The sequence below is a fragment of the Blautia intestinihominis genome, assembly GCF_040096655.1.
In the GTDB taxonomy this organism is placed as follows: domain Bacteria; phylum Bacillota; class Clostridia; order Lachnospirales; family Lachnospiraceae; genus Blautia_A; species Blautia_A intestinihominis.
Genome location: NZ_JBBMEI010000024.1, coordinates 1 through 52,614 on the forward strand (window position 1 = coordinate 1; position 52,614 = coordinate 52,614).

Annotated in this window: 62 protein-coding genes, 4 tRNA genes and 1 pseudogene; 53 read left to right on the forward strand and 14 right to left on the reverse strand. The window is 36.7% G+C overall.

Annotation, left to right across the window (positions count from 1 at the left end):
* The first annotated feature begins 2 nt into the window (after positions 1-2).
* The 4 genes from WMO75_RS08920 to WMO75_RS08935 all read left to right on the forward strand — a co-directional run bounded on the left by WMO75_RS08920 (position 3) and on the right by WMO75_RS08935 (position 462).
* Positions 3-75, forward strand: a tRNA-Asn gene (locus WMO75_RS08920).
* A gap of 37 nt (positions 76-112) precedes the next feature.
* Positions 113-184 (forward strand) — tRNA-Glu (locus tag WMO75_RS08925).
* A gap of 97 nt (positions 185-281) precedes the next feature.
* Positions 282-354: transfer RNA gene (locus WMO75_RS08930), tRNA-Asn, on the forward strand.
* Positions 355-390: 36 nt separating this feature from the next.
* Positions 391-462: transfer RNA gene (locus tag WMO75_RS08935), tRNA-Cys, on the forward strand.
* Between the two features lie 345 nt (positions 463-807).
* Here the strand turns inward: WMO75_RS08935 and WMO75_RS08940 are convergent.
* Positions 808-2,022: a site-specific integrase gene (locus WMO75_RS08940; protein WP_059085258.1), complete on the reverse strand. Its 1,215-nt coding sequence runs from the start codon at positions 2,020-2,022 to the stop codon at positions 808-810.
* A 98-nt stretch (positions 2,023-2,120) separates the two neighbouring features.
* Positions 2,121-2,321, reverse strand: a complete 201-nt coding sequence (locus tag WMO75_RS08945; protein WP_243148421.1) for a helix-turn-helix domain-containing protein — start codon at positions 2,319-2,321, stop codon at positions 2,121-2,123.
* A 733-nt stretch (positions 2,322-3,054) separates the two neighbouring features.
* Here WMO75_RS08945 and WMO75_RS08950 point away from each other — a divergent pair.
* The 10 genes from WMO75_RS08950 to WMO75_RS08995 all read left to right on the forward strand — a co-directional run bounded on the left by WMO75_RS08950 (position 3,055) and on the right by WMO75_RS08995 (position 12,895).
* The gene (locus WMO75_RS08950) at positions 3,055-4,197 is read left to right on the forward strand and encodes a transposase (RefSeq protein ID WP_129975654.1); all 1,143 of its coding nucleotides are present in this window, start codon (positions 3,055-3,057) and stop codon (positions 4,195-4,197) included.
* A gap of 12 nt (positions 4,198-4,209) precedes the next feature.
* The gene (locus WMO75_RS08955) at positions 4,210-5,247 is read left to right on the forward strand and encodes a YqaJ viral recombinase family nuclease (RefSeq protein ID WP_129975656.1); all 1,038 of its coding nucleotides are present in this window, start codon (positions 4,210-4,212) and stop codon (positions 5,245-5,247) included.
* Positions 5,247-5,648 (forward strand): DUF7768 domain-containing protein, encoded by a 402-nt coding sequence (locus WMO75_RS08960; RefSeq protein ID WP_005342229.1) that lies wholly within the window; start codon positions 5,247-5,249, stop codon positions 5,646-5,648. Before WMO75_RS08955 ends, WMO75_RS08960 begins: the two co-directional genes overlap by 1 nt.
* Positions 5,626-7,869: an SF1B family DNA helicase RecD2 gene (gene recD2, locus WMO75_RS08965; RefSeq protein WP_349055258.1), complete on the forward strand. Its 2,244-nt coding sequence runs from the start codon at positions 5,626-5,628 to the stop codon at positions 7,867-7,869. Before WMO75_RS08960 ends, recD2 begins: the two co-directional genes overlap by 23 nt.
* Before the next feature lie 89 nt (positions 7,870-7,958).
* Positions 7,959-8,891: a hypothetical protein gene (locus WMO75_RS08970; RefSeq protein WP_173681704.1), complete on the forward strand. Its 933-nt coding sequence runs from the start codon at positions 7,959-7,961 to the stop codon at positions 8,889-8,891.
* Between the two features lie 75 nt (positions 8,892-8,966).
* Complete coding sequence (locus WMO75_RS08975) at positions 8,967-10,148, forward strand: CHC2 zinc finger domain-containing protein (protein WP_199868611.1); 1,182 nt, start codon at positions 8,967-8,969, stop codon at positions 10,146-10,148.
* 46 nt (positions 10,149-10,194) lie between these two features.
* Positions 10,195-10,983 carry a class B sortase gene (gene srtB, locus WMO75_RS08980; RefSeq protein ID WP_226840007.1) on the forward strand — a complete coding sequence of 263 codons (789 nt, stop codon included), beginning with the start codon at positions 10,195-10,197 and terminating at the stop codon, positions 10,981-10,983.
* A gap of 3 nt (positions 10,984-10,986) precedes the next feature.
* Complete coding sequence (locus WMO75_RS08985; RefSeq protein ID WP_054337515.1) at positions 10,987-11,403, forward strand: hypothetical protein; 417 nt, start codon at positions 10,987-10,989, stop codon at positions 11,401-11,403.
* Between the two features lie 190 nt (positions 11,404-11,593).
* Entirely contained in the window at positions 11,594-12,514 is a 921-nt protein-coding gene (locus WMO75_RS08990; RefSeq protein WP_114002296.1) for a ParM/StbA family protein, read from the forward strand.
* A 15-nt stretch (positions 12,515-12,529) separates the two neighbouring features.
* Positions 12,530-12,895: a stage III sporulation protein AF gene (locus WMO75_RS08995; RefSeq protein ID WP_226840008.1), complete on the forward strand. Its 366-nt coding sequence runs from the start codon at positions 12,530-12,532 to the stop codon at positions 12,893-12,895.
* Positions 12,896-13,038: 143 nt separating this feature from the next.
* Here WMO75_RS08995 and WMO75_RS09000 read toward each other — a convergent pair whose 3' ends face one another.
* Complete coding sequence (locus tag WMO75_RS09000) at positions 13,039-13,389, reverse strand: helix-turn-helix domain-containing protein (protein ID WP_004223831.1); 351 nt, start codon at positions 13,387-13,389, stop codon at positions 13,039-13,041.
* Between the two features lie 395 nt (positions 13,390-13,784).
* On the opposite strand from WMO75_RS09000, the gene WMO75_RS09005 reads away from it, so the two are divergent.
* The 4 genes from WMO75_RS09005 to WMO75_RS09020 all read left to right on the forward strand — a co-directional run bounded on the left by WMO75_RS09005 (position 13,785) and on the right by WMO75_RS09020 (position 15,519).
* A complete protein-coding gene (locus WMO75_RS09005; protein WP_117843953.1) occupies positions 13,785-14,231 on the forward strand; it encodes a sigma-70 RNA polymerase sigma factor region 4 domain-containing protein in 447 nt (148 codons plus the stop codon).
* The gene (locus WMO75_RS09010; RefSeq protein WP_054337518.1) at positions 14,228-14,416 is read left to right on the forward strand and encodes a helix-turn-helix domain-containing protein; all 189 of its coding nucleotides are present in this window, start codon (positions 14,228-14,230) and stop codon (positions 14,414-14,416) included. The genes WMO75_RS09005 and WMO75_RS09010 overlap by 4 nt, the downstream gene beginning before the upstream one ends.
* 184 nt (positions 14,417-14,600) lie before the next feature.
* Positions 14,601-14,783 (forward strand): hypothetical protein, encoded by a 183-nt coding sequence (locus WMO75_RS09015; protein WP_005342250.1) that lies wholly within the window; start codon positions 14,601-14,603, stop codon positions 14,781-14,783.
* A gap of 10 nt (positions 14,784-14,793) precedes the next feature.
* Complete coding sequence (locus WMO75_RS09020; RefSeq protein ID WP_226824573.1) at positions 14,794-15,519, forward strand: LytR/AlgR family response regulator transcription factor; 726 nt, start codon at positions 14,794-14,796, stop codon at positions 15,517-15,519.
* Between the two features lie 333 nt (positions 15,520-15,852).
* On the opposite strand, the pseudogene WMO75_RS09025 reads toward WMO75_RS09020, so the two are convergent.
* A pseudogene (locus tag WMO75_RS09025) lies at positions 15,853-17,215 on the reverse strand (transposase); the annotation flags it as partial.
* Between the two features lie 168 nt (positions 17,216-17,383).
* Between WMO75_RS09025 and WMO75_RS09030 the strand changes: the two are divergent.
* From WMO75_RS09030 to WMO75_RS09120, 19 genes are all read left to right on the forward strand, one after another.
* Positions 17,384-17,539 (forward strand): hypothetical protein, encoded by a 156-nt coding sequence (locus tag WMO75_RS09030; RefSeq protein WP_054337519.1) that lies wholly within the window; start codon positions 17,384-17,386, stop codon positions 17,537-17,539.
* Positions 17,540-17,604: 65 nt separating this feature from the next.
* Positions 17,605-18,660: a radical SAM protein gene (locus WMO75_RS09035; RefSeq protein ID WP_054337520.1), complete on the forward strand. Its 1,056-nt coding sequence runs from the start codon at positions 17,605-17,607 to the stop codon at positions 18,658-18,660.
* Positions 18,661-18,773: 113 nt separating this feature from the next.
* Entirely contained in the window at positions 18,774-19,136 is a 363-nt protein-coding gene (locus WMO75_RS09040; RefSeq protein WP_054337521.1) for a helix-turn-helix domain-containing protein, read from the forward strand.
* Positions 19,114-19,824: a LytR/AlgR family response regulator transcription factor gene (locus tag WMO75_RS09045; protein WP_054337522.1), complete on the forward strand. Its 711-nt coding sequence runs from the start codon at positions 19,114-19,116 to the stop codon at positions 19,822-19,824. The genes WMO75_RS09040 and WMO75_RS09045 overlap by 23 nt, the downstream gene beginning before the upstream one ends.
* Before the next feature lies 1 nt (position 19,825).
* Positions 19,826-21,163, forward strand: a complete 1,338-nt coding sequence (locus WMO75_RS09050; protein ID WP_349055112.1) for a sensor histidine kinase — start codon at positions 19,826-19,828, stop codon at positions 21,161-21,163.
* Between the two features lie 138 nt (positions 21,164-21,301).
* On the forward strand, positions 21,302-22,144 hold the full coding sequence (locus tag WMO75_RS09055) for a zinc dependent phospholipase C family protein (RefSeq protein WP_226824568.1): 843 nt from the start codon (positions 21,302-21,304) through the stop codon (positions 22,142-22,144).
* Between the two features lie 153 nt (positions 22,145-22,297).
* Positions 22,298-23,461, forward strand: a complete 1,164-nt coding sequence (locus WMO75_RS09060; protein WP_349077927.1) for a radical SAM/SPASM domain-containing protein — start codon at positions 22,298-22,300, stop codon at positions 23,459-23,461.
* Entirely contained in the window at positions 23,451-25,133 is a 1,683-nt protein-coding gene (locus WMO75_RS09065; RefSeq protein ID WP_117843954.1) for an ABC transporter ATP-binding protein, read from the forward strand. Before WMO75_RS09060 ends, WMO75_RS09065 begins: the two co-directional genes overlap by 11 nt.
* Positions 25,130-26,131: a S8 family serine peptidase gene (locus WMO75_RS09070; RefSeq protein WP_118309291.1), complete on the forward strand. Its 1,002-nt coding sequence runs from the start codon at positions 25,130-25,132 to the stop codon at positions 26,129-26,131. Before WMO75_RS09065 ends, WMO75_RS09070 begins: the two co-directional genes overlap by 4 nt.
* Positions 26,132-26,142: 11 nt before the next feature.
* Positions 26,143-27,249, forward strand: coding sequence for a radical SAM/SPASM domain-containing protein (locus tag WMO75_RS09075; protein ID WP_117843956.1), 1,107 nt, complete (start codon positions 26,143-26,145; stop codon positions 27,247-27,249).
* A complete protein-coding gene (locus tag WMO75_RS09080) occupies positions 27,239-28,504 on the forward strand; it encodes a radical SAM/SPASM domain-containing protein (RefSeq protein ID WP_225084405.1) in 1,266 nt (421 codons plus the stop codon). Before WMO75_RS09075 ends, WMO75_RS09080 begins: the two co-directional genes overlap by 11 nt.
* Before the next feature lie 84 nt (positions 28,505-28,588).
* The gene (locus tag WMO75_RS09085; RefSeq protein WP_173684407.1) at positions 28,589-28,732 is read left to right on the forward strand and encodes a hypothetical protein; all 144 of its coding nucleotides are present in this window, start codon (positions 28,589-28,591) and stop codon (positions 28,730-28,732) included.
* Between the two features lie 23 nt (positions 28,733-28,755).
* Positions 28,756-28,896 carry a hypothetical protein gene (locus WMO75_RS09090; protein ID WP_165852526.1) on the forward strand — a complete coding sequence of 47 codons (141 nt, stop codon included), beginning with the start codon at positions 28,756-28,758 and terminating at the stop codon, positions 28,894-28,896.
* A gap of 17 nt (positions 28,897-28,913) precedes the next feature.
* On the forward strand, positions 28,914-29,063 hold the full coding sequence (locus tag WMO75_RS09095; protein WP_172538635.1) for a hypothetical protein: 150 nt from the start codon (positions 28,914-28,916) through the stop codon (positions 29,061-29,063).
* Between the two features lie 103 nt (positions 29,064-29,166).
* Positions 29,167-29,865 (forward strand): ABC transporter ATP-binding protein, encoded by a 699-nt coding sequence (locus WMO75_RS09100; protein ID WP_117843958.1) that lies wholly within the window; start codon positions 29,167-29,169, stop codon positions 29,863-29,865.
* Positions 29,846-32,200, forward strand: coding sequence for an ABC transporter permease (locus WMO75_RS09105; RefSeq protein ID WP_118045835.1), 2,355 nt, complete (start codon positions 29,846-29,848; stop codon positions 32,198-32,200). The genes WMO75_RS09100 and WMO75_RS09105 overlap by 20 nt, the downstream gene beginning before the upstream one ends.
* A gap of 110 nt (positions 32,201-32,310) precedes the next feature.
* On the forward strand, positions 32,311-32,454 hold the full coding sequence (locus WMO75_RS09110) for a hypothetical protein (RefSeq protein WP_173684404.1): 144 nt from the start codon (positions 32,311-32,313) through the stop codon (positions 32,452-32,454).
* Positions 32,455-32,492: 38 nt separating this feature from the next.
* Positions 32,493-32,633, forward strand: coding sequence for a hypothetical protein (locus WMO75_RS09115; protein ID WP_173684408.1), 141 nt, complete (start codon positions 32,493-32,495; stop codon positions 32,631-32,633).
* A gap of 117 nt (positions 32,634-32,750) precedes the next feature.
* Positions 32,751-32,888 (forward strand): hypothetical protein, encoded by a 138-nt coding sequence (locus WMO75_RS09120; RefSeq protein ID WP_173684409.1) that lies wholly within the window; start codon positions 32,751-32,753, stop codon positions 32,886-32,888.
* Between the two features lie 52 nt (positions 32,889-32,940).
* Here WMO75_RS09120 and WMO75_RS09125 read toward each other — a convergent pair whose 3' ends face one another.
* Positions 32,941-33,612: a winged helix-turn-helix transcriptional regulator gene (locus WMO75_RS09125; protein WP_054337529.1), complete on the reverse strand. Its 672-nt coding sequence runs from the start codon at positions 33,610-33,612 to the stop codon at positions 32,941-32,943.
* 212 nt (positions 33,613-33,824) lie between these two features.
* Here WMO75_RS09125 and WMO75_RS09130 point away from each other — a divergent pair, with 212 nt between their 5' ends.
* From WMO75_RS09130 to WMO75_RS09195, 14 genes are all read left to right on the forward strand, one after another.
* On the forward strand, positions 33,825-34,181 hold the full coding sequence (locus WMO75_RS09130) for a helix-turn-helix domain-containing protein (RefSeq protein ID WP_054337530.1): 357 nt from the start codon (positions 33,825-33,827) through the stop codon (positions 34,179-34,181).
* 72 nt (positions 34,182-34,253) lie between these two features.
* Complete coding sequence (locus tag WMO75_RS09135; protein ID WP_054337531.1) at positions 34,254-34,667, forward strand: hypothetical protein; 414 nt, start codon at positions 34,254-34,256, stop codon at positions 34,665-34,667.
* A 220-nt stretch (positions 34,668-34,887) separates the two neighbouring features.
* Positions 34,888-35,562 carry a response regulator gene (locus WMO75_RS09140; protein ID WP_225084400.1) on the forward strand — a complete coding sequence of 225 codons (675 nt, stop codon included), beginning with the start codon at positions 34,888-34,890 and terminating at the stop codon, positions 35,560-35,562.
* 232 nt (positions 35,563-35,794) lie between these two features.
* Positions 35,795-36,985, forward strand: a complete 1,191-nt coding sequence (gene metK / locus WMO75_RS09145; RefSeq protein WP_015526821.1) for a methionine adenosyltransferase — start codon at positions 35,795-35,797, stop codon at positions 36,983-36,985.
* 19 nt (positions 36,986-37,004) lie between these two features.
* Complete coding sequence (locus tag WMO75_RS09150) at positions 37,005-38,024, forward strand: alpha/beta fold hydrolase (RefSeq protein WP_015526822.1); 1,020 nt, start codon at positions 37,005-37,007, stop codon at positions 38,022-38,024.
* Between the two features lie 55 nt (positions 38,025-38,079).
* A complete protein-coding gene (locus WMO75_RS09155; RefSeq protein WP_025579072.1) occupies positions 38,080-38,481 on the forward strand; it encodes a winged helix-turn-helix domain-containing protein in 402 nt (133 codons plus the stop codon).
* 222 nt (positions 38,482-38,703) lie between these two features.
* Entirely contained in the window at positions 38,704-39,360 is a 657-nt protein-coding gene (locus tag WMO75_RS09160) for a recombinase family protein (RefSeq protein WP_005340281.1), read from the forward strand.
* 48 nt (positions 39,361-39,408) lie between these two features.
* Positions 39,409-39,630 carry a DUF5348 domain-containing protein gene (locus tag WMO75_RS09165; RefSeq protein ID WP_015526823.1) on the forward strand — a complete coding sequence of 74 codons (222 nt, stop codon included), beginning with the start codon at positions 39,409-39,411 and terminating at the stop codon, positions 39,628-39,630.
* A gap of 17 nt (positions 39,631-39,647) precedes the next feature.
* The gene (locus tag WMO75_RS09170) at positions 39,648-39,941 is read left to right on the forward strand and encodes a hypothetical protein (protein WP_015526824.1); all 294 of its coding nucleotides are present in this window, start codon (positions 39,648-39,650) and stop codon (positions 39,939-39,941) included.
* Positions 39,931-40,626: a hypothetical protein gene (locus WMO75_RS09175; RefSeq protein WP_015526825.1), complete on the forward strand. Its 696-nt coding sequence runs from the start codon at positions 39,931-39,933 to the stop codon at positions 40,624-40,626. The genes WMO75_RS09170 and WMO75_RS09175 overlap by 11 nt, the downstream gene beginning before the upstream one ends.
* Positions 40,627-40,870: 244 nt before the next feature.
* A complete protein-coding gene (locus WMO75_RS09180; protein WP_117457421.1) occupies positions 40,871-41,641 on the forward strand; it encodes a DUF6577 family protein in 771 nt (256 codons plus the stop codon).
* Positions 41,642-41,644: 3 nt separating this feature from the next.
* Positions 41,645-42,337, forward strand: a complete 693-nt coding sequence (locus WMO75_RS09185) for a nucleotidyl transferase AbiEii/AbiGii toxin family protein (RefSeq protein ID WP_349077928.1) — start codon at positions 41,645-41,647, stop codon at positions 42,335-42,337.
* Positions 42,338-42,343: 6 nt separating this feature from the next.
* The gene (locus WMO75_RS09190) at positions 42,344-42,865 is read left to right on the forward strand and encodes a hypothetical protein (protein ID WP_349077930.1); all 522 of its coding nucleotides are present in this window, start codon (positions 42,344-42,346) and stop codon (positions 42,863-42,865) included.
* A 1-nt stretch (position 42,866) separates the two neighbouring features.
* A complete protein-coding gene (locus WMO75_RS09195; RefSeq protein ID WP_015526826.1) occupies positions 42,867-43,499 on the forward strand; it encodes a metallophosphoesterase in 633 nt (210 codons plus the stop codon).
* Between the two features lie 50 nt (positions 43,500-43,549).
* On the opposite strand, the gene WMO75_RS09200 is transcribed toward WMO75_RS09195, so the two are convergent.
* A complete protein-coding gene (locus tag WMO75_RS09200) occupies positions 43,550-44,275 on the reverse strand; it encodes a YkgJ family cysteine cluster protein (protein WP_015526827.1) in 726 nt (241 codons plus the stop codon).
* Between the two features lie 40 nt (positions 44,276-44,315).
* Positions 44,316-44,810, reverse strand: a complete 495-nt coding sequence (locus tag WMO75_RS09205) for an LPD11 domain-containing protein (RefSeq protein WP_349077931.1) — start codon at positions 44,808-44,810, stop codon at positions 44,316-44,318.
* 64 nt (positions 44,811-44,874) lie between these two features.
* Here WMO75_RS09205 and WMO75_RS09210 point away from each other — a divergent pair, with 64 nt between their 5' ends.
* Together WMO75_RS09210 and WMO75_RS09215 are read left to right on the forward strand one after the other, a co-directional pair.
* Entirely contained in the window at positions 44,875-45,168 is a 294-nt protein-coding gene (locus WMO75_RS09210) for a transposase (RefSeq protein ID WP_025581345.1), read from the forward strand.
* Complete coding sequence (locus WMO75_RS09215) at positions 45,165-46,088, forward strand: IS3 family transposase (RefSeq protein WP_025581343.1); 924 nt, start codon at positions 45,165-45,167, stop codon at positions 46,086-46,088. The genes WMO75_RS09210 and WMO75_RS09215 overlap by 4 nt, the downstream gene beginning before the upstream one ends.
* Positions 46,089-46,091: 3 nt before the next feature.
* Here the strand turns inward: WMO75_RS09215 and WMO75_RS09220 are convergent, their stop codons facing one another.
* From WMO75_RS09220 to ligA, 7 genes are all read right to left on the reverse strand, one after another.
* Entirely contained in the window at positions 46,092-46,430 is a 339-nt protein-coding gene (locus WMO75_RS09220; protein ID WP_349055107.1) for a hypothetical protein, read from the reverse strand.
* Positions 46,431-46,626: 196 nt separating this feature from the next.
* Entirely contained in the window at positions 46,627-47,985 is a 1,359-nt protein-coding gene (locus WMO75_RS09225; RefSeq protein ID WP_015526829.1) for an ATP-binding protein, read from the reverse strand.
* A gap of 86 nt (positions 47,986-48,071) precedes the next feature.
* Positions 48,072-48,533: a riboflavin biosynthesis intermediates N-glycosidase gene (ybiA, locus tag WMO75_RS09230; RefSeq protein ID WP_004223769.1), complete on the reverse strand. Its 462-nt coding sequence runs from the start codon at positions 48,531-48,533 to the stop codon at positions 48,072-48,074.
* A 76-nt stretch (positions 48,534-48,609) separates the two neighbouring features.
* On the reverse strand, positions 48,610-48,855 hold the full coding sequence (locus WMO75_RS09235) for a hypothetical protein (protein ID WP_004223767.1): 246 nt from the start codon (positions 48,853-48,855) through the stop codon (positions 48,610-48,612).
* Between the two features lie 3 nt (positions 48,856-48,858).
* A complete protein-coding gene (locus WMO75_RS09240) occupies positions 48,859-49,545 on the reverse strand; it encodes a DUF3990 domain-containing protein (RefSeq protein ID WP_015526830.1) in 687 nt (228 codons plus the stop codon).
* A 118-nt stretch (positions 49,546-49,663) separates the two neighbouring features.
* Positions 49,664-50,080: a hypothetical protein gene (locus tag WMO75_RS09245; protein ID WP_004223763.1), complete on the reverse strand. Its 417-nt coding sequence runs from the start codon at positions 50,078-50,080 to the stop codon at positions 49,664-49,666.
* A 10-nt stretch (positions 50,081-50,090) separates the two neighbouring features.
* Positions 50,091-52,106 carry an NAD-dependent DNA ligase LigA gene (ligA, locus tag WMO75_RS09250; RefSeq protein WP_004223761.1) on the reverse strand — a complete coding sequence of 672 codons (2,016 nt, stop codon included), beginning with the start codon at positions 52,104-52,106 and terminating at the stop codon, positions 50,091-50,093.
* Positions 52,107-52,614 lie beyond the last annotated feature (508 nt).

The following is a 52,614-nucleotide window of genomic DNA, read 5'->3' on the forward strand; positions in this document are numbered from 1 at the left end:
AATCCTCCTTAGCTCAGTCGGTAGAGCATGCGGCTGTTAACCGCAGTGTCGTTGGTTCGAGTCCAACAGGGGGAGTTAGCTTTTCGGACCTAGAGCCGATAGCAATAGAATTGGCTCCATGGTCAAGCGGTTAAGACACCGCCCTTTCACGGCGGTAACAGGGGTTCAAATCCCCTTGGAGTCACTTTCCTTTAAGGAAACAATTAAATATGGTGCCATAGCCAAGTGGTAAGGCAAAGGTCTGCAACACCACAAACTAAGGAGTCAAATAATATATCTATTCCTCCTTAGCTCAGTCGGTAGAGCATGCGGCTGTTAACCGCAGTGTCGTTGGTTCGAGTCCAACAGGGGGAGCTACAAACCCAATAATTGTGCAAAATAACTAAATATGGCGCAGTAGCCAAGTGGTAAGGCAATGGTCTGCAACACCAGTATTCACCGGTTCAAATCCGGTCTGCGCCTCTTAAAAAGCCCAGAAAATCAAGGTTTTCGAGGCTTTTTCTTTTTTCAAAATCCTATAATTCTGTCTAAAAAAATAAGGTGGCAAAATTATAGGAAAGAAAAAGTTCACAATTTTTTCTACAAGTCCTTTTTTCCATAATCCAATTCCCTTTTTTAAAAAATTAATTCTAAAATATAAGTTTTCATGCTTTAATATTTATAGATATGTCCGCCAAAAACCGTTAAAAACCTTATAAAATCAAGTAAAATCGTTTCGTAAGGTGGACGATAAGGTGGAAGAATTTTGCTTGTTACAGCCTGTGCCATCATACTGTAGACAACCATTACCTCTGTTAAGCGGAAGATTTATGCAATCATAGCATCAATTAAACTTACCTTACGTTCACTGTCTGTATGAACATAAGTACGCATGATCACCTCATAGTTATCGCCAATGATTTCAGCAGCTTCCTTTATTTCTCCCATATTGTGAGTCTGTCGGATCAGATTTGTTGCAAAAGTGTGCCGTAGTGCATGAAGATTATATTCTGGAATCTCAGCACGCTTACAAATTTTCTTTAGCGTATTGGCTAAATTTTGGATTGTAGGGCTGACACCATTTTGCGTAGATAATATCAAATCTGGAAAAACCCGATTTTTATCGTATAGCTCCATCATACATGATAGTGAAAATTCAGCTTCCTTGTTTAATGGAATAGTCCGTAAACTATTTGGGTATTTTGGAGGAGTCAAAATCATTTTAGTCTTTTTTTTGGAACCGGCCTCTCTGTTTTTAACCCTGCTAAGAGTATGTGTGATTTTAATGCCACGCCGTCCTAAAAAGGGCACGATAGAAGATTGACCTAATGCAAGCAATTCACCACCACGTAAACCTGTGTTTAAAAGGAATACAATGGCAGGACCATATCTATACAAATAGCGTTCATTTTTATTTGGACTGGGTTCCATTGCAATTTCTTTTATGATCTGCTCATGTTCTGGTGGGATGATTGAGATTTCCTTTGTTTCTACAGGAAGAACGGATTCTTCCGGCATTATCACCCGATTTAAAATATCAGAAAAGTTTTTTGGCAGTTCGCCGAGAGAAATTGCTGTTTTAATCATTGCAGACCAAAATAAGTAAATTTTCTTTAATGATGAATAACTCAGGATTTCCTTTTTGGCATTAATCGTTGCTGTAATATCATCAGCAGTCAGATTAGAAAATGTTTTGCTAAAAGCATCAGTATCTTTTAAATGATTTTCGTATGTTTTTTCTAATCGGTCCAGACTGGTTTGTTTGAATTTGCCAGCTTCAACCATGAGACTTTTGCGGAATAAGTATTTGTTCGCATAGTCCTGTACTTTGATGTTTGAAGTAATTGCGTCTTGTATTGCGACTTTTATCTTCCAGTCATCTAATAATGCTTTCGCTTCTCCTTTGGTAGGAGCATTAAACTCCTTGTCCGGTAGCCCTTTTTTTCTATATCGGGCAGTCCATCCTCCTCTCTTATTTGGAAATAGTGATCCATCCCCTTTGGATCTTCTTTTTTGTTGTGTACCTTTCGTTGTTCTCGCCATGAATAGTTCCCTTTCTTTAATGAGATATTCATGCCAAATCAGGTATAAGGTCTATTTTAATATAGCCAAGCCTGATTGACAATAACTTTCTAAAGGGCCTAAAAGAATATTTGCTTTCCTATGTTTTTCTTGAGAAACTCCTGAATAGAAGCTGGTGAAGTAAAATATTGCCGCCCAACTTTTGTAACTGGAAGAATTCCACTGTCAAGAAGTTCCCTGGTTTTTGTTTTTCCAATGCCGAGCATGGATGCTATCTCCTGAACGGAGTATGCTTTAAAGAGATTGTCTGTTTCACTCAATATAATCACCTCTATAAATTAGATTAATGAAAGAGTAGACATATCAGGAAACCGTTTCCTATGCCATGTTTCATGCACGTATGAGGTGTTACTATGTAATCATCAAGCTGCAGGCGTGCATTTATGCGACACTATCTGCAGCACCTATATACATTTCCTGATAAGGTATAAAATTATCAAGGTACAATAGCGTAAGACTTGGTTTTGTCTTAACAATTTCATTAAGTAATTAACTGAGATTTTTTCAGATTGAACAGATTATGTACTTTTTATTAAAAATTTTTCTATAAACTTGAAAAAGAGAGGTGGGATACGTGATATTTCAATATTTTAATTGGAGTCATATATGCAAAGCATAGTATTTAAGAACATACAATATATTGTGCATGAAGATTGACATATACTATATCATGTGCTACTATACTGCTATAGTTAATTTTATGCGTACCCATAGGGGGAGTTTTGGATTTGTATAAATCCGAAGACTCAAGGAGAGCAGTAAGGCTGCTTATTCCGCATAAGTTGTTTATGATTGTATAAAGTGTCACTATCTGTCCTTATGGGGCAATAGCGGCACTTTTGTTTTTTCGGTAATATTATCAGGGATATGAGAATGGATAGCGAAGGAATACTTCTCTTTTCATTCTTTTTTTATGCCCAAATGAAAGGCAGAATTGCCACAATCAGCTTTGGCTGTTTATGGATAAATAAATTTAAGAAAGGTGGTACACACATGAAAGAAACAAAGATTTATGCAGATGAGTTTTGCACTACATTTGCAAGCACAACGGAGATGCTGGAATTTCTGGCTGAGAGGGCAAAGCAGTCCAAGTGGATTCGAAAGCCTACCAGGATGCTAAAACTGGTTCCATTGGAAAAGGAGGCAGAAACCATTGAAGAAGCCTGTGAAAAAGAATTGGAAGGAATAGTAGAGGATACAGAAAAGAATACCCAGTTGGTATTAAAAGTGAACAAGGATTTTTATCCGGTTCGTGACTGTGCTATCCATACAATTCTGAAAAGAGCCGGCATTAATGGAACAGGATTAAAGAAACTGGAGAAAGCTACTTATGCAAAGATAGTAAACTACTGTCTTCAGGTAGCGAAAGGAGATGCCTTAATCAAGGTGGCAGATGGAAAAGTATCTGCAGTACATGGCGGTGATGATCACGATTACTGTGTACTGGATATGCAGACAATCTTCAATATGACAAGTGATTATCTGAAAGCACATTTTAAGGGAAGTACGTATCTGGAGGGATCTGGAAGTTTTGACCATTCCATCGTGTCTGCTATGTGGACTTTAGGAGGAAATCAGGAACTTTTGGATACTTATCACCAGGCTTTGGAGGATCATGGAATTGAGGATAAGAGCCTTGCTCCTGCACTGCGCCTGACTACTTCTGATGTAGCAGTAAGTGGTGTGAATCTGTATCCCATGATGCTCTCACAAACCAGTAATCGTGTCATTAGCCTGGGCAGTCCTATCAAACTGTCACATGATAGAGGGGCAACCTTACAGGATTTCCGGAATAATCTGGACAAAATATTTTCCCGTTATCAGGAAGCAGTTAAAGGAATTGTTGGTTTGATGGATATAGATATCCAAAACCCTGTAAACTGTCTGCATCTGATTATGAAGGAACTCAAAATCAATCAGAAAATCCGAAACGAAGTAGTAGAGCTTTTTGTGGGACAATATGGGGAAGAACCATGCACAGCTCATGATCTTTATTTTGCCATGCACGAAGCTGCATTCTTTGCTGCTTGTGAAGGATTTTCTGCACCACGGATTTTAAAATTGGAAGAAGATATTGCAAAAACACTGGCCTTTGACTGGAAAGGGTTTGATGTATATGGAACGATTAAATTATAAGGAGGAAATGAGATGAATACAGCATTAAATTATCAGCCGGAAGTTCTTGTAGATACAGCAGATTTGAGCCGGGAAGATTGGTTGGATTACCGGCGTCTTGGTATTGGCGGAAGCGATGCAGCGGCAATCATGGGTTTATCCCCATTTGCGACAATCAGGGATTTGTATTTCGATAAAATTGGTGTTACGCCAGTAATCGAAGAAGAGGAAGAAAACTGGGTAGCGAAAGAAGTGGGACACCGCCTGGAAGATTTGGTTGCCATGATTTTTGCCAAGAAGACTGGACTTGAAGTTTTCCCTGTACGAAAAATGTTCCGGCATCCGCTATATCCGTTTATGTTAGCGGATGTGGATTACTTTATCCGTTTTCCAGATGGCAGCATTGGGATTTTGGAATGTAAAACCTGTAATTACAATGCAAAAGACAAATGGGCAGATGATGGGATTCCTGAAAACTATGTTTTGCAGGTTCGTCATTATCTTGCAGTCATGAATATGAATAAGGCATATATTGCTTGCCTTTATGGAAACAATGAAAATGAATTTATTTATCGGTGTCTGGAACGGGATAGAATGGAGGAAGAAGAACTCATTGACCAGGAGAAATACTTCTGGGAAGAATATGTGGAGAAGAAAATAGAACCACCGTATTCCGGAAAGCCAGATCTCATTTTGGCTAGTATCCGGAAATATAATGGTTACGCAGACAAATCAATTCCTGAAATCAGCATATCTAGCTTGGAATCACGCAGTCTTGAAAAATATCTCAAATTATCTGAAGAAAAATCCCAATTGGAAAAAAGAAAAAAGGAGATTGAAGCGGAACAACGTGCATTGAGCGTACCGTTTGTCGAGCTTCTTGGACAAGGGTGTAAGGCAGTGATCGAGGATGGGAGTTTCCGTTACCAGATTACTTATAATCCTACGATACGCACCCAGATTGGAAAAGAAAATATGGAGAAACTGAAAAATCAGCATCCGGATATCTACGAAGAATACACAAGCACTACAGAAAGCAGGATTTTCCGGATTAAAAAGGAGGTTGCATAATGTTACAAGGAAAAAAGGCATATATCTGTTCTCCGCTGTCTGCCCCGAATCCAGAGGGAGTGCAGCATAATATGGAATTGGCAAAATACTATCTCATGCAAATGAAAAGGCTGTATCATTGCCGTACTTTTGCTTCACATGCTCATCTTCCGTTAATGTTGGATGACCGTATCCCAGAAGAGCGTGAGACTGCAATGCAGATTGGAGCTTTGATGCTGGATTTATGTGAAGTATTAATTATTTGTGGCTCCTGCATTAGCGAAGGAATGAGAAGAGAGATTCAGACAGCATTCGAGAAAGGAAAGGACGTTTATTGGTATGATTCCAAGATGAAACCAGGCGAATTGATGAAAGTAGAGAACTGGAGGAGTATAGACGATGAGGTGCAAATATATACGTAAGATTTTTCAAAATGAGGAAAACGGATATACGGTTGCATTATTTTCCACGCTGGATCATGAGGTTCCTCTTTCTGCCAGAGATAAATTTTGGGCAGACAAAAAAATCATTGCGTTTACTGCAAAAGGATATGACCTGCCTCTTACGGATGAAATCGAAATAGAAATGGAAGGCGAGTGGGAGACAAATTCCCATGGAACACAATACAAGGTAGAAACTTTTTTGGAAGTTGTACCTAGAACAAGGGAAGGTATCTTAGGATACCTTTCTTGTGGTTCTTTAAAAGGAATTGGTCCCAAAACGGCAGAACGGATTGTCAATCGTTTTGGTCTGGATACCTTGGAGGTAATGGAAAAGTATCCACAGGAATTATTAAAGATTCAGGGGATATCTCAGAAAAAACTGGACCGTATTGTGGATTCTTTTGGAAAAAACAAAGTATTCCGGGAATTGATGACTTTTTTATCACCGTTTCATGTTACGCCTAAAAAAGCAAATATGATTCTTCAGAAGTTTCGGGATCAATCCGTAGAAATCATTCGGAAGCAGCCTTATATACTCTGCTCAGTCAAAGGGTTTGGTTTTCTCACTGTGGATGCCATTGCAAGGCAGTGCTGTGCTGCAACAAATGATCCTATGCGTATTTCCGGATGCGTCAGCTATGTGTTGCGGGAAGCCATGAAGCAGAACGGACATTTATATCTGGAGCAGGAAATTTTGGTAAAAGATGCATTGAAGGTTCTGAATAAAGAACTGAATCTTCAGCCGGTGACGGAAACAGAGATTTTAAAAGTGTTATATCGTCTGGTCATGCAGGACAGTATCGTGGTAGAAGAGAATAGGGTTTACATTACCAAACAGCATCAGGAAGAAGAGGATACAGCCTCTATGATTGCAAGAAAATTGCACGAGCAAATTCCAGTTCTTACGATTGAAAAGGAACTGGAGGAAGCACAGGAGGATTTAAACATAACATTATCCGAACGGCAGAAAGAAGCAGTGCGTATGGTTTTTGCAAACCCGATCTGCATTATTACTGGAGGACCTGGAACCGGCAAAACAACGGTTTTGAAGGTCATTTTGTATATCTATCAGAAAAAATGCGGGAATGAAGTCAAACTGATGGCACCGACTGGACGTGCTGCAAGGAGAATGGCAGAGAGTACTGGAAATGGAGATGCAACTACTATGCACATGGCACTGGGACTTTTTGGTGACGGTGATTATGAAGCACTTACGGATAAACTATCCGCAGATTTTATTAATGCGGATGAGGTATCTATGGTAGATATGCACCTTGCCTATGAATTTTTTTACAAGGTAAAGGCAGGAGCCAGGGTGCTTTTGGTCGGGGATGTCCATCAGCTTCCTTCAGTAGGAGCTGGGGATGTGTTCCGGCAGCTTATCTTGTGCGGGAAAATACCGGTTACTGTTTTAAATCTGGTATATCGCCAGGGGAAGGACAGCAACATCCCCATAAATGCTCAACTTATCAATGAAGGAAAGACAAACCTGCAATGGGGGGATGATTTCCAGATGGTTGAATGTTCAGGAGCAGATGCGGCGGCACAAATTGTTAAAAATATCTATCTCAAGGAAATTCAGATGTATGGTATGGAGCAAGTACAGATACTCTCTCCATATAAAGTGAGAAGTGCAGCCGGTGTCTTGGAACTGAACCGCAGTCTGCAGGACGAGGTAAATCCCCCTGTATCCGGAAAAAGGGAGCTTCATCTTGGCGGTGAGATATTTCGGGAAGGTGACAGAATCCTTCAAAACAAGAATACAGAGTTTGCCAGTAACGGAGATTTGGGTACATTGGTACAGATTGCTGAAGATGAGGACAATAACCCTTTGGTTCAAATCGTATTTACAGATGGCCGCAGGGTGAAGTATGAGGCAGAGCAGGTGGAAATGATTGAACATGCAAACGCCATAACCATACACAAAAGCCAAGGAAGCGAGTGCCAGGTGGTCATCATTCCGTGGTTAAAAGCTTTTTATCCCATGCTGAAGCGGAACATCTTTTATACGGGAATCACCAGGGCAAAACAGCGTGTTTATATTGTTGGGGAATGGAAAGCCGTTTGTCAGGCAATCCACACAGATGATACGGGAACCAGAAAGACGATGCTGGCAGTAAAAATACAACAGTATTGTGAACGGTATCAGAGACAGGAAAACAGACGGATCCCTGCAACAATTTGCAACCGGGCTGTGTAAAAAAATAGCAAAATAGTTCAATGTTGAGAATTGGCAGGTTATTACTTTATGAAGGGATGTCCTGCCGGTTCCAAAGAAAGGAGCAGGCAATGAGCGAATTATTATATAACAAGTCAAAAGCAGTAGAAGAACTGAATAAAGTGGAAGGATTTTATCCTCTGGAACTTGCCAGAGTTATTTCTAATGAAGGGCAGGAGGAACAACGGTACCTGGATGTGAAATATCGGAAGCTGTGGTTCCGTCTGGTAAATCCTACAGGCAAGATTATCAGCCGGATTGTTCACTTTACGGAAAATATGGCAGTCGTAGAAGCCAGAATTTATTTGGATAAGTGTGATCAGGAAGATAATTATATTGCCAATTCCTTTTCACAGAAGTTTCGTACAGCAGATACACAGTTTGGGGATAAATTTCTTGAAATGGCAGAAACAGCGGCAATTGGGCGAGCTTTGGCAGATGCGGGGTATGGTCTGCAATTTGCTGATGTAGGGGAAGGAAATGATCCAATGCAGGTAGATGCAGGAATTCCTGTAAATCAGGGAACACAGATGCAGACTGCGATGCCAGCACAAACCCCTGCACCAGGAATGCAGCAGACTCCCAATCAGTCAGCAGGAACCATGCCATCATTTCCGCCTCAAGTAACTCCGGGGCAGCAGATGATGGAACAGTTTTATCAAGAAGCACAAGCCAATGGAAATACGATTGGCGGGGTAACGGGTACAGGACAGATGACAAATCCGGTAATGAGTCCGGCAACTGGATCTGTACCAGTTATGCAGCAGATGCCTTCTAAGCCGCAATCTCTGGATCCCAATATGCCAGTGGAAGAACTGGTGAAATGGATGAGTTATGAGCAGGCAATACAAGTAGCCGTAACAGGACAGGGAAAATTTAGTGGAAAAACCATGGGACAGGTTGCAATAGAAAGTCCTTCCAGCTTGCAATGGTTCGCAGAACAGTATCATGGACAGAACCATTTCATACCGGCGGCAGCCAGAGTAATTCTTGCAAAGGCATAGCAAATAGCCGGCTTAACATTCTTTCCACAGCCAATAAAGGCTGTGGAAGAAAGGAGGAACCATAGAGTGTATGATATGTCAGGCTTTAGCTACGATATCACAGATGTCGTGCATTTACTGCAGCTTAGAGTACGGCATAAAAATTCTTCGTCAATGGATGTGAATTGTCCATTTTGTGGAGAAACAAAAGGGAAAATGAATGTTAATCTTCAGAAAAATGTGTTCCGGTGTAATCGGTGTGATGCTTCCGGCGGAATGCTGGAATTATACGGAAGACTGCATGCTGTTTCCAGTGCAGAGGCAAACCGACAGATCCGGGAAGCTCTGGGAAAGGGGGAATACCGTACGGATTATCAGGTGGTTCATAAAGAAGAGCCTGTAGAAATTTTTAATGCCGAGTTGGCGGATGCAGATGTCATTGACCGAACATATCAAGAAATGTTGTCGTTATTGACCTTAAATGATAAACATCAGGAAGATCTTAAAAAAAGAGGGCTGACGAAAGAACAGATCAAGATACAGAGGTATCGTAGTGTACCGTTGTTTGGAATTAAAAATATGGTACAAAAACTGTTGGAATCCGGACAGACGGTAAAAGGTGTGCCGGGATTTTATGAAGATCACGATGGGAAATGGACAATTAATTTTACTTCTAAAAATTCTGGGATTTTGATACCTATTCGATCCATGGAAGGAAAAATACAAGGATTTCAGATACGGTTGGATCAGGTAATGGAGGGACGGAAGTATATCTGGCTTTCCAGTGTGAAATTCCAAAATGGAGTATCATCAGGGAGTCCGGTACATGTCATAGGAAGTCTGGACGCAGAACAGATTTATTTAACAGAAGGTGCATTAAAAGGTACGATAGCCCACTATTTATCTGGAGATACGTTCATTTGCGTTGCTGGTGTGAATCAGTACAGAAATTTAAAGCCAGTTTTGGAAACGCTGAAAAGCAGGCATCTGCAGCACCTATATGAAGCTTATGATATGGATAAAAAAATGAAGGTATATTGTGATGGGGATTCTGAGAAATGTGATGCCTGTCAACGTAAACCAGCCACTTTTTATTGTCCGCATAAGATGCAGAAACGGCAGATTCTACAGAACGCTTGTAGAAAGGTGTATGAAATCTGTAGTGGATTGTCTATTTCCATGAGCCGTATGGTTTGGGACATGGATTCTTATGGTGAGTGGAATGGGCAGATCAAAGGAATTGATGATTATTACTATGTATTGAAAAATACGGGGTGAATATGGACCGGGCAAGTTGTCCGGTCTTATGGAAGAGGAGGATTCGATGAAACGAAAGAAAATTTACGGCATATTTATGCTTGTAGCCATTGCTGTTTTTTTATTTGCAGGAGGAAGGATACTGCAAATTTATTTGAATTATCAGGAAAGTCAAAAAGTCTATGAGCAGATGGAAGAGTTTACGCAAAAGATAGAGGATCAAGACCTGTCACCAGAAGCGGTTCCCGGGGAAACACCAGAGGAGGTCGCAGAGCAGGGATTCCTACAGGTGGATTTTAACAAGCTGGAAGAAATCAATCCAGATGTCATTGCATGGATTGAGATTCCTGGCTTGGAAATTAGTTATCCGGTAGTCCAGGGGAGGGATAATGACTATTATCTGCATCACCTGATTACAGGAGAAAATCATAAAAGTGGCAGTATTTTTATGGACTTTCACAACCAGGAGGATTTATCAGACAGAAATTCCATTATTTATGGGCATAATATGAAGGATGGGAGCATGTTTGGAACCCTGGATCAGTATCAGTCACAGGCACTTTATCGAAACTATCCCTGTTTTTATATGTATGTGCCAGGATATATTTATGAGTATCAGATTTTTTCCTGTTATGCAGCACCGACGGATCATCCAGCATATACTTATGATTTTCCTACTTCTGAGGACTATGAAGTTTTTCTGGAAACACTACAAAGAAGTGCTGAGTATAACACAGGGACGACAGTTACCAGGGAGGATCAGGTGGTGACCTTATCAACTTGTGTAAATACCCGAAAGGATTATCGCTATTTAGTACATGGAAAACTGAAACAGAAAATAAAAATGGAGGAATAACAGATGTTAGATTTTGAATATGCGAAGGCATTGGCAGAGGTTGTGCTGGATACAACTTGCAGCAAAAAAGAAAGAGAAGTACGGCTGGAGTGTTTAACCCAAATATTTGGCAGAGCAAATGCTTATTTAAAGAAAGGCTTCTTACCCGATGTGGTAGAGGCTTTTTTTGTGCGAAAAATGGAAGGTTTGCCACTGGTATCGACAAAGCAGGATATGCAGGATTTTTTGAAAGTCAGTACACCCCATTATTTTGGCGGGAAATTTACAGTTAGTAATATTCCGTATTATTCAGAGGAAGAAGAACTGCTACTTTGGTCAGAAACATCGCTTCGTGGTCCATTGATTACAGCCGGATATGAACGTTATATGGAACTGTTTAAAAAGATTTTGCCTCAAAAGGCAGAACAGATTAATTTTTAAAAAGAGAAATAATTCAAATGAGGACTGGAAATGTATAGTAGGTAAAGATGAATGTTAAAAATCATTGTATAGGAAGAAAGCATCTGTCTGTGGCAAAATTCCGCAGACAGAATTTTTTTGAAAAAAAGTTGCTTTGTACGGAAGTTCTGCGTACAAGAGAAGTATAAAGAAAAAAAGGAGAGATGATTTTATGATAAAAAAAGTTCGGATTGCGGTAGACCATGGTAATAGAAATATGAAAACCTGTTCCCAGGTATTTACGACAGGGCTTACCATTCAGGATAAAAAGCCTGCCAGAGGGGAAAAGTTCCTGTTCTATGAGGGAAAGTATTATGTGCTGAGTGAAAATAGGATTCCTTATCAAAGAGATAAAACGCAGGATGATCGGTTTTTTATCCTTACTCTATTTGCAATCGTAAAAGAGCTGGAGGAAAACCCTCTAATTCAGCCGGAGGATGTCATTCAGGTGGATCTTCCGATTGGGCTGCCACCCAAGCATTATGCAGAACTTTGTGAACGGTATGAATCATATTTTAAAAGGCAAGGGAAAATCCATGATATCAATTACTGTGGTAGTACATATCATATCACCATTGGAGAGGTAATGGCATTTCCACAGGACTATGCGGCTATGATGACTATGATTGAAAAGCTGCAGCAGATTCCCAAAGTAGTAGGAATTGATATAGGAGGATTTACTACAGACTATCTTCTGATGCGGAAAGGTAATCCGGATATGGAAGCCTGTGATTCCATGGAAAAAGGCGTGATTACCATGTATAACAAGATTATTTCCGGGATTAACAGTGAATATGATATTTTGTTAGAGGAAAGTGATATTGATAGTATCCTTCAGGGAAACACAGAGTTTTATGAAGAGGCTGTAGTCCGTATGACAGAAAGTATGGTGCAGGATTTTGTAAAGGATCTGCTAAACAGTATTCGAGAAAGAGGCATAGATACCAAAGCAGCATATACGGTATTTATTGGAGGCGGGGCAAAGCTATTGAGCCATTTCTTGGAACAATCAGACCGTCTAGGGAAATATACCTTTATTGAGGATATTTCTGCCAATGCCAAAGGATATGACAGACTGTTTCAGATTATGTAGAGGAGTGTGATAAATGTGGAGAAAAAGAATCCCTATAAATTCACACTTGGATTTGATAAAACAAAGCCGACACATGTACGTGCGGCAGAGATTTTAAATTCCGTAAGGGATAAAGCCGACTTAATTGCATCAGCAGTGGTTGCTCATATAGATGGCGGCAGTACAGAAAAAGGGGCTGTATTGAACCAAGAAGCTTTGCAGATTATGATGTTGGAATTGGTAAAGCAAGAAGTGGAAAAAGCAATGCAGAACTATTCTTCAAAACAGGAGAATGTTCAAGTGGAAGAAGAAATAGAGAAACAGAAGGTATCTGAATTTGTCCTTGCACCTGAAGTTGCCAAAAGCGTTAGAGATGCAATGAGTGCATTTAGAAATAGATAGAAAAGAAAAAAGAAGCATCGGATTTTGAGTGCTTCTTTTTTGTTGCACATTTATGCCAATTCACAGGAACCCCACAGATTTCGCACAGGTTTCTCACAGATTTCATCCGTATAATCAAAAGTCAGATATTGTCAGAAAAAGGCTTAATTGAGTGGATCCTTTTCTTTCAATGCAGAAAGAAGCCCACGCAAGGTGCGTAGGGCAATTTGCCGCTCGTCTTCAGAGCAGTTTTGCAGTTCTTTCATAATCTGATAAGTAGTAGTGTCCGGTTCCTTTCGTTCATCCTGAACAGCTGCATCAATTGAAATATTCAGAAATTGAGCGATTGGGATTAAAGTTGCAAGTTCCGGATTGCCATTACAGGTTTCAATATCAGAAATGGTCCGGGTGGACACACCGGCTTGTTCTGCAAGTCTTGATTGTGACAGACCACGCCTTTCTCTTTCACTTCTTACCATATAGCCTAATTTTTTCTTGACGGTATCCATCAGCATCCGCATCACCTCACTTATTGTTTTATTTTATCGTAGATTGATAGTAAGAGAAACGCATTATAGTGCATGAAGATACGCAATATAATGTGAATTGCGGGGCAGGAGAACCTACAAGGGAGGAGCATCTATGTTGCAAGGAAAGACAAGGCACTTGTGTAATGATTCGTCAAAAAAATCTTGCTTTTGCAGGGGTGCCAAAAGGGTTATTTATATGCAGTATATGCGTTAATATATGAAGTCACCGTGCAGGATGATGCATGGGATAAGAAAGATGTCGAGCCAGAAGAAATGTGGTTCGGCGTTTTCTTTTACCAAAATAAAAATATCCTTCACAGATGCAGATCTCCACCTCTGAAATTTGGAAACTTATTGATTTCAAATTTCGGAGGTAGAAAATGAAAGAAGAACAAAAATATAATGGATCTAAAACAAGAAATTATTTCACTGCTTACTTGCTGGCATCTATAAGGGGAAAAAGACTTCGGTATCTGGAAAAGCAGCAGAAAATATTATTTGCAGAGGAAAATCTGGAAGATAAAGAATATACAGATGCGGATATTTCTCCAGAGGAAAGGCTGGAATTGGAACAGAAAGAACAACTGCTTATGGAAGAAGCACAGGGGATATATCCAGAGTGGAACGAAATGACGGATATAAGCCTTATAGAAGCCATGTTTTCTTTGCAGGAAGAAGAACGGAAGCTTATTTATCAGCATGTCTTTGAGGAGCGTACTTTTAAGGAGATGAGCATCTTAAATCAGATGACGGAAGAACGCTGTAAAGGTGCGTATTATTGGGCTATCCGCAAAATACGAAAGAGAATGGGAGGAAAGAAATCATGAATTTTAAAGAATTGTTATATCGGGCAAGACAAGGGGATGAAGATGCTATTCTGGAAATATTTGAAATGTACCGACCACTCTTGATTAAAAATGCCTTGGTAGATGGAATCTTTGATGAAGATCTGTACCAGGAATTGACAGCAGAATTGTTGAAGTGCATACGGTATTTTAGGGATGTAGAATAGAATTATAGGAGGTGTAGCGGTATAATCCATACACCTCCCTAGAGCATATTCTGCCATTTTTAGTAAATGGATTACATAATTATAATTGCCAATTAGGCAATAAAAAACGCAATTGAAACAAGAATACTAGACGGGATAAACTAAAATCCCCTAATATAGTAAAAAATAGTAGGAGGAAATTTCGATGGAGATGAACCAAAAAGAATGTGGAATAGTGTGCAAAGAAAATGGTACGGAGCAAATAGAAAAAGTAACAGAGGAAGAATGGAAATTATTAAAACAATATAGAAATTTGTGTGAAGAAAATAAATTAACCATCAACATTTTGATCCAGCGATTATTAGCACACGAGAAAGGCAGGGAATAAGTTGATTAAAGTGGCATTATGTGATGATATTATTGACTATAATAAAAAAATGGAGAGTTATATCGAAAAATATGGAAATGAAAATCATGTAGAAGTCAAAATTACTTCGTATGGAAGTGGCAGTCAGTTATTATTGAATTATCAGAAACGAAAGTTTGATGTTATATTTTTGGATGTGTCTATGCCTGAAATGGATGGATTTGAAACAGCAGAGGAGATTCGGAAGAGTGATACTGATGTTTCAATCGTTTTTTGTACTTCTTATTATACAATCACTAATGCAGGGAAAGGCTTTGAAGTTGCGGCAGAAGATTTTTTATCAAAACCTTTACTGTATAGAAAAGTTGAGAATATCTTAAACAAAATATATAAAAAGAAATTGTTGAATGCAGAGGAAAAATTATTTTTGAAATGTCACGATGGATTGATTACGCTGCAACTTTCCGATATAATCTATATACAAACAGAAAACAAGCTGTTGATCTTACATACAATTCATGGAGATGTGCAAAGTAGCCAAAGAATGAGTGAACTGGAGAAGCGTTTAAGCAAAAAGCAATTTTTTCGCTGTCATAATAGTTATATGGTCAATTTTGATTATGTTGAAGGGGTTAAGAAAGATAGTGTGTTAATCAAAGATAAAGTTCAGAAGTTAAAGACTATTCCAATAAGTAAATATAAGAAAGAAGAGTTCATGAGAGCATTAGCTAGATATGTGGGAAAATGGGAAAACTGAAAATCTATGTCAAAAATATGTTGATTTATACAAAGAATATTGTTGTATGGAAAAAAATGGATTATAGTCCTCATATACTATAGGTAATTGCGAAACAAGTTCGCAATCCTGACTAAAAAGCGGTAAGAATCCTGCAACGCAGGATTCTTAAGATGAAAAATAGGTACTTCTAAATTTGAACATGACTAAAAGACTTCCCAGATAAACTGCGAAGAAAAGATTGTATGCATATTAATAATCAGGCAATCAAAGGCTTCAAACTCCGGATGTATTGGTATTGATGAATCTTATCAGCGACAAGCACAGTAACAAGCTGGGTAATTCCTGCAAGCAGTAAATCAGCATGAAGTGTTTTCTCATTCTGTGTTTTACGATCTGCAATGCAGAAACTATCTTTGAAATGGTTGATTGATTTTTCAACATTTACACGGATCTTGTAAGTATCCTCCCATTCCTGTGAGCCGCGTTCTACACCAGGATAGGCACGAAGGTTCTTTTCAGGATAAATGTAGATCATTCGTCCGCAGGAAGAAGATGTACATGGATTGTCACAATGACATACGCGATGTTTTGACTTGTCGGCAGGATTGTATTCCCATTTCATTTTTGGACATACAAACTTCATGGTAGGAAGTTTGCTCCGCAAATGGGATCTGCTTCCTTCACGCCGCATCGGAAGTGATGGATCGTGAGGACAGCAGGGAATACCGTTTTCATTGACAGTATAGTCGGTTCTTTCCACAGAAAGCTTTGTTTTTAAAGGGATAAAAGCTTTTTGAAAGCCAATTTCTTCAAAGAGGGATTTGTAAATGTTAATGGCATCAAACGCAGCATCTCCAAGAAACGTCTTTGAATTTATTAAAGGATGTTTCTGGAAAAAGTCAATTAAAACTGGAAGAAGTGCTTTCGAATCGGCAAGGGATTTATCCTCATCCGGTGAATCTGATTTCTTCCCTACAACGATATCAGGATGGTTTTTTAGAAAGTCCTTGTTGTAGAAAGTGATGTCACGAACAATACCAAGCCCGTTCGTAATAATGCCAAATTTATAGGCGTAACAGAAATGTCCATTGATGTACATCTGCTGGATTGCCTGATTGGAAGCCGCATGAGTTGGCATAGAGCCATAAGCAGCTTTATAAGGATCATAGGAATCATCAAGGTTATGGGACTTTTTGAAAGCCTTTAGCTGCTTGATAATACGGTTGGCATATTTTGGGTTATTTTCTGTAACCCATGCTTCAATGCCAGAGGTATCAAAGATTGTCATGGAAGCAAGGGCAGGATCAAGACTTTGGCAGATCGGTTCGGTCAGATCAACAAGATGATCGAACATAGATTGTAAGTCCGATAAAAAATCCTGTTTGAAACGTGTAAATTTGGAACCATCCGGAACAACATCAAAACCGCAGAAATCACGCAGTTCCTGGGAAAATTTCAAAAATACGATCAGGAGTGTGTCCGTCGGGATTGAGAAAATACGCTGGATAAGAAGTGCCTTAAGCATTGGATAAAGCTGATGTTTGCGAGGTCTTCCGGTACTGGCGTAAAAATGAGAAATAAAAGAAACAGGAACAATTTCATCAAGGTTAATGGCTTCATCAAGAAGCGAAAGGAACTGATATTTGTCGTTGTCGAATTTATTTTGACAATCTTCAAAAATTTCTGCCAAAGTGAGCTGTTTATATGTTATCATGTAAGTATATCTCCTTTAGGTGGATTGGTTAATTAGTTTCTAGGCAATTCTATTTTACCATAAACCTTGAGGAGATATTTTATTTTAACAACAAAAAAATGCCGTATTTATGCGGCTTTTGGCGTTTCGCAAACGCCTATCATATACTAAACAGAAAGGAGAAAAAACATGGTTAATACTGAAACAACAGAAGAGTTCGTAAAAGAACTGGATTTAACAGAGGAAGAAATAGAAAGTTATACCGGATGTTCTGAAAGAACGCAGAGATGTTTAACTGATTGCCCATGGCCATTTCCAGGGGCATACATTAATGAAGCTAGTTAAAACAAAGAACCGTGTAGCCTATCGGATATGATAGTCTGTGCGGTTTCTTTTTTGGAGGAAAGTATATGTATACAATTACTTTAGAAGTAAACCAAATATGTAATTTACGTTGTACATATTGTTATCTTGGAAGAAAGACAAACCAAAAGATGTCCGAACAGATAGCATACAAAGGATTGGAAATTGCATTTTTAAATGCGGAAAATCATAGAGATCGAAGATTATGGGTGGATTTTGTAGGTGGAGAGGCACTCTTAAGTCTTTCATTTTTAAAGCATTTGGTGGATTATATAGAGGGGCAGGCATTAAAAAGAAATATTTTAGTGACATATTCTATCACGACAAATGGAACTATTTTAAATGATGAGATTTTAGCATGGCTGATTAAATATAGAATTCATTTAAAAGTAAGTATTGATGGAGATGAGGAAACCCATAATAAAAACAGAAAGAGGATTGATGGTGTTGGAAGTTATTCTAATATTATTGAAAACTGTATGTATTTCAAAGAATACGAGAAGAGAACCAAGCAATATATTCAGGCAGCACATGTTGTTACACAGAATAATTATGGGGAAACATTTGAATCTGTTTGCCATTTAGTTGAAAATCTAAATTTTAGCATAGTGGATTCTTCTATTGATGTTATGAATAGATGGACAACCGATCAGTTGGATGGTTTGGCTGATGAATGGGAAAAAGTATTACGTTACTATTTAAAAAGGAAAAAAGCAGGAAAAGCATTTCTTTGGGGACCAATTTTAGATTTGAAGAAATACGGAGAAAATAATGGAGAATCAGGATTTTGTGGTGTAGGTCTTATTCAAATATATATAAAGGTGGATGGGAGAATCTTTGGTTGTGCGGCAAATTTAGAAGATAGTGGGTGCATTGGAGATGTTGAAAATGGATTGTCTAAGGAATGTATCAAAAGATTGAGGAAAATAGGAAAAGAAGGTAATATGTGTTCAAAATGCAGCTTTGCTGTGAAGTGCCAAAGCAAAAATTGCATCATGAACAGTTTGGCATATAGTGGAACAGTAGGTGAACATAATCCTGATATGTGTTATTTTGAAAGGAAAAAGAGGAATCTATGGGAGATATATGCTCCTCAATTATAATTTTTTGAAAATAAAACTTGAAATATGGGTAAAAATACGCTATTTTTATTATAAATACCAACTTATGAAGTGACTGGTAGTAAGTGTTTTATTATATTGATGTGGTGGTGAAAATGAATATAATTAGGCGAAAGAGAAAGGAATTGGGGATTTCTCAAAAAGAATTAAGCGAAAAGTTAGGTACGAGTCAACAGACAATCAGCAGGATTGAAAAGGCAGATATTGAAAATATTCCCTGTAGCTTATTGGTGAAACTGGCAAATATATTTGACATACCAATAGATGTTTTGGTATATGGAGATAATAGTGATTTGTGTAAAAGTCAAATTGAAGAATTATGGGATGTTTTTCAAAAGTTAGATGAGATAAATAAAGCTACGTTATTGTTGATGGGAAGAAGGCTAAATGAAGCACAGATGGAAAATATGCTGAAGAAGCAGATAGGTGATATGAGTGATAAAAATAGCGATATGTGATGATGAAAAATATTTTGTAGATACAGTTGAAAAAATGCTAAAAATTTATGCAGAGAAAAATGGTAAGGACTTTTGTATAAAAAAATATACAAAGCCGTTGCAGTTAATGGAATCTTTAAAAGAAGAATTCCAAATTTTCTTTTTGGATATAGAGATGCCTGCGATGGATGGCATGGAGTTGGTGGATATTATCCGCAGACATGATGAAAAATCAATTATTCTTTATGTATCATCTCATAATGAATTTTTAGGGGTTGGATATAAGTATGATGTCCAAAATTTTATTACAAAACCAATTACACAAGTACAGATTAATTGTGAAATGAATAGAGCATTAAGAAAACTAGAGTCATATGAGCAAAAATACATAGCAGTAAAGAATGAGAAAGGATACTTTAAACTATTTCTTTCCGATATAGAATACATTGAAACCGTGAAACGAAAGGTTTTATTTCATCTACGAAATGGAAATCAGGAAGATGGATATTTTAAAATGAGAGATTTAGAAGAACGCTTGGAAAAATACTATTTTGTACGTTGTCATAATGGTATTATTGTAAATGTCGATTGTATTGAATCATTACATGATCTTACCACTACACTTTATTCCGGAGCTAAAATTTATATTACACGGTCTAGAAAACAAAACCTAATGAAAAAAATGGCAGAACGGGGAGGAAGTGTATAGTGTGTATGCACAGAGTATTATAAAGAATATTTTTTCAATAATTAATATTTTTCTGATTACATATTTGTTAATTGATAGAAAAAACAATCAAGGGTACCGAAAGAAAAATTGGTATTCCTATATTTTGTGCATTGGAAGTATTTTTCTGGTGCGGGTAATGGAAAATGGGGTATCCATACATATTGTTTATAATTATATTACTATTGTGATCATTGCCATGTTTATAGGACATTTTTTATTTCAGCGGAATATGAAGTATTGTATCTTGATAGGCAGTATTTTCTTATCTATTTCGTTATTAGGGCAATTGCTAAGCTGTATTTTCCTATATCCACATAGTGGAAATAGAGTATTAGCTGAATTACCAGGAATATACCAAGTAGTGATGATGGTAATTGCAGAAGGTGTTATTATTGCTGGAAGTTTAGCATTAAAGAAAATTATAGAAAGAATTCCACCGCTTTTATCAAGCATTAATGTGATGACAATTTTCATACCGCTATTTCTTAATATTATAGTTATGGCAGTATGTACCGATAACCTATATAATGATAAAAAGGTAATTATTGGAAATATATGGTCAGTTATTACAATATCAATACTTCCTATCGTTATGTTTTTAGGAACTGTCTGTAACATAGTGATTTTGGAGAACTACTTAAATGTAAAAAAAATTGAGAATGAAAAGAAACTTCAAATAACTGAGATGAGCTTGCAGTATGATTATTATATGAAGCAAGTGAAAGATGTGGAGAACATCCGGAGGCTTTCTCATGATATAAAAAACCATTTGGAAGCCTTGAAAGAAAATGTAGAACCAGAGCAAAAAATAGAGTACATTAATGGTATTGAGCGTAAGCTAAATAAGTATCAAAGCTACTATAAATCAGGGAATACATTTATTGATAATCTGCTTCATACGAAACGATTAGAGGCCATCGAAAAGGGAATTGAATTTAAGGTGTTTGCCGACTTTACAGAGTTTCGACAGGTAAGGAACGAGGATTTATGCGTTATAATTTCTAATACAATAGATAATGCATTAAGAGAATGCCGGTTAATGAAAGAAGAAAATCCTACGGTAGAGTGTTTGGTACAACTAAAGGCTAAAAAAGTAAAAGGGTTCTTGTCAATTTTATGTGAAAATAGCCTAAGAGAATCACAAGTACGTTATTTGCGAGACAATACAACAATGGAAACATCAAAAGATGATAAGAAAAATCATGGTTTTGGTGTTAAAAATATTAAAAGTGTCGTGAAGGATTACGGGGGAGAAGTATCATTTAATGTTTTAGATGATATGTTTTCTGTCTCTGTGATTATTCCGATAGAAATATAGTGGAAAAGATGGTGCTTATGGAAAATAAGTGCCATTTTTTTGGTCCAGGCAGGGCATAAAAAATGCAAACTAAACAAATTATATGTTTTTTCTTGAAGCAGGATGTAAAATAAAGAAAAAAGAAGAGGAGGCATGGGTATGCGAAAAAAAATGAAACTATTTATTGCCATGGTATCAGTGGGGGCTTTATTGGGAACGATGCCAGTTATGGCAGCGGAACAACCAGAACTTCCAACGAAAGTGCAGGATATTGCGAATGGTTCTGATGAACTTTACGGGGAAGGAGTTCCGATTGAGCATGGCACAAATCCAGATGAAAGATTTTCGTCTGGTGGGGTAGATCATACACATCAGTATATTGTTGCAAACGCACTTAAAATTCTGAGCAATGATAAAGGAAATAGTGCATTCAATGGTGAGCTGAACTCATCTATTCTTATGGAGGCAACCGACTGGCCGGATAAACTTGGAAATGAAACAGATGCAGGAACTTTTGCAGGACACTTTTATGATCCTGATACTGGAAAAAACTGGCTTGGTCAAAAATCTCCGACAGCTAGGACAAGAGCAGAGTCATATTTTCAGGCAGCAGTAAATGCGTATCGTGCAGGAGATGTACAATTGGCTATGTCAAACTTAGGAAAAGGCACCCATTATGTATCAGACTTAAATGAACCGCATCATGCATCGAACTTGACAGCAGTAAACAGCAATCATTCCGCTTTTGAAAAATATGTTGATAAAAACCGTAAATCTTACACAATAGCAGGAAATTCGTTTGGCTCATCCGTATATACAACCGCATTAAATACATCAACAGGAGATTTGATGTATTCCGCAGCAAAACATGCGAAAGGGCTTGCGGCGGATGCTCAAAAGGAAAGTTCCTATGATAGTGCAGGCAGACAATCTGTGCAGCATGCTATACAGACGGTAACTCAATATATGTATAAATTTGGAAAAGAAGTTGGAATCTATTAATAAGAGTTTTTCAGGTCTTGGTATTAAGAATATCGAGGCCTGTTTTTTATGCCATTTAGACACTAAAATACGCAAAATAATCAAAATATATGGCGAGATAGGAGAATTTGATTAAAATTGTTTTTAGTATATTCAAGAAAGGAGTAGACAGATATGTATAATTTCACATTATATATGACAACAGATTGTAATTTTAAATGTCAGTATTGTTATGAAGACTACCATAACCATTATCAGTTGAATGAAAAAACACTTGTGGACTCTTTGGAGTTTATGATGAATTATGGGGATAGAGGGAAAGTCTTGATTGATTTTTTGGGCGGTGAGCCTTTGCTGAAGAAAGATTTAATTTACAAGGCAGTAGCCTATATCAAAGATAATTATCCGGAAAGGGAAGTAAAGTATTATATTACTACCAACTGTTCCATGATGGATGATCGGTTCATTGCATTTATGAAAGAAAATCATTTTACAGTACGCCTTAGTTTTGATGGGAATAAGGAAACCCATGATTTGAACAGAGTTGCGAAAGATGGAGTTTCTTGCTATGAAAAAATTTTTGAGAATATCATGAAGGTAAAGGATAGTGGATTGAATTTTTCTGTAAGAATGACGGTCACAGAAAATACCATTCCGTATATGTTCGAAAATATCTGTTACCTGCATGAGCATGGATTGGATAACATCTGTATGATTATGGATGTATATTTAAAAATATGTGATGAGCTGAAGACAGAATTTGAAAAGCAGGTGGGACAAATTTTGCGGTACTATTTGGCTGAGGCAGCAGCGGGCAGAGTTTTTACTATAGATCAATTTGATGGAAAAATGTTTAATATGTTGTGTGATTTTGGGAACTGCTTTGGCATGTGCGATGCCGGAATTGGAAATTTCAAGATCTTTCCGAATGGTCAGATATATCCATGTGGATTTCTTACAAGTAATGAAAAATATTGTATAGGTAATATCAAGGAAGGCGTTGATATAAGAAAGGCAAAATTAATAGCAATGTCGAACTTTGATAAAACCGATCCGAAGTGCAAGGGATGCACAATCCGAGATTTTTGTCATGGTATGAAATGCGGATATATGAATTTTATCAATACAGGGAAGATTAATGTACCATCGGATGCAGAGTGTATTTTTGAACATATCTTTTATAAGGCAATGGTGCAGATTCTTGAATATTATTTACAGCAGCCGATTGAAATAGTTAGAGAAAAATTAGGAGTGTATATAGACTATATCCAGGAGGAAGATTTAAAATTCAGTGAGTTCGGAGAGAAGATTGCCAAGAGGTTAAGCGATGAAAAGTAAAGAAAGCCGTCCATATCTTGGATTTTTAAAAGAGTATGCTTTTAAGAAAAAGTTACTACCTTCCTATATTTTAACAATAGCAACGATTGTGTTAACGGCGGGAGTTTCTTTGGTGCGTCCGGAGCTGCAGGGAAAAGTGATAGATGATTTGGGGAATCCACATAGTACCAGTTTATCTGCGTTTATGCTCCTTCTGGTGGTGTTCCTGGGCATGTTACTGCTGAACTACCTTATGAATTATGTACAGCGTTATATCGTGGCTGTTATTTCGGAAGAGATAGCAGCAGATATGCGACAAAAGGTAGAAGATAAATTATCAACAGTAAGCGTGAATTTTTTTGAGAAGATAAAGCTAAGTGACATTTTGCTGAAAGTAGATAAAGATGTTTCAGCAGTGAAACAATGTGGAATCACAAGTATTATCACATTGGTTTCCAATATTGTTATCCTGGTGGTTGTTCCTCCATATATGTTTTCTATCCATAAGGGGATTGCCGTATCCAATATTATCTTACTTGTCAGTGTTCCTTTTATTAGTAGAATCCTGGGGAAATTGATACAGGAAACCAGTGGTCAAGTTTTGGAAGGATATAACAGCATAACCAATGTTCTGACAAACACCTATGATAATTGGTTTATTACAAGACTCTTTCAATGTGGGCAATATGTGCATGATATGTACTTTGAGAAAAATCAGAAATACAAAAAAGAGACGAATCGCCAGAATTTGTTGTACATATTGAATACATCTACGATACTCGTGATTCAGTTTATAGGAACAGTCATAATTTGGGTAGTCGGTGCACAAGAAGTATTTAAAGGAAATATGACCATAGGTACCATTATGGCCTTGATGAATTACCAGACAATTATTATGAATCCTATTATTGGAATCGCACAGTTTGCTAACGAGTATCATACAGCCGTAGTTTCCTTAAAGGATATCAATGGTTTGCTTCAGTATCCGGATCAGAAACAAGGAGATGGAGAGAAAGTAACAACAGTTAACAACATTTCCTTAGAAGAGATGAGCTTTTCTTATACAGAGTCGAATAAGAAGGTATTTGACCGGCTCAATTTGAAGTTCGAAAAAGGCACTCTTTACGGAGTTCATGGAAAAAGTGGACAAGGCAAAAGCACTCTGTTCAAAATTATAACAGGTGTGTATCAACCGACAGAAGGAAAAGTAGTTGTGAATAACACAGATTTGCAGGAATTAGATATTAACAGCTATTGGGAAAATACAGGATATGTTATGCAGCGTACACAGTTCTTCAATGATACGGTAAGACGGAATATGGGATTACTACATATTGTTTCGGAAGAAGAAATGGATACAGTGGCAAAGTGCTTGGATTTGTATGATGAAATCCATACTTTAGAAATGGTATGGGATACCGAGATAAAGATAGATCCATGCAATTTCTCAGAAGGACAAATGCGGCGTTTAGATATTATGAGGAATATTTTGAAAAATTCACAAATTCTGATTTTTGATGAAGCGACAGCAAATATTGATGAAAAACGAAGAGGGCGTTTTTATCAATTATTGCATGCGTTATCAAGGGAGAAAATTATTATTTTTTCTACGCACAATCTGGAAGAATTGCGAGAAGCAGATATTATTGTGGATTTGGAGAAGCTACATATAAGGCAGGTGAGTGAAAAGTGAGGATAGGTGTGTTGGATTCCAATGGATCTTTTGATAATCCTTTTTTTCAGGATAAGAAAATTGTAAAAATAGACTGCAAGTGGAAAGGTCAGGAATACAGTAAAGATGCCTTTGGATTTACCCATGCGGAATATGTCTGTTCTTTTATTTTAAAGGAAAACCCAGAAGCTGAAATTGTTCTGGTACCCATTGTGAGGAAGAACAAAAAGAGTACGGTTCTGGATATGATAGAAGGTATTGAATTACTGATAGAGGAACAGGTAGACATAATTAATATGAGTATGGGAGATGAGTACAAATATCACAAAGAAATAGAGGAGGTATGTAGAGCAGCTACAGAAAAGGGGATTTTGATTGTGGCAGCATACTCTAATCAGCAAGTAGAAGCAACCTATCCGGCTTCCTTCCCTTTTGTAATGGGAATAAGATGCCTGGACATAGAGAATCCTTTACAGGTTTTCCAATATGATGGGATAGGAAAGGATGTGATTTTTTCCTCTAAATTTTTTTCTCTTTATCATTTAGGCATTCCTAAGTTTTATCAGGGCAATAGCTTTGGGTGTGCTGTAATAACAGGGTATTTAAGCAATTATGAGGATGAATATGAACAGGCAATTTTACAGTTTACTCTCAACACTTTGAATCACTATTATCCATATCAAACATTGAAGCAGAAACAGTGTTATTTTCTAACGAACCGTATAGAAGAACCTTTAGAGCAGCGTTTCATACGGGAAGTAACGAGAACAGAGAGATGTGATACTTTTGAAAGTGGAATGGAAAAATTGAGAAATATAAAAACAGCAGAACAGTATCCGGTGCTATTTATTGATCACAACAATTATCAGGAAATATGTGAGTATAAAGAGAGAATCAGGGTATATGCCATGGAAAATCCGAAGACAGAAATTATTTTGCGATATCCCTTATTTAATATGGTGGAAAGATTGGATTTCCAGAAGAAAACAAATAGAAATTTGAACCAATTTACAGTTTAGGAGGCAGGAAAATGTATACATTGTCATTAGAGATCATAAATAAGTGCAATTTGAATTGTACTTACTGCTATCTGGGCGAGAAGAAAAATACATACATGAGTTTAGAAACGGCTCAAAAGGCAATCGATATTGCTGTGCATGAAGCAAATAAACAGCATGATCGGACACTTATGGTTTACTTTATTGGAGGGGAACCCCTTATGGCATTTAATCTGATGAAAGATGTGGTAGATTATGCGAAGAAAAAATGCCAGGAAACAAACTTAATATGCAAGTTCAGTACTACGATAAATGGAACGTTAGTTACAGATGAAGTAATTGATTTTTTTGTGGAAAATACATTTGAGGTGAAGGTGAGTTTAGATGGTCCTGAGTATGTTCAGAATTTGAACAGGAGAGATTATGCAGGAACCGGAAGCTTTGAAAAAATTATGAAGAACCTTCCGTTATTGAGAAAATATGAGCAGGAAACAGGAAATCAGATTTCGGTAGCCAGTGTTGTGACAAGTAATAACTATCAATATTATGCAGAAAGTTTCCAGTTTTTGCTTGATTTAGGAATTAAAAAATTAGAGTCGGGAATTGATTATTATTGCTCCTGGAGTGATGAGCAGATACAGGGATTACGAGAACAGATAGAGAAGGTATTTGGTTTATATAAAGCACATATACAAAAAAATCAAGAAGTAATCTTTTGGAATCTTTGGGAACAATATCTGAAATCTTTCCTGATTCCATGTCCATTTTACGCATGTAAGGCAGGTTTGACAACTTGCTATGTAACAACGGATGGTGGGATTTATACTTGTGCGGAACTTCCAGAATTTAAAATCGGTTCTGTAGAAGCCGGGTTGGATGTTCCGAGGATTCGAGAGATTATTTACCTAGAGGATCAAGAGGATACAATGTGTAAAAAATGTCAATACATTAGACATTGTAAAACAAGAGGCTGTCAGGTGGCAAATTATGAAATTCACCAAAATGTATATCAACCTATAAAAGTGAATTGTGAAGTGACGAAGTGGATGTACCATCTGATTCAAACAAACTTAACTGAAAAACAGCTTGAAAAGCTGAAACAAGAATATGAAAGGAGATATTTACGTCATGGAAAGTAAGATGAATGAGTTTATTAAGATAACTGAGGGAGAAAAAGTGGCTTTAATTGATCCGGTAGGAAAAGTCTGCCTGGGGGTAAGTAAAAGATTTGCAGACAATTTAGATAAACCAGAGTTTCAGGAAAAGTTATTCCCTGTATGGGAGCAGCAAACTGAATTTGTAAAAGAAATAGAGAAGAATCATGAGAAAATCAATACGGTATATTTGATGGTAACCAGGAAATGTAATATGAATTGTGATTTTTGTGCGATCAGTGCAAACGACAAGCTTCGTCCAGAAAAAGAATTTAAGCTGGAGGATATACAGAATAAGGTGATTCCGTTCTTTCAGAAAAATAAACCACATAAAATGATTCTTACAGGTGGAGAGCCACTGATTAAAGATCAAATTGTGGAAATTGCAAAAGCATTAAGAAATGGTTTGACTTGCCCAATTACACTACAGAGCAATGGTCTTGCGATTACCGAGGAATTAACAGAACAACTCAAAGGATATATAGATGAAATTGATTTCAGTACCATGCACATGTTCGGAACACCTGAAAAGGAGCAGCAGCTAATTAAGCATATAGAGATGTGTCAGCAAGCCGGAATAAAGGTAGTCCTTACTTTCATTTATGAGAAAACCAATGAGATGGATTTGTATCGATTGATTGATATAGCTGCGAAATATGACATAGATGTTCTTTTTAATATAGTTTCATCCGTGGGTAGGGCGAAAGAAAACTCTGAAATTTTAACAGATATGGAGCATCTTGATATGAACCTGAAGATAGTAAAATATATATTGAACCAGGGATACGAGGATAAAAAAATTGGGGGAGCTTTTTATCAAAGAGTTCAGGTAAGAAATTCTTGTGGGGGCTATGGAAAAGTTATGGCAATTTTCCCGGAAGGCGATATTTACATGTGCCAGTGTATGGAGCAGAACCAGGTTCGAATGGGAAATATACTGTCCGATGAGCCACAGAAAATTTTACAGGAATTAGAAAATTTATTGAAAAAAGATGAAATTAAGAGGTTGTTCTGTGCTGAATATAAAGAAATATGTAAAGAATGTGATTATCGCTATATATGCGGTGGGCATTGTCTAGCATCAGAAGAACCTTATGATTATCGGTGTATTTTCTTAAAAGCAGTATTAAATTATGTGCTGTTTTACTATGATTCTAAAGCAAATAGAAGGAAAAATTTAGAAATTTATATTGAGTATATGGAGGAGGTAAAGAGAAGATGGGAGGAAGAACCCAACTAGGAAGAAAAAAGAGCAATTTAGACAAGAAATATAGATAAAAGGTATGTGAAAGCGTATAAATATAGGCATAAGGAGGTGAGTTCTATGGAAGAATTCAATACAGAAAGAAAATCCTCAGAACTTAACAAAGAGGAAGTAAATGTTTATACGGATGACTGCGGTGTGACAAGGTATAATTGTGTAACAGATTGTTTTTGGGTATTAGCTTTAGTTACAGCAGCGGAGTAAATTCGGAAAGGAGACAGTAGACTATGAACGAATTAAAAGAAAAAGAAGCTCAGGAATTATCAAAAGAAGAAATCAATGTTTATGCAGCAGGCTGTGGAGAAATTCAGAATCATTGTAAAAATGACTGCTTTGGTGGCGGATCTTTTCTGAATCCGGATTATTAAAGAGGAGGATCAGTGTCATGGAAGAAAAGAGAATAGAAGTAACTGAAAACGAAGAGTTATTAAAGGAAGAAGTTGATATTTATGAATTGCCAGACTGCGATATCGTTCGTAAGAAATGTGAAAATGATTGCATCGGTGGCGGAGCGTTTTTAAATACAACTAAGTAATACATACAAAAACATGGAAGGCTATTCGAGAAAATAAAATCGAGTAGCCTTTCATTGATATATAGATACGAATTAAAGAATGAATTGAAAGGAGAAATAAATTATGAAAGTATTGGAAGCAAGAAATATAAAAAAATATTATGGAAAGGAGCCTAATATAACAAAGGCATTAGATGGAGTAGATTTTAGTGTTGAAAAGGGAGAATTTGTAGCTATTGTTGGTACATCCGGAAGTGGTAAATCTACCTTATTGAATATGTTGGGAGGATTGGATATACCTACCTCTGGGGAAATTAAAATCCAAGGAAAAAAATTGTCAGACTTAAATGATGAGCAGCTTACAATCTTTCGAAGAAGGAATATAGGCTTTATTTTTCAAAACTATAACTTACTCCCCATGTTAAATGTTTATGAGAATATAGTTTTGCCAATTGAATTAGATGGGCAGGAAGTTGATCAGGTATTTTTGAACGAAATTATTAATATGCTCGGTTTAAAGGAGAAACTGAAAAGTATGCCGAATATGTTATCTGGTGGACAACAGCAGCGTGTTGCTATTGCAAGAGCCTTGATTACGAAGCCGGCAATTATACTTGCAGATGAACCTACAGGAAATCTTGACAGCAAGACGAGCCAGGATGTACTGGAATTGATTCAAAGCACGAGTAGAAAATTTGAGCAAAGTGTTGTGATGATTACTCATAACGAGCACATTGCAGATTTAGCAGAACGAATAGTGAGGATTGAAGACGGAAAATTTTTGAAAATTGGAGTTGGTGAAGATGAGAAAACAAGGGGATAAAAAAGCAATAAAAAATATTGTACAGAGGAATCTTCGGTCTGAAAAGCGAAGAAATATTATGTTAGTGATTTCTATAGCTCTAGCATCATTTTTGATATGCTTTTCAGGACTAATTGCGACTTCACTGCTGGAAGTACAAAAAAAACAGATTCAGGATACATACGAAGCAGTATACATGAATGTTTCAGAAGAAAAACTGTTAAAGCTAAGAGAAGAAACGGGATTTGAAAGAGTAGGACAATACTATATTGTTGGGGATATACCGTCTGATAAAACATATACTGCTGCTTTTTTTTACATGGATCAGCCAATGCTCTATATGATGAGAAACCAGATGAGTTTATTTAGTGGAGAACTTCCAGAGGAAGAAGCTCAAATTGTCGTATGTAAAAAATGGTTGGATAAATATGATAAAGATAAAAAGGTAGGAGATAAGATTACATTAAACACGGAACAGCTATCAGGAAAATACACGATTTCAGGGATTCTTGATATGGCAACTAGTGGAGAAACATTTCCATTTTTAATATCTTGGGAAAAACTGAAAAATTATGAAGACTATAATGAAGACTCCAGCATGGTTTATGTGCATGTGAAGGAAAAAAATGCTGAAGAAATAAAGAAATATTGCAGCGAAATTGGTGAAATAAATAATCTACCTGTAGCATTTAATAATCGATATTTTCGGTACGTTAATCAAATGATTTCTGCAGATCAATTAGGTATCTTAGGAATATTAATTGGACTCGTTTTGATAGGAAGCTATACTGTTATAAAAAGCATTTTCCAAATTTCTATAATTAATAAAATACAAAATTACGGACAACTTAGGACGATAGGAATGACACAAAAGCAGATAAAAAAGATTGTAAAAAAGGAAGGAAGGTATTTAGGTGTTAGAGGAATACTGATAGGTATTACATTAGCAGTTCTTTGTTCAGCGATAATACTAGCAAAAGGGATTAATATTAGGAATTATATCGTATGTGCAATGATAACCGCAGCTATCTGTAGCATTATTGTCAGCATCTCTATAAATAAACCAGTTAAAATAGCAATGAAGGCCTCACCGATGGAATCTGTGAGGATGACAGCAATTAGTAATATAAAAATATCAGCACAAGAAAAAAATAGAAAGCTTACGCCAATATCTTTGGGAATAATGAATTTTAAGAGAGAACCCAAAAAAGTATGGAGCATTGTTATATCATTAAGCCTCGGAGGAATTATTCTGTTAACGGTATCTTCAGCTTTACTTTTACAGTCTCCGGTAAAGATGACACAACACTATTTTGGTGATGCTGATTATAAAATATATATAAAGTCAGATAAAGAACCTACGGAACTATTATATTCCGGGAATCCCCTTAATGATAATTTGAAAGAAGAAATTGGTAGTATTCCAGGCATAAATGAGATGCAAACATTAAGAAAATCAGCAACCTTTACCTTCGAATATAAGGGATATGGAGGAAGAGGAATGTGTGATATGATTACCACGCAAAATAAGAAAGAAATTGAAGATTCATTAGTTGCAGGGCGAATGCCTGAAAATTCCCATGAAATATTAGTAAAGACTGGTTACGAAGATTTTGGGGAAGAAGTAAAGGTAGGAATGCAATTTGAGATATCCTTTGGGAAAGAGAAAATCCCAGTAACAGTATCAGGAATTTTCCAATCAACTAAATTTGCATCTGCACTAGGAAGTGGGCGTGGGGGATTTAATGCTGCGATGATGTGTATGACGGAAGATGCTTTTAAAGAATTATTGCCTGGAATAAAAAATTTTGATTTCACATGGGGAATAAACATTGATCCAAAGGAACAGAGCAGTGTTGATGAAAATCTTCGAAATACGATTTCAAAAAACGAAGATATTGCAATCGAAAGCTTTAGCGAAAGAGTGAAGGGATATGAGAAAGACAATACAATATATTTCGTTTTGCAGGTAATTTCAATCCTAATTTTTCTTTTTGGTGTGATAAATTTGATTAACACAACACTGTCAAATCAATTATTTAGAAGACGTGAATATAGTGTTTTACGGTCTATAGGATTGACAGAAAAGCAGCTTTATAAAGTTATTATCGGTGAAGGTATGTGCTATTCTATCTTAAGCATTTGTATGACTTTGCTAATTGGAACTCCTATTGCAATGTTAATTTGTCGTCAAATGAGTATAAGCTGTTATGGGAAAGTGGTAGAATATTCATTTCCGTTTTTTTATATGGGTATATACGTATTGGTGCTTCTGTTAATACAGGTTATATTATCTATTTATCAAATAAGAGAACAGAAGAAAAAATCAATTATTGATCAACTAAGAATGGAATAGTTATCCAAATAGAAAGAAAAAAATGTAATCTGTACATAAAATATGGAGATGAAATTTTAAAATAGTATACTGATGTTATCAAAAATATTAATAGGAAGGAGGAAAGTCGGATGAAAGAGCGAAGAGATGAACAAGAGGCAAGAGAACTCCTTATGGCAGAAGTAAGCATTTATACGGATGATTGTGGAGAGATTCAGTTTCATTGTTTAAATGATTGCTTGGGCGGAGGTGCTTGGCTCAATATTGAATACTAATAATAACTGAATAAATTTATACAGAAAGGAAAAAAGACATGGAAAGTGAGAGAATAGTAAAAAATAATGAAATAGAGATAGAAGAAGTGAATGTATATACAGACGATTGTGGCACAACAAGAAAAGCGTGTGTAACAGATTGTATTGGTGGAAGTGCTCTTATAACCCCTATGGAGTAATATTGAGTAGGAGAAATTCTATATAGACGATTGTACATTAACTAAATGCCAATATTGTCAGCTACGTTTTAGATATGTGCATAATTAAAAGTACGGAATGAAACAAGGAGGATTTTTATGAACGATGTAAAATTAGAGAATGTTGAATTACAGGAAGAAGAAGTCAATATATACACTCCAGCCTGTGGAGAAACAAGATATAAGTGTATAGCAGATTGCCTTATGGGTAATTGTTTCATTACCTGTGATTACTAGATCATAAGATAAGAAAGGAGCAACGTTATTCGTAATAGATTACGTTGCTCCTTTAATAGGTACTCCACATATATCCAATTCCATATATTGTCTTAATATAATGATGATTTTCGGTATCAATTCTTTGCCGTATGCGGCAGATCATACTATTGAGAGAAGTTTCTTCTACATAATTCCCATTTCGATCCCATAGAGAATATAAAAGATGTTGTCTGGTTAAAACGGTGTTTGGATTTAAAGAAAGCAGTTTGAGTAGCTTAAATTCCAATGGAGTAAAAGAAGTAGCAGTACCTTCAATCACTGCGGTCAAGGAGTCAAAATTTAAAGTTATGTGGCTGTCTTCATACTTTGTGGTTGGATGATGGTTACTAAATAAGATATCCAATTTTTTCTGTAAAAGTGCTGGTGATGAGAGGGTCGAATATAAATGGTCATCGGCACCTGCTTCATAGAAATCCAAAATAATTTGTTCTGGAATATTGGTAGCGCATAAAAACAGAACAATAATATTTGGGAAGTGCTTTTTTGCAGTCTTACATATGATAAGACTATATTCATGTAACAGTGTGAAATCCAAGAGCAAAGCATTATAAGAGTTAAATGGTATGCTGCCGATTTGTTTTGGTACGGTGGAAATAAAATCGGTATGATAATTTTGCTTTAAGATATTCTCCAGATTTTTCCCCAAGACGGACGGGTTGCTAATCAATAATAGTTTTTTCATAAGCATTTCTCCTCCCCTATAAGCACTAGTATATTTAAAAGAAAAGAAATTGTAATATTGTTTGTATAGATTGACTTTTTTTCGGTATAGATGTGTGGAAATGATGATAGTAATACTACGATATACTATGATACATAGTAGTAATACTCTTAAACGAAGTAAAATACAGGCGTATTTAAGTGTAAAATGAGTGTATCGGGAGGTGTACGCTTGTGAATCGAATATCTGAATTAAGAAAAAAATTAGGCCTGACTCAGACGAGATTAGGGGAAGAAATAGGAGTCAGTCAGCAGACAATTAGTAAGTATGAAAAGGTAGACGAGAATATTTCTGGTGATATGTTGCTTGCATTATCCAAATTCTTTAAGGTCCCTGTTGATTATATATTGAGGAAAGATGAAGAGGAACAGCAGAGAGAGCAGGATAATAAAAGAGAAATTATGGAATTGTATAGGGATATGGATCAGTACAATAGAGATACTTGGATTATTATAGGAAAGCGTTTATTGGGCGGTCAGTTACACAAATACAATGAAGATAGTATCGTAGAAAAAAGGCTAAAGGAATAATTTAATAAGATTTCTGCAATAATTCGGATGTAAACTTAAAGTATAATGATAAATGATATGAGGAGATAGAGGATGGGAGAATTATTATACTTTAAGAATTGTGAGGAAAGAAAAAAAGCAGAGGAATTATTAAAGAAATGTTGGCCGGAAGTATCTTTTGTAGTTATGCGATTAGATATGCAAAATATATTAGAAGAAGAAAGAATTCATTTCGGAAAATGGGATATTGAATTTGACAAGAAAAGGATGATTTATAATGGTACAGAAATTGTAATTACTGATATGCAATGGGAGATTTTACAACTGTTGATGAGCGATTCAGAGTTGAGTTTTTCAATTAGAGAAATTGCATACGCCATGAATATTGAAGTGCATGAAGCTCAAATATATGTAGAAGAATTGTTAAAAACGATACAAGAACAAACGGGTTCTGCAATTGTGCAAAAGAAAGAGGAAAGATACTCATTTGTGGAAATAACAGATTAAGTGATGGAGAAAAGGCAGTGGACGACACTGCTTTTTTTATGGGGAGAATGATGTATGCTAAAAATATATAAGATTAAAATAGGCAAAGAAAAAATCAAAATATACAATAGATATACCAGACTTGCTTAAAGTGGTTTATGATGAAATTGGTATGGTGCCTTAGATACAAATAAAATAGAGGTAACTTCTCATTGCTATTATTTTTTAATGGAGATAAGAAATGAAAAAGATATTGTTAATAGAGGACGATAGTAATTACATTTGGCATATAAAAAACTTTCTACAGCGAAAAGGATATCATGTATTAGTTGCATTTACAGTATCACAAGGAAAAGAGCTTATAGAAAAGGAACAAATACTCATTATAGGCTCGGATTTGAAATTGTCAGATGGGAGTGGAATGGAGCTGCTAGAATACTTGCGGGAGAAAACATACAAAATTCCATTCCTTTTCTTTACATGCTATGACAAAAAATATTATGAGAAAGAAGCATTGGAAAAGGGAGCTAAGATATGCATGAATAAATTACAATTCGATTTAGTGAAGGAAACATTATTGGAATATGCTTATAAAGAATCCAATGGAGAGGGAGCTACTTTTCATAAGATACTTCTTGTAAAAAAGAATTCGGAAATCACGTCTATTATACAAACAGAGCTTCTTAAAAAGGGGATATATATGATTATGGTAGAAACTATATGGGAAGCAGAGAATAAACTATTAGAATGTCAAGATATTGAATTGATTCTGTGTGATTTGTTTTTACAAGATGGAATTGCTATGGATTTTTTTTATTCTATGAAAAAGCTTGCTGGAATATATCAAAACACGAAGGAGCCAATATTCAGAGAGTTGCCGTTTTTTATATCACTGATAATAAAGATTTATCTTTAGAATATCAATATCGCCATGAGGGTGTAAGCGACTATATAACCAGTCCTGTTAATATTCCAGAATTAATCAGACGGATATGTTATTTCGTAGAAGAATAGAAAAGTTATTTGGTTTAAAGATAAAACCAACCGGACAGAAAAAAGTACAATGTAGACAAAAAATATAGTAATAATAGTAAAGATATTTTATGTTATTGACAAATATGAAATATTGATACAAAGGAGAATTTACTATGGAAAAAAGAATATTTACCTCAGAATCAGTAACAGAAGGGCATCCGGACAAAATTTGTGATGCCATATCAGACGCCATATTGGATGCTCTTATGGAGAAGGATCCGATGAGCAGAGTGGCCTGTGAGACTGCAATTACAACGGGTATGGTATTAGTGATAGGAGAAATCACGACCAATGCGTATATAGATATGCAGCAGGTGATAAGAGAAACGATTAAAGAAATTGGTTATGACAACGGAGATTATGGATTTGATGCACATACCTGTGCCGTCTTAACGGCAATTGATGAGCAGTCAGCAGATATTGCTTTGGGTGTGAATAAGGCATTGGAAGCAAAAGAACACAAAATGTCAGAAGAAGAGCTTGATGCAATTGGTGCTGGGGATCAGGGTATGATGTTTGGTTACGCATGTGACGAAACGAATGAATTTATGCCATATCCAATTTCACTGGCACACAAATTGACTCGGCAGCTTACGCAGGTCCGTAAAGATGGTTTGTTGAATTATTTAAGACCGGACGGTAAGAGTCAGGTTACTGTAGAATATGACGAAGCAGGTATTCCGCACCGGTTGGATGCAGTGGTTCTGTCAACACAGCATGATCCAGATGTGACACAGGAGCAGATCCACGAAGATATAAAAAAATATGTATTGGAACCGATTATTCCAACAGAACTGGTAGATGAGAATACAAAATTTTTCATCAATCCAACAGGGCGTTTTGTCATCGGTGGTCCTCACGGAGATAGTGGTGTAACAGGACGCAAGATTATTGTAGATACCTATGGTGGTATGGCACGGCATGGCGGCGGAGCTTTTTCTGGAAAAGACTGTACGAAAGTAGATCGTTCTGCATCTTATGCTGCTCGTTATGTTGCGAAGAATATTGTGGCTGCAGGTCTAGCAAAAAAATGTGAAATTCAGTTGTCTTACGCAATTGGGGTGGCTCATCCGACCTCTATTATGGTAGACACCTTTGGAACCGGGAAAATTTCAGATGAGAGTCTGGTAGATATGATAAGAAAAGAATTTGATCTGCGACCAGCAGGAATCATTCAGACGTTGAATCTCCGCCGTCCAATCTATAAACAGACGGCAGCCTATGGACATTTTGGAAGAAATGATCTCAACCTTCCATGGGAAAGATTAGACAAGGTAGAAGAACTGAAAAAATATTTGAAATAATTTACTTAGGAGGGAGCGTATGAGAAGATACAAAAAGCAAATCTCAAGAATTGTGACGGTTGCGATGCTGTTTGCATTTTTGGTAGGGAATTCTAATATGGTATATGCTATGGGAGCAACACAAGTTGGATATGCGAGTAAATATATCACGGTGAAAGGGAATAATATGCATCTTGCTTTGTATGGAAAATTGGATGCAAGTGGAGAAACATTTGCAGATGAAGGAAAAACCACATTGGTGATGATGCCGGCTCTGGGAGTTCCATCACCGCATATCTACTTCAAACCTCTGGCACAATCTTTAGATGAGAGTTTTAACATAGTGATTGTAGAGCCGTTTGGATATGGGCTTAGTGATGTTGCAGCAACGGATCGAACTGTAGATAATATCAATAGTGAATTGAATGCTGCACTGGACACCATGGGAATTAAGCAGTGTGTATTGCTGGTACATTCGATTTCTGGAGTATATGGACTCAACTTTGTACAGAATTATCCCGAAAAAGTAAAAGGTTTCATTGCTGTTGATAATACGGTATATGATGAAGAACTGGCAGAGGCTATGGAAATGGAAAAGAAATATATGCTGCAGGGAATTGATGAATTTCAGAAAATCAAGAATTCTTTTTCTTCTTTGGAAGAATTCCAGATGGCACTGAAAACAGATCCAGATAAATATGGGGCAGCATTACCACAGGTTTCCGGGTACACTTATACGGAGAGTGATAGGGAGGAATACATTCAGGCATATTCTTTAAGCAGCAACGATACGATTAGAAATGAAGTGAACGGGATGGATCAATCATTACTCTCTATAAAGAATAAAAAATTCCCATCGGCACTTCCTGTATTAACCATGATTTCTTCAGAGAATGTACAAAATGTTCCGGCATGGGAGACTGCTCATAGAAATCAATTGGATTTAGAATCTGGTAATCACCAGTTATATATTGTAAATGGAGGACATTATATCTGGTATACCAATTTAACGCAGGTTGTCCAGCTTATCGATGAATGGAGAATAGAGAATCATTTTTAAAAGGAATCTGTGTGATGAGATTTCTAAATAAGAGAAAACAGAAGGGAAGTGTAGCTTGGGGAAAGTAACTATTTCAACTGTATTGGGATACAAAGAATATGTAGTGGAAAATATAAAAAACATCCGGGGAGAGGATGAAGAAAATTCCGATTTTAGGATTTATCCGGATTATCATAAGATTTATAGAGGACAGACGGAGATCGTCTTAACGAAAGCAGAGTATGAATTGTTTATGCTTTTGTCAGGGAGACCAGGTGTGATATTTACCAAAGAAAAAATTTTTGAGATTCTTTATAACGAGGAATTGCCGGAAAGCATTGATAATATTGTGTACTGTCTGGTATCCAGTATGAGAAAGAAAATTGAACCGGAGCTAAAGCAGTGCCGCTATATTAAAACAGTGAGAGGTGTAGGATATAAGTTTGAAGGAAAAAAGATGGACATCTTTCCAGAATAGTTGATCTGAAGACAGAGGAAATTTTTAAAAACCTCTGTCTTTTTTTGTTGCTTTTTTATGCCATCTTGCGTACAGAAGTAGTGAAAGTCACCTCCCAAAAAGTATGCTTTTTGATGGGAGATGTAATAGGCTATTTTTTTATTTCCAAAAAGTATATAAGAAAGTTTTGAGATATGCCAAAATATTTTAAGACTTTTTGGGAATGTATAAAGGGGGATACGTATGGCATATTATGGGTATCACAGAATCAGTACTAAGGAACAACACTTGGACCGAGGTATTATAGAAATAAAGAGGTTCTGTGAAAATCAGAAAATTAAACTGGAAAGTATTTTTACAGATAAGATAACCGGTAAAAATTTTGACAGACCACGTTATACCGTTCTTGTGGAAGATGTTTTACGGGTAGGGGATACCCTGATTATTACAGAGCTGGACAGACTTGGCAGGAACAAGCAGGAGATTTTAAAGCAGCTACGTTTTTTAGAAGAAAAAGGGGTTCGGGTAATGGTATTGGAACTTCCTACCACGTTGTTTGACCTGTCTCAGATGGAAAATAATCTGGCAAAGATGATGATAGAAACAATCAATAATATGATGATTGAACTCTATGCATCCATGGCACAGGCAGAGATGGAGAAAAAGGAGAAGCGACAAAAGGAAGGTATGGAGGCAAAAAGGCTTCGGGGTGAATGGGATGAAGTAGGAAGACCACGGGCTATAGAACAGGAAAAGTTTAACCAGGAATTTATGAGGGTGGTACAAAAGAAGGTAACACCGACACAACTGCAGCGGGAGTTGGGGTTAACTTCTTCTACCTATTATCGGTATCGGAAAAACTTTTATGAAATTTTTCCGGAATTTCTTCAATCTGTATAGAGATGAGGTAATTACTAAGTAAAAGAAAAATTTAAGGAGGCAGATATTATGAGTGAACACAGAGAAGGTACATTGTTTTATGATACTGAAACAGGGAGGTATGATATACGTTTTGATTTGGAATCTTTTTATGGAGGACTACATTGCGGGGAATGTTTTGATGTAAAGGTGAAAAATGTTTGGGTTCCGGTCCGAATTGAAATGGGAGATGACTGGTATCTGGTTGGACTGAACGTGTCGAGATTAGATGGATTGAGAGTACGTATGTAAATAGGAGGATAAGCCTGATGAGGGGAAGCACAATGAGAGAAAGTGTTACGGATGTTCGCATTATACTGGAATGCTTACAGGAAGCATATCAAATGGAAGGAGATATGGTACGATCCGGGAAAAATATTCATGCGACTATGATATATCCATTTGTCCGTATGCTGCAGGAAAAGTGTAGAGATTTAACAGAGGAACAGATACATAAGACACTTTGGAAAGAATATGAGATTTCAGGGGCAGACAGGATGTTTGTGGAGAGGGCTTCAAAGATTTTAGAGCCATACGAAGGAGAATCTGAAGATGAGAAATAGTACAATGGAATATAAAGTAAATCAAGCCTATGAAGAACTAAAGCGTTTAATACAGTGGAATCCGGATAGTGAAGAAAAATTTTTACAGAAAATGGTATGTTTATTGTTACCTGGACAAAGAAAATGTTGGTCAGAGGCTATCCGTGATTTGAGGCAATCTTTTGAAGCTGAGCAGGGGATGATATTTGTTGAAAAATACAGAGGAAAACTGGAATGGCTGAATAGCATATCTTTGGCAGAACTACAAAGAAAGATAGGAGAAATTTATTTTGTTGATCATTACAAGATGATAGCAGATCAATTCCTATATAAAAAGGATTTTGAAACTTCCTTATTTTTGAGAATTGCAATGGAAACAGGGATAAGAAGTGCAGATATTCCATGTATAGAATGGTCCTGTATGCATGGAAAAACTATTATTTTGGAAGAAACCAAAAGAGGAGATTTGTATAAAAAAGTTAATGGAACGTTTCCTAAGATTTCAACTCAGTCGTTACGGATTATGAAGTTATTGCACAGGAAGCAAGGGAAAATATTCACAAAATCAAACGAGTACTATGTTCGCAAAATTTCTTGTGCTTGGGGAATGCCTGGGTTTCGTATCCATAGTTTTCGGGATTATAGGAGAAAGATAGAAATGGGAATTACAGCAGGAGTACAAGTTCCAAGGATCATTCCATTATAAAGAATAGGCTGGATTGGAAAACGTTATAGGATGCTATATGAGCTGCTGTTGCAGTTCTAGTGAGTTTCAATAAAAATACGCAAATATAGTATTTGCGTATTTTTTATTGAAATTACAAATATATTTGCAAATAGATTGAATTATAAATAAAAACAATAAAATAAACGCAAATATAAACTTTGCGTTTATTTTATTGTTTTTATAGGTGCTATGTGATATACTACGAAAAGAAAGTAGGTGTAGTATGAATAGCAAAACAGCATTAGAAAAAAAATACGAGATAATCAAACAAAATCTTGGGAATCAAACTACCTTTTATACAGATGAAGTAATTCCCCTTTTCCCGGAGTTAAAAAAGTCTACTTTATATTGGAATCTTTCTAAATTAGTAGAGGCGGGTTACATTAAGAGAGTGCGAAACGGTGTATTTTCCTTCAATGATTTGAAAGGCAGACAGGGAATTATTTTATGTGAAACAGCCCAAAAATTGAAAAATTACATGGATGAGCTGGGATTTTATTATTATATATCCGGTTTGGATATTTTGGCAAAATATATGTTACACATACCAGAACAATATCCTGTCATTGCATTTATTGAAAAAGCAGCAAAAGAGGAAATATATAACAATTTATTAGCAGAAGGATTTGAGGTGATAGAACCACAATACACGAAAAAAATGTATGAAGATGCTATGTTTTCAGGTAGCCATAATATGCAGGTGATTTTATACACAACGGAGGATTTTCAGTACAGTAGTGAAGGTCTGGCAAGTATAGAGAAGGCTTTTGCAGATCTTTATTTTGCAATAACGAGAAACGGATATCCACTATCATTGCAAGAATTGGTAAGAATTTATCAGAATCTCAGCAGATTGGGAAATATAGATAAAAAGAAGCTGATAACAGTAGCATCAAGAAGGAATATACAATATGATATTCGCTTTATCGTTGAAAATCGGTTTATTACAGATTCGGCAATAGAGTTTGGAAAAATACTTAGAAGGGAAGAATAAAATTTGGATTACAAAAAGTTATTTCATAAAGAGGAAGCATTTCAGAGAGAAACCTTTCAGAAGAGAATGGAAGAATTTGGGTTTAAAAATATGGCGAGAATGGAACTGTTTTTATGGGATCTTGAATTATTCTTGCATATTCAGAAAATACTAGGAGATAAAATAATATTGAAAGGTGGTGCAGCCACGCAGTTTTATCTGCCAAGGGATGCTCAAAGAACAAGTGTAGACATTGATATGTTATTTTTTGGAACAGAAGAGGAAATAAAGAAAACATTGAGGAAAATCGAAGAATATTTGGGGACAGAAGACGAATTGTTTTACTTTCATAAACATAGCCCTAAGAATCCGAAAACAAATCTTCCATTACATACATATTACACGAAAGTTCCTTCTGTACTATCCAATGCAGAACGTAATATGGAGAGAGAGAGTATTCCCTATCAGGAATTAAAAATAGAATTTATTCTCCAGCCAGAAAAATGGGAATATGAAAGAAGAACGGGAGAAAACATATTTGCGGTAAACAGTTCATGGAACTATCAGATCCTTCCATTGAATTATTTATTTGCGGATAAGCTCACCACATTAGGTTGTAATACGATTGGCGTACAAAATGAAAGGCTGGATGAACAGGTGAAGCAGTTCTATGATATTATGATGTTGTCCAGAAACTGTATATCCGAGATGCAATGATCTGTTGTGAAAGAAAAGTATTTAAAACGGGCAGAACAAGAATGGAATACAAGGAAGATTACACTGGGGAGCACGCTGGAGGGAAGAGATTATGAACCTAAATATATCGTAAAAGATGTTGAGAAACAGCTTTTGCGTTATCAACAAGCCGATAGCGGTGAAGATGCAGAATTGAAAAAGTTTATTAATGATTTTCATTCGTTATATTTAAACAGGAAAGTGCAGTATGATCCCAAAACGGTTGCCTGCGGAGCATCCCTGGTTCGCTTGATGTATGAACTGATGATTTCAGGCATGGGTTGGGATAAGGTAAAACAGGCATTAGAGATTGAAAAAAAATTAGGTATGGAGCATTTATCGGGACCAGAAAAAGGACAAAAAATTCGTAAACTCAGAAATCAGTTTATTCAGGAATTTGGTAAAGATTCGGTAATCCCGGCATCAACTTTGAAAGGGAAAGATTTAAAAAGAGTGTTCTGGGCAGTTGTAAATATTGATAATTTAAACAAGATTGAGGGAATGATATAAAATGAGATATTATATTGCAGATTTACATTTCTTTCATGAAAATTTGAATACAAAAATGGATAAACGTGGATTTGCAAATGTAAATGCAATGAATGATTATATGCTGAAACAGTGGAATAGTAAAGTGCGTAATAGGGATGAAGTTGTTATCTTAGGGGATTTATCATGGGGGAAATCTGAAGAAACAAACCAGTTGCTTCAGAAATTGAACGGACGTCTATATCTGATACAGGGAAACCATGACCACTATGTCAAGGATCCAAACTTCGACAGTTCACGCTTTGAGTGGATTAAAATGTATGAGGAACTTAGCGATAATAAGAGAAAAGTGATACTTTGTCATTATCCTATTATGTGTTATAACGGACAGTATAAATTGAATGCAGAAGGAAACCCAAAAACCTATATGTTGTATGGACATGTACACGATACGCAGGATCAGAGATTGCTGGAAAGATTTCAAGGAATCACATCTGAAACAACATTTCTGAATACACAGGGGGAAACACAGCATATTCCATGTAATATGATTAACTGTTTTTGTATGTATTCAAATTATCAGCCGCTTACTTTGGATGAATGGATTGCGTGTGATAAGAACAGGAAACAAAAGAGCTGCCAGAATGTAAAGTGATATGAAAAAGAGCCGTCCAAAACTGGTCGGCTCAAAGTATTTATAGTTGTTTATGATTTCTTAGGAATGTCAACAGTTCCTAGTGTTTCAATTAAGGATAGGATTGCATCTGAATTTTGCTGAAATTGCGTTTGAAAATCTTCTGTAATATCATAGTTCAGATACAGAGTTATCAAAGTAGCATTCCATATTGAAATCATGGTCTTTTCTGATATGTGTTCTTCCAGAAATTGTAGATGTTTGCAGAGTGTTGCCTGTGTTCTTGTCCATGTAAAGAAATAGTCATCTTTTAGTGGAATGTTAAAACTACGAAACCATTCCCGGACGGTATGTGTTTCGATTCCGTCTCCGCACTCAGGATTATTAAAGATATATCCAACAGACAGTTCTTCTGGATTTTTCGGAAAACTATCATCCGCAGAAAGGGTAAGATACCGACCAATCGGAAACATGGCACAGACAGTCGGTTTTACATCATGAACCAAACATTTCTGATCCTTTAATAAAGGGCAGCGTTTGACACTTCCTTGTGGTCTCAGGCGGACTATCGGGAAACGGGAGTTACATCCAATATAAGTTTCACAATATTGTTCCAAGGCTTCCGCTGGTGTAATTTGAAATTTTTTTGCTATGTTAAACAGATCTTTCGGGGATAAGAGAATATCCTCCCGGTGAATGCAGCACTTTCCGCATTGGGTACAGTGAAATGTAAATGTATCATCGAGACCGATTTCTTCATATCCTAATTGTTCTTTTAGTTCTTTTATTGAATTCATAATCATTCTCCTTAAAAAAAATATTTTTATGGCGGTTCTATTATTTTGTGTCTGAACACATTGCTTTTTCGTATTCTAGGATTTGTTTCCATGTCAACCATTCTGGTTTCCCATCATCCGGAAATTCATTCCAGAGTTTTTTCATGGCGGCAATTTGTTTGCTTTCATTGTGATAGTACAGATGTCCAGTACAACGGTTTCCGTAATTCAAGTAATACTCACAGTCGCTTTGTAAACGACTAAGCATCATGTACTGAAATTCATAAGGATTTTTCGGTTTATCTGTTAAAATTCTAAATGGTTTCCGGATAGGCATATCCGGTTCTCCATCAAATTCATTTCCGACTGCAGAGTGCAGATGAGGAATTTCAAAGTCACCAAGTTCTACATCTTTCCACAACTTCCCATATTGATCCTGGTATACCGGGCGAGCCCATTCGTCTGTACCAATATAATGAAGAAGACGAGAGGGTTCTTCTGGAATAGAAATCAGTTCATCCGGGGACATAATGATGTTAGAATATAAATAGTACAAAATAAACATGACCATTTTCAATAAATATTATATGATAGTCATAGATCAAGAGAGGAGAATGGTTATGGCAAGAGGTACAAGGTATTCACAAGAGTTTAAGGAAGATGCAGTAAGATATCGGTTGGAGCATCCTGAGATTGCGCTTCGTAAGTGTGCTGAAAATCTTGGAATTAGTGAATCAGCACTAAAGACTTGGATGAAATCAGCAAAGGAACATGAAGGAACTGTTCCTACTCGTGGTTCAGGCAATTACGCAAGTGATGAAGCAAAAGAAATCGCACGTCTGCAACGAGAATTACGCGATACAAAGGATGCACTTGAAGTGTTAAAAAAAGCAATCGGTATTCTGGGAAAATGACAAAAACTCTTTACGCTGCTACATCTAAATATGTAGAAGAAATTAACAACCTGCCTGTGAAACGTCAAGTTTCTGTCAGCGGGATACTGAAAAAATTGGACGTTTCACGATCTGGTTATAATGCATGGAAGAAGCGGGTTCCTTCGGACACGTCTATTCGTCGAACTGTTTTAAAAGAAAAAATCCAAAAGATTTATGATGATTCACATCAAAACTATGGTGCTCCTAAAATTGCAGCTGAATTGCGGAAATCCGGAGAAACTATTACTGAAAAAACAGTGGGAAATTATATGCGTCAAATGGGAATAAAAGCGCAATGGATCAAACCGTATACTCAAACAACCATTGATTCTGATCTAAGCCAGAAACTAAAAAATATTTTGAACGAAAAATTTAATCCAGAACATCCAGATGCTGTATGGTGCTCAGATATCACTTATATTTGGACATATGAAGGATTTGTATATCTTACCAGTATTATGGATCTATATTCCAGAAAAATCATTTCCTGGGTACTAAGTGAGACGCTGGAGGCATCTCATGTAGTAAAATGTATTGAAAAGGCAAAACAGTCCAGACATATTGAAAATCCGCTTATTTTTCATTGTGACAGAGGATGTCAATATGTATCAGAAGCATTTCACAAGGCAACGGAAGGAATGATTCACAGCTATTCCAAGAAGGCTTATCCTTGGGACAATGCTTGCATAGAATCGTTCCATGCCCTTTTAAAACGAGAGTGGATTAATCGTTTCAAAATTTTCAATTATACTCATGCATATAAATTGATTTTTGAATATATCGAGACGTTCTACAACACCGTCCGTATTCATAGTCATTGTGGATATTTATCTCCAAATGAATATGAGGAACAATATCTAAAAAATCTGGAAACGACTGTAACAAGCTTAGCAAGTTAACAATTACATAAAAAGAGAAAATTGGTTGTATTTAATTTGTACTTTTTCTTGACATAAGACCATAATCACTTCATCCAAAGCAAGATCATCCAGTTTTTTTGGCATATTGTAAAGAGAAGAAAAGCGTTCCTCTAGTTTCCGAATGTCTGCTTCAGACTCAGGAAAATCAAAGCAACAGTGAATATCAGGAGTCAGATTGTCGGTTTCTTTATCTTCGCCGGTATGAATTTCCAAAATAACACCATCCAATCCTGCATAATCGCTGGCATCGGTTGTCCGCACACGTTGTCCAGGTTTGAAGATGACATCTCCCCATTGTAATTCAGTTGTTGTATTGTTCATGTAATTCTTCCTTTCTTGATGGGAATTGGCATTGACAAAAGAGGGAATAGAATAAATCCATACCCCTTTTCCGTAACATCACATCTATGCCAATTCTCATAAATTCATAAATTTTCACTAATTCAGTGCTGTGTTTTTCGTGATCCTTCTAAATAAAAAGAGACCACTCGCAAGTAGTCTCTTCGTAAACATAAATTTAATTAAACTTGTATTGTTCCAATAAATAAATAGGCAGTGTTTCTGTTTTTCCGTCTATTCCTCCTTTGGTTGCCCCTTTTAAATAAAGAAGCTTATCTGCTTTTCCCTGAGCCAGAGCTTTCTGGGCAGTGGAAGCAGTCCCTTTTCCGGCTTTTACTTCTATTAAATATCGGGTGGAAGAAGATAGGCTTTGTGCCAAAAAATCAATTTCTCCGCCTCGGTAAGTAGCAAAAGCTGGGGTTTCAAAGGAAATTTCCGGTGGAAAATCCTGGCGTTTCTTCAGGTTGATATAGACATAATTTTCATTTAATGTGCCTGCAAGTACACGGGAATCGGTACCGGTACGTGTCAGATAATAATTTGCCAGCCCCATATCCATGAAGTAGCAGCGGCTTGCAGACTTAAAATCCAGAATGTCCATTTCTGTTATTTTTGCACAGAATCCAATGATTCCAGAAAAGTACAGCCAGCTAATGGCACGGTTGCAGGTAGCCTTTGAAATATTGCTGGAGTAGTCTTTGGTTACCAGTTTTTGCAATTCTTCACTGATGCTGTCTTCTGAAAATCCTTTCTTTTCACGATTTAAAATACGGCAGATGGAAAAGAAAATATGGGTAAACACTTTGGTATACAAAATATCCGTAAAATAGCGAATGGATTCATTGGTAAAGGTATCAATGATTTTTACGAGTTCGCCTTGAGCTTTTACGATGTTCCGGTTTTCCAGATAGTTTTCGACCACTTTGGGATAGCCACCAATCTGGCAGTACAGCTCATAGGTTTCCTTTAAGCGATTATAGACTTCTGCTTCAGAGGAAACAAGAGATATTTTTTTGTAATCGCCATACAGATTCTGATCATAGGCCATCAAAAACTCCTCAAAAGAAAGCGTATAGATGGTGAGTTTGGTGACATCGCCGCTGGAATAACGGAATTCTGGATCATAAATCCGTCCAAGGTAGCTTCCTGTGATGATGAAATGGGCTTTAAAGTGACGTGTAAACTCCCGGATACGGTTATAAATTTCGGAAGACTCCTGGATTTCGTCAATAATGATGACGGTATCTTCAGAATCAATAAAGTCCGGTTCATATAACTGGAAGGCATCGTGGAGAGGATGCTCCCGCCGTTTTGTTCCAGGTGTCCAGTCGGTTGCCTGTTTATAACATTCCATAAACTGTTTGCCGCTTAATTCAAACAGGTTAATATAAATTTTGTGTTTGTAGTTTTCGTCAGCGAATTTCTGTATCAGGTAGGTTTTTCCAACCTGACGGGCTCCACCGACTTCCAGGGTACTATGACCTCCTTCATTTTTCCAATCCAGAAGACGGTCATAGACAAAACGCTTCAGATACATAAGCACAAATCCTTTCTTTAAAATCTATCTTTCATTATAGCAAAATATTTGCAGTTCATACAGTGCAAAATTGGATAAATTATGTTTTAACATTCAAATTGAAGCTTTGCACGTATATCCATAAGAATTTTGCCCAGATGATTTTCGCCATGACCATTTACAGAACCCCAAAAGTAATCTCCCCAGTTGTTTCCTTCAACAAGGTGACAATTCCCAGTAGCAAGTAATGCTTTACATAGGGTAGGATTCTGCATGAATTTGCACATACAAATTTCATACATGTACATAAGCTTTACACTTTCCCAGTCTGAACGGAGCTGCACTTCTCTTCCCAGTTTTTTTGCATCTTTTGGATTCCTTAATTTGGTAAATTGAAGCTGTTCTTTAGGGGAAATGGTCTTTTGTGCCTGGAAAGCAGCCTCATTATTTGCATACCAGTAGCCCCGGTAATATATCCGGGAAGGATAGAAGTTACTAAGAAAAGCGTATGCTCCATGAAAGTGGTCAATTGTTTGCTGGTAATGATTCGAATAGGTATTAATATACATGTAATCCCTTCTTTCTTATACAAAAAAGGAACCGCTTATGGTAAGCAGTTCCTTCTTAAACATATTTTTTTGTTTGTTATTTGTTTATTTGTGCTTCTTCTTGTTCTTCGTAATAGCGGTCTGCAATATAGCCGGCAGATTCCGCCCAAAGAGTATTTTCTGTATTTTGTAGGGCCTTGTAAGTTTTTGAATGATAAAATTTGCCCATGGCATCCGGAAAGGAAAGATTACTCTTTTCCATAATAATATCGATAACATCCCGGATCTGAATATACAGATTCATTGAAATATCTTTTCCGTTAAAAAAATATTTACCTTCCATGTTTTACACATCCTTTCGAGATTCCAATACCAGATGTTCAAGAGCAAGTGGGGTGTGAAAGGAAACCTGATTATTAACCTTATTATACCGAAGCCTTGTAACCGCTTCATCCACGCTCAAGATACCGGACAAATAAAGTTGTACAGTTTCCATGGTATTATCATCCGCAACAGGCCCAATTACAACATCATAGTGATGCTGGATATCGCCGACAGTACGGTTGAGTTTGACAAACTCCAACCATTCCTTGTCCAAGGTGGCAAAATGTTTGATTTTTAGTTCCTCGGATTGCTGGAAGATATACCGATACACATATTTGCCGCCAGTATGAGTACGCAAGTACAGGCGGTTCGCCCATTCATTTGCCTGCTGTTCGAGAACTGTGCAATAAAATCCACGACCAAAATCACGACGGTTATGTGATTTGTTCAAATCGATTTTATCAAATGCAATATTGGAGCCATGGAAAAGAACAAGCGTGGGCGTATCTTCTTCTATAATATCTTCTACGTATTGAAAAGTATCATGAATATCTAATTGGTGCAACGTTTCGTGTTGTACCAGTATTTTTTCAAATACTTGATGTTTGTAGAAAATATTAAAGGCATCGTCTTCTGATATTTGGTGCTTTTTAGCATAATATTCCAGTGCTTCAATTGATAGCATCTCTATATCTGATTGAATACTCATATACGTTATCCCTCCATTTGCTTTCATTATATCAAAAAAGAAGGTGCTTTCCAACGGTAAAATAACTATAAATGTAAAGTTGCAAAAGATGTTTGAAATGGGGCGTCACCCCATTTCACTATCCCCAAACTTCGCCCATGATTTCCACAAGAAAATCATCTAATGGAAAATCGGGAGGAAGTAATTCACCAAACGTTTCTTGAATTTCTTGGATAACTTCCGTATAAGAAGAATACGCCTGTGAAAATAAGTGGGAAGAATTTTTAAGTTCAATGATATAAAATTCTTCTCCTGGATTTAAGTCCAGTTCTTCCTGATCTTTGATCCTCCATACCGTCATAGACTCAGCAGTGCCATAACGACAGCCATCAAGTTTCTCACAAAGATATTCCTGAAAGGCTAAGAGTGATTCTGGATCAGAGAACTCTTTGTATAAATCAGGAAAAACTTCCTCTGTATATCGAAGGATAAGATTAGCAGCCTCTTCTGTAATAAGAAATCCATAGATATGAAAAACGGATGTAATGATACTCATAGATTTCTCCTTACGCAATCATTTCAAGAAACTCATCTTCAGATAAAATCTTAATGCCGAGAGACTGGGCTTTTGCTAATTTACTGCCGGCTTTTTCCCCACAAATTAGATAATCTGTCTTTTTTGTGACAGAACTGCCGGCTTTTGCTCCAAGCTCTAAAATCTTCGAGTTGATTTCATCTCTTGTAAAATGAGCAAGTTTTCCTGTTGCAACGATAGTACATCCTGTAAATACATTTTCTTTCATCATAGTATTCATTTCCTTTCTTTCTTCAAATATAAGTTCTTTTTGGAGTTCGTGCCAGAGAATTAAATTGTTTTCATCAGAAAACCAGTCATGGATATTCTGATTCAGAGTATCACCAAAGTCATCTAACTGGGTGAAATCATAGTCACCAGAGGCAGCATCAAAAAATTCCTGTAGACTGCCGTGGAATACTGTATCCAAAATCCTGCTTTTGGTCCTTCCGACCATAGGAATATCCATGGAAACCAGGAACCGGACAAAGGTAGTATTCCGGCTGGAAGTAATGGAATTCCATAATCTTTCAAAGGATTTTTTACCGAAACCTTCCAACTGTAAGATTTCTTCCTGATGTTCATTTAGATGGTAAATATCCGGAAATGTCTGGAGATAACCCAAAGTCAGGAATTTTTCCAAGGTAGTTTCGGAGAGTCCCTCGATGTTCATTGCTTTTTTTCCAACGAAATGTGTAAAGCGTTTTCGGATCTGGCTATCACAGTTGGGATTGTCACAATGCACCGTTTCAATGAGACGCCCATCATTTCCTTTTCTTTGATAGATACGAGTCTGAGAACCACAGCATGGACATACAGGAGGAACTGCATCTACGTAATGACCACGTTCCAGATTTTCTTCAATATGAGGAATGATCATATTACGTTTTGATACAGAAATTCTACAACCTGGCACCAATTCTAATTCTTTGATAAAGGTCAGATTGTGAAGGGTTGCTCTGGAAACAGAGCATCCGTCAATTTCCACAGGGTCAAAAACTCCCACAGGTGCAATTTCTCCGAAACGGGTGGGTGTCCATTCTATATTGCGAAGAGTGGTTTCGTAAGTTTCGTCTTCAAACTTAAAAGCCAGTCCATCTTTATAATGATGTCCGGTACGCCCGCAGTTTTTGGAATAGTCCAGACTGTCGAAAATCATTACAATTCCGTCAATAGGCAGATGTTTTTTGCCTGCCAGATCAGTCAGCCTTTCAATATACTGATTTACAAGTTCCGAGGTTAAGGGATGGTTTGCAGCAATATAAGGACAAGGCTGAAAACCATAGTCAAACAGGCTGGAAATTTTCATAGCTCTGCTGTCTGGAAAGAGAAATGGAGAGTCCAGACCTTCCAGAACATTAAAAGGCATAAAGTGCAGACAGCGTCCTGCACAATTTGCCGGATCAAGACTTCGCACAGAGCCAGAAGCCAGATTTCGCCCATTTTTGTAAGGTTCTCCTTTTCCATCTCGGAGGGTTTCTTTTAAACGCTCAAAGTCATGGGTTGGGATGAAGGATTCTCCAACAATCACTAGCCGGCCTTTATATGGAATTGAAAGAGGGACATCAACGTATGCAGGGATGTTATGGGTGATAAGTTCCCCAATTTCTCCGTCGCCACGCGTAGAAGCCTCTACAAGTGTTCCATTTTCGTAGACCAATTTAGTCGTTAATCCGTCCAACTTCAGCATAAACAGAACCGGCTGCTTACCGGCAAAGCTTATCAAGTCCTGTACCTGCTTTGTCTTATCTAAAGAGAGCAAAGGGACTGGATGCTTTACTTTGGGAAGTTCACTGATGGGAGTATAGCCTACGGTTTGTGTCGGTGAATTGGATAAGATAAAGCCTGTCTGCTTTTCTAATTCCACTAATTCATCGAAGATTCGGTCATATTCCGCATCACTGATATTCGGACTGTTCTCATTATAATAAGCGTTACGCTGTAAATTCAGATAGTCCACCAGTTGTTTGATTTTTTCCACGTTTGATAATTCATTGGGATGGTTCATTTTATTCTTGTCTCCTTTTCTATGGTATAGTTGTAATTCTTATTTGTTCCGGTTTTTCTTCCTCCTTTCTTTGCGTTTAGGCATAAAAAAAGAGAATGACACGGATGTTCATTCTCTAATGCGTGCAGTTTCCTGCAAAATAAAAAAAGCCAGAAATCCCTGCTGGTAGCGTGGTATACTTCTGACACTTTTACAAACCTAAACTGCGTGCGTATATCCTTTCCGGATGACACAAATAATAATTACATAGTAAGTGTAACACTATATGTAGTATGCGTCAATATAAAAACACTATATATCGTTTAGTCTGAGAGGAGAATTACTATATATAGAGGAAGCATGGATATGGAAAATATTATCTCTTGATTTCAGAACGTATGTTCTATATAATGAGATGTAAAGGAGGGGAACGTGAGTTTGGGAAAAGTGATACTTAAATGAAAAACTAAATTCCGGTTTTGGACCAAATGCAAGAGTAAATTCCATATAGGTCGAAGTTACTTTTGCA

Bases quoted from the DNA above. Each gene is read 5' to 3' on its own strand.
- WMO75_RS08940 (WP_059085258.1), bottom strand. From the start codon at position 2,022: ATGGCGAGAACAACGAAAGGTACACAACAAAAAAGAAGATCCAAAGGG.
- WMO75_RS08950 (WP_129975654.1), top strand. From the start codon at position 3,055: ATGAAAGAAACAAAGATTTATGCAGATGAGTTTTGCACTACATTTGCA.
- WMO75_RS08955 (WP_129975656.1), top strand. From the start codon at position 4,210: ATGAATACAGCATTAAATTATCAGCCGGAAGTTCTTGTAGATACAGCA.
- WMO75_RS08960 (WP_005342229.1), top strand. From the start codon at position 5,247: ATGTTACAAGGAAAAAAGGCATATATCTGTTCTCCGCTGTCTGCCCCG.
- recD2 (WP_349055258.1), top strand. From the start codon at position 5,626: ATGAGGTGCAAATATATACGTAAGATTTTTCAAAATGAGGAAAACGGA.
- WMO75_RS08970 (WP_173681704.1), top strand. From the start codon at position 7,959: ATGAGCGAATTATTATATAACAAGTCAAAAGCAGTAGAAGAACTGAAT.
- WMO75_RS08975 (WP_199868611.1), top strand. From the start codon at position 8,967: ATGTCAGGCTTTAGCTACGATATCACAGATGTCGTGCATTTACTGCAG.
- srtB (WP_226840007.1), top strand. From the start codon at position 10,195: ATGAAACGAAAGAAAATTTACGGCATATTTATGCTTGTAGCCATTGCT.
- WMO75_RS08985 (WP_054337515.1), top strand. From the start codon at position 10,987: ATGTTAGATTTTGAATATGCGAAGGCATTGGCAGAGGTTGTGCTGGAT.
- WMO75_RS08990 (WP_114002296.1), top strand. From the start codon at position 11,594: ATGATAAAAAAAGTTCGGATTGCGGTAGACCATGGTAATAGAAATATG.
- WMO75_RS09000 (WP_004223831.1), bottom strand. From the start codon at position 13,389: ATGCTGATGGATACCGTCAAGAAAAAATTAGGCTATATGGTAAGAAGT.
- WMO75_RS09005 (WP_117843953.1), top strand. From the start codon at position 13,785: ATGAAAGAAGAACAAAAATATAATGGATCTAAAACAAGAAATTATTTC.
- WMO75_RS09010 (WP_054337518.1), top strand. From the start codon at position 14,228: ATGAATTTTAAAGAATTGTTATATCGGGCAAGACAAGGGGATGAAGAT.
- WMO75_RS09015 (WP_005342250.1), top strand. From the start codon at position 14,601: ATGGAGATGAACCAAAAAGAATGTGGAATAGTGTGCAAAGAAAATGGT.
- WMO75_RS09030 (WP_054337519.1), top strand. From the start codon at position 17,384: ATGGTTAATACTGAAACAACAGAAGAGTTCGTAAAAGAACTGGATTTA.
- WMO75_RS09035 (WP_054337520.1), top strand. From the start codon at position 17,605: ATGTATACAATTACTTTAGAAGTAAACCAAATATGTAATTTACGTTGT.
- WMO75_RS09040 (WP_054337521.1), top strand. From the start codon at position 18,774: ATGAATATAATTAGGCGAAAGAGAAAGGAATTGGGGATTTCTCAAAAA.
- WMO75_RS09055 (WP_226824568.1), top strand. From the start codon at position 21,302: ATGCGAAAAAAAATGAAACTATTTATTGCCATGGTATCAGTGGGGGCT.
- WMO75_RS09060 (WP_349077927.1), top strand. From the start codon at position 22,298: ATGTATAATTTCACATTATATATGACAACAGATTGTAATTTTAAATGT.
- WMO75_RS09065 (WP_117843954.1), top strand. From the start codon at position 23,451: ATGAAAAGTAAAGAAAGCCGTCCATATCTTGGATTTTTAAAAGAGTAT.
- WMO75_RS09075 (WP_117843956.1), top strand. From the start codon at position 26,143: ATGTATACATTGTCATTAGAGATCATAAATAAGTGCAATTTGAATTGT.
- WMO75_RS09080 (WP_225084405.1), top strand. From the start codon at position 27,239: ATGGAAAGTAAGATGAATGAGTTTATTAAGATAACTGAGGGAGAAAAA.
- WMO75_RS09085 (WP_173684407.1), top strand. From the start codon at position 28,589: ATGGAAGAATTCAATACAGAAAGAAAATCCTCAGAACTTAACAAAGAG.
- WMO75_RS09090 (WP_165852526.1), top strand. From the start codon at position 28,756: ATGAACGAATTAAAAGAAAAAGAAGCTCAGGAATTATCAAAAGAAGAA.
- WMO75_RS09095 (WP_172538635.1), top strand. From the start codon at position 28,914: ATGGAAGAAAAGAGAATAGAAGTAACTGAAAACGAAGAGTTATTAAAG.
- WMO75_RS09100 (WP_117843958.1), top strand. From the start codon at position 29,167: ATGAAAGTATTGGAAGCAAGAAATATAAAAAAATATTATGGAAAGGAG.
- WMO75_RS09105 (WP_118045835.1), top strand. From the start codon at position 29,846: ATGAGAAAACAAGGGGATAAAAAAGCAATAAAAAATATTGTACAGAGG.
- WMO75_RS09110 (WP_173684404.1), top strand. From the start codon at position 32,311: ATGAAAGAGCGAAGAGATGAACAAGAGGCAAGAGAACTCCTTATGGCA.
- WMO75_RS09115 (WP_173684408.1), top strand. From the start codon at position 32,493: ATGGAAAGTGAGAGAATAGTAAAAAATAATGAAATAGAGATAGAAGAA.
- WMO75_RS09120 (WP_173684409.1), top strand. From the start codon at position 32,751: ATGAACGATGTAAAATTAGAGAATGTTGAATTACAGGAAGAAGAAGTC.
- WMO75_RS09125 (WP_054337529.1), bottom strand. From the start codon at position 33,612: ATGAAAAAACTATTATTGATTAGCAACCCGTCCGTCTTGGGGAAAAAT.
- WMO75_RS09135 (WP_054337531.1), top strand. From the start codon at position 34,254: ATGGGAGAATTATTATACTTTAAGAATTGTGAGGAAAGAAAAAAAGCA.
- WMO75_RS09140 (WP_225084400.1), top strand. From the start codon at position 34,888: ATGAAAAAGATATTGTTAATAGAGGACGATAGTAATTACATTTGGCAT.
- metK (WP_015526821.1), top strand. From the start codon at position 35,795: ATGGAAAAAAGAATATTTACCTCAGAATCAGTAACAGAAGGGCATCCG.
- WMO75_RS09150 (WP_015526822.1), top strand. From the start codon at position 37,005: ATGAGAAGATACAAAAAGCAAATCTCAAGAATTGTGACGGTTGCGATG.
- WMO75_RS09160 (WP_005340281.1), top strand. From the start codon at position 38,704: ATGGCATATTATGGGTATCACAGAATCAGTACTAAGGAACAACACTTG.
- WMO75_RS09165 (WP_015526823.1), top strand. From the start codon at position 39,409: ATGAGTGAACACAGAGAAGGTACATTGTTTTATGATACTGAAACAGGG.
- WMO75_RS09170 (WP_015526824.1), top strand. From the start codon at position 39,648: ATGAGGGGAAGCACAATGAGAGAAAGTGTTACGGATGTTCGCATTATA.
- WMO75_RS09175 (WP_015526825.1), top strand. From the start codon at position 39,931: ATGAGAAATAGTACAATGGAATATAAAGTAAATCAAGCCTATGAAGAA.
- WMO75_RS09180 (WP_117457421.1), top strand. From the start codon at position 40,871: ATGAATAGCAAAACAGCATTAGAAAAAAAATACGAGATAATCAAACAA.
- WMO75_RS09195 (WP_015526826.1), top strand. From the start codon at position 42,867: ATGAGATATTATATTGCAGATTTACATTTCTTTCATGAAAATTTGAAT.
- WMO75_RS09200 (WP_015526827.1), bottom strand. From the start codon at position 44,275: ATGAATTCAATAAAAGAACTAAAAGAACAATTAGGATATGAAGAAATC.
- WMO75_RS09210 (WP_025581345.1), top strand. From the start codon at position 44,875: ATGGCAAGAGGTACAAGGTATTCACAAGAGTTTAAGGAAGATGCAGTA.
- WMO75_RS09215 (WP_025581343.1), top strand. From the start codon at position 45,165: ATGACAAAAACTCTTTACGCTGCTACATCTAAATATGTAGAAGAAATT.
- WMO75_RS09220 (WP_349055107.1), bottom strand. From the start codon at position 46,430: ATGAACAATACAACAACTGAATTACAATGGGGAGATGTCATCTTCAAA.
- WMO75_RS09225 (WP_015526829.1), bottom strand. From the start codon at position 47,985: ATGTATCTGAAGCGTTTTGTCTATGACCGTCTTCTGGATTGGAAAAAT.
- ybiA (WP_004223769.1), bottom strand. From the start codon at position 48,533: ATGTATATTAATACCTATTCGAATCATTACCAGCAAACAATTGACCAC.
- WMO75_RS09235 (WP_004223767.1), bottom strand. From the start codon at position 48,855: ATGGAAGGTAAATATTTTTTTAACGGAAAAGATATTTCAATGAATCTG.
- WMO75_RS09240 (WP_015526830.1), bottom strand. From the start codon at position 49,545: ATGAGTATTCAATCAGATATAGAGATGCTATCAATTGAAGCACTGGAA.
- WMO75_RS09245 (WP_004223763.1), bottom strand. From the start codon at position 50,080: ATGAGTATCATTACATCCGTTTTTCATATCTATGGATTTCTTATTACA.
- ligA (WP_004223761.1), bottom strand. From the start codon at position 52,106: ATGAACCATCCCAATGAATTATCAAACGTGGAAAAAATCAAACAACTG.